We start from the raw sequence: 57,164 nt of genomic DNA on the forward strand, positions 1-57,164 counted from the left end.
CGTCATAAAAACATTACGCATCTGTCATCCAGCCGTAACTCTGGCGTGGGACGGGGCCGCAGTTTTCGAAGCGTAGACTTCTTAATACGGATTCCCAGAGCAAGGACGACCTCCCATGACCTTTACTTCCCGCAAGCTCCTCCTGATCGGAGCTGCCACTGCTGTGATGGCGCAGGCTGCTGCCGCCGACATCCTGAAAGGGACCGTGACCGATGCGTCCGGCGAAGCTGCGCTGCAGGGCGCGATTGTCACGATCGAGGAACTGGGCCGTACCGCCTCGTCCGACCGGTTCGGCAAGTATCGCTTCACCAGTGTCCCGGCCGGCGACTACACGGTCAGCGTCTCCTATGTCGGCGCGGACATGGTCACCGACACAGTGTCGATCTCTGGCGACACCGATTTCAGCATCCAGCTTGGCGGCGATGTGCGCTATCTCGACAACATTCTCGTTGTCGGCTCGGCCGCGGCCCAGGCCGGTGCGATCAACCAGCAGCGCGCCTCCGATGCCATCATCAGCGTCATCGACTCCGACGGCCTCGGCAACTTCCCCGACACGACCGTGGCGGACTCGCTCGCCCGCGTGGCTGGCCTGTCCATCGAGAATGACCAGGGCGAAGGCCGCTATGTCTCGATCCGCGGCATCAACTCTGACCTGATCTCAGCCACCATCAACGGCGTGCGCACGCCGTCTCCGGAAGATCGCCGCGGCGTCTTGCTGGATGGTGTGCCATCTGACCTTCTGGACGGTATCGAAGTCCAGAAATCCCTGACCCCGGATGTCGATGCCGACACAATCGGCGGCGTCATCAACCTCAAGACCATCTCCGCCTTTGACCGCGACGGCCAGTTCATCCGCGCCAAGGTCGAAGGCTCCTACAATGAGCTGACCGAAGACGTCTCCCCGAAAGCCACGCTGACCTATTCCAACGTGTTTGGCGACAAGCTCGGCGTTGCGGCCTCCATCAACTATCAGAGCCTCGGCATTCAGGCCCATAACAACGAAACCGGCGGCTGGGGCTTCGACGACGACCTGAACGCTTTCATTCCGAACGATGATTATGAAATGCGCTGGTACGACCTGACGCGCGAGCGTGTCGGCCTCGTCTTCAATGTCGACTACCGCATGACCGAGAACACTGAGCTCTACCTGCGCACATTGGTCAACGAGTACACGGACGACGAAGTCCGCAACAAGTTCGAGTTCCGCGACCTCGCCGAAGAAGGTGTTAGCGTTGACGGCAACCTCTACAACTTCAACTTCGCCGAAGCAGACGTCGAAGTCCGCCAGCGCGAAGAGACCCGCAAGATCCAGACCTATGCGCTGGGCGGCAAGACTTTCGCCGGCAACTGGACCGTCGATTACGAAGTGTCCTACGCCTATGCCGAAGAAGACGATTCCAACAATCACGACGTAGCCTTCCGCTCCGACGACATGGAAGGCGATGGCATCGTCGTGTGGGACAACTCCGACCCGCAGAAACCGAAGCTCTCCGGCACGGGCATCGATTTCCTGTATGACCCGGCCAGTTATGAAATGGACGCCTACGAGCAGGAGTTCACGGTCAACGAAGACACTGAATGGGCCTACAAGCTCGACCTGACCAATGACACCGTCCTCGGCAATACGCCCGTGACCTGGAAAATGGGTGTGAAGGTCCGCGACCGCGAAAAGGTCCGTGACGAGAACCTCTTCATCTGGGAACGCGACGATGTCGCCCTGACCGATTACATCAATGCCAACAGCCAGATTTCCGGCTGGCGCATGAACAACCCGATGTTCGAATGGCCGAGCGCTGGCCTGACCCGGGCCCTGCGCGGAACCTTCACCGCCGATGAGCTGGACGAAGACGGTACGAATTTCGACAGCCTCGCCGGTGACTACACAATCGACGAGATGATCATCGCCGGCTACGGCATGGGCACCTTCCAGATCAACGACCTGACCGTCGTTGCCGGGGCGCGTATCGAAGCCACCGACGTATCAACCACGGGCAATGTCTTCTATGAGGGTGGCGATCCAGACCAGGTCGGCACACGCCAGTTCGACGATGAATATGTCCACGTCCTGCCGAGCCTGAACCTGAAATATGCCTTCTCCGAAAATGTCGTCGGCCGCGCAGCCTATTACGCTTCGCTGGTCCGCCCGGCCTTCGGTGAGATGCGCCCGACAGCTGCCTTGAATGATGACCGCGACGAAGTCGAAATGGGTAACCCCAATCTCGACCCGTACGAGGCCAACAATTTTGACCTGTCGATCGAATACTACCCGACCAAGCTGTCGGTCCTGTCGGCTGGCTTGTTCTACAAGGACATCCGCAACCCGATCTTCGGCGCCACCTATGACATTGACCAGCTGCCAGGCTCCATCGATCTGGGCTTCCTTGGCGATGCCGGTGCGGACATCGAAGAAGTCGCCACCTACATCAATGGCGAGACCGCCACGGTGCAGGGCCTCGAACTCAACTATGTCCAGCAGCTCGACTTCCTGGGCGGCTTCTGGGAAGGCTTCCTCGCCTCCGCCAATGTCACCATCGTTGAATCCGAAGCGTCCGTCCCGGACGAAGAGGATGTGGCCCAGACCCGCGACGTGCCGCTGCTCAAGCAGAACGACCTCATCTGGAACGCCTCCATCGGCTACGACAAGGGCCCGTGGGATCTGCGCATCTCGGCCAATTTCCGCGATGACTATCTCGACGAGCTGTTCGGCGCCGATCTGGACCGCTACACCAGCGATCACCTCAGCGTCGAAGCGTCAGCCAAATACGACGTCAACGACAACCTCCAGATCTATGTCGAAGGCAAGAACCTCACCGACGAGCCGGAATACTATTATCACGGCGCAGAAAGCCGTTTGTCTCAGTATGACGAATATGGTGCCCGCTATGTCATCGGTGCCCGCCTGACCTACTAGGCTGGGTTGACGAGACTTACCGAAAGCCGGGCGGGGAGCGATCCTCGCCCGGTTTTGTTTGAACGCATGGCACTCAGCCAAAAACCTGTGCATCTGCAATCGTTTGGGTACATTTTCCTTGCGTTAGGGGGTGCACCCGGTGTTTTTCCTGCTAGAAGGATACAATTAGCGGGAGAATTTTTCATGAAAGCACCAATTCTGGCTCTGGCCGCCCTGATCGCGGTATCCGGCTGCGCCCTCAAAAAGAAAGAGGGCTACTCGGTCGCCGATGCGTCCAATGACGAGAACATGATCTGTGAGCGCGTAGCGATCCCGGGCAAAGTCTATCCTGGCAAGATCTGCATGACTGCAGAACAGTGGGCCCGTCATGAGGCTCAAGGTGAGAAAATGGCTGGTGAAGCCCAGCGCGGTGCATTGCGGACCCCGGCGCCAGGTCAAGGCACCTGAGCCAAGTTCGACAAGATCACTATCCGGGAAAAGCAGGCCAATTGGCCTGCTTTTTTCATGTCCGACAGACGCGCATCATGGCACATTTGTGAAAACTCGCCCGCGCGTCTTGATCTTGCGCCGGACGCAGGGAATACCGACCCGAACCCTGTTTGTCCCAGCCCCTGAGGAGTGTTCATGAAACGCTATATTCCCCTCGCCGCCCTGCTTCTGTCTGCCTGCGCCACAGAGCCTGCCCAGCAGATTTACGCCATCGACACTGCGCCCATCCCGGCATCTATCGAAACGGCGCCCATGACAGGCACAGGCGACAAGGCGGACGATCCGGCTGTCTGGGTGAATGTCGCAAACCCGGCTGACAGCCTGGTGCTCGGCACCAACAAGGATGAAGGCCTCCACGTCTACAATCTCGCAGGCGAAGAGCTTCAATTCCTTGATGTCGGCCGCGTCAACAATGTCGACCTGCGCGGCGATGTCGCTGTCGCCTCGAATGACGAAACCAATTCCATCAGCTGGTTTGCCATCGACCCGGTCACCGCCACGGTCAGCCATGTTGGCGACACGCCAACACAGAAAGACGAACCCTATGGCATCTGTGCTGGTCAGGTCGGCACTACCTATTACGCAATGCCCACTTATAAGGACGGCATGGCCCAGGTCTGGTCTGTCCAGACCGACAAGATGAGTGAAGGTCCGGAGCTGGTCGCTGAAATCCAGGTTGGCCAGTTCGGCCAGCTTCAACTGGAAGGCTGTGTATTTGACGAAGCCAATGGTCAGGTCTTTCTCGGTGAGGAAGAGCACGGCATCTGGAAACTCGACCTGAATGACTGGTCTGCCGCCCCGGTCAGCGTCGACACGATCGCCGCACAGAATGGCCTGGTCGCCGATGTTGAAGGCATGGACATCTGGGCCGGTGCAGATGGCGCGGGTTACCTTGTTGCGTCGTCCCAGGCCGCAGACCGGTTTGTCGTCTATGACCTGAAAGCCCCTCATGCGCCGCGCGGCGTCTTCACCGTAACGGCCAATGCCGACGGCTCCATCGACGCTGTAACGCATACGGATGGTCTGGATGTCAGCTCTGCGGCGCTGCCGGGCTTCCCGAAAGGCATTCTCGTCGTTCAGGATGATGGCAATCCGGCCTCCGGCGTCGACCAGAACTTCAAGCTGGTCGACTGGTCCCTGATCGAATCCGCCCTCGGCCTCGACTAAGTCTGAGCGTTACCCCAGAGTCACGAAAGCCCGCCCTCCGGCGCATTGGAGAGCGGGCTTTTTCGTTTGCGATGCACAGGGCCTGTCAGGCAGCCCTGGCAGCGAGGATGGCCTCTTCCACGTCGCGCAACCTGTCCTTGCCGAACCACATCCTCTCCTTCACGAAGAAGGTGGGTGAGCCGAAATTGCCGCGCTCGACGGAGGCCGTGGTGTTGTCCACCAATTCCTGCTTGATCTCGGAATCCTGCGCCTTGGCCATCAAGGCGTCTGCGGGCAAATCCGCTGCGGCCAGAACCCGTCCGATCGTTTCAGGATCATCCATCTTTTGCGCGCCCTGCCACATCGCAGCGTAGATCGCGTTCACATAGGGCTTGAACACGTCCAGATGCTGCGCCGCCACGGCGCCGCGCATGATCGCCAGCGTGTTGACCGGAAAATGCGGGTTCATCGCGAAAGCCTGGGTCAGGCCATGCCGCTCGATGAACCGCATCATTTCGAGCCGCTCATATTCCGGTTTGTTTCGAATACCCGCAAACGCCATCACCGGGGACTGATTGCCTGTCGCCTTGAACACACCGCCCAGCAGAACCGGCACATAGGTGAAGCTCACTCCGGTGCGCGCCTCCACGTCCGGAATCACCTTGTGGCTGAGATAAGCATTCGGGCTGCCGAAATCGAAATGGAATTCAACGCTCACATCACGCATCACCATGTCTCCCCATAGGGACGGATTTCCTGTTCGAAGGTCCAGGCTGTTTCCGGTTGTTGGAACAATTGCCAATAGGCATCCGCGATGGCTTCGGGTGGCATCAGGCCCGGCGGGTTGTCCGGCCCACCTGCCTGCCTGATCCGTTCGCGCACCCATTCGGTATCGACGCCAGCGTCAATGATGAGATGGGCCACGTGGATATGCCGGGGCCAAAGTTCGCGCGCCATGGATTCGGCAACGGCGCGCAATCCGAACTTGGCCGCGGCAAAGGCGGCGTAGCCATTCCCCCCGCGTCGCCCTGCGGTTGCACCGGTAAAGAAGATCTTGCCCTCCCCATGCTCAAGCATCAGCCGCGCAGATTCGCGCCCCGTCACGAAGCCGGCGAAGCAGGCCATCTCCCAGACCTTGCGGAACACGCGATCCGTCGTCTCAAGTATGGGAAAATTCACATTGGCCCCCACATTGAAAATGGTAAGGGCGAGCGGTGCCAACGCGTCCGCTTCGGCAAGGAAAGCGGTGACATCTTCTGGTTCGCGCGCATCCAGAGATCGGGCTGAGATCCTGCCACCGGCCGCCTCTATCTCGGCGACCAGAGGCTCAAGCTTGTCGCCATTGCGCCGGCCTGCCACGACCAAATACCCCTCAGACGCGAATTTTTTCGCAATGGCCGAGCCAATATAGTCGCCTGCCCCCACAATCGCGACGCTTTTGTCCAAATGCGCCATGTCGCGCCTCCTTCTTGACCTCTGGTCTTCTCATTCAAGTTATGTGTATATGCACACTTAATGGCGTCGCGGTAAATCCCCCAATCGTCGACGACCTAGAAAATCAGTGCAGGACACGCGTCATGCTGACGGACAAGACAGACAAGATCCCGCTGTTGGAAGACCTCCGCCACAGCCCTCACGTGTGCATGGCTGAGGCGGCACGCGCCGCAAATCGCGCGCTTGCCCGTCATTACGGTGCCTATCTGGACGGAGCCGGCATCGCTCCCGGACAGGCCTCTCTTTTGATGCAGCTCTACTATCTGCAAGATACCTCCGTCGCCGATTTCGCAGCGCGCATGCGCACCGAGCGCACAACCATGGTCAGAAACATCGCGGCGCTTGAACGTACAGGCCAGGTCGAAACCTTCACGCCAGAGGGCCTGCGCGCGCGCCATGTCCGCCTGACCGATCAGGGACGTGCCTTGCTGACCGACATCGTCACCCGATGGAATGATGCCCAAACGGCGCTCAAGGCAAAGCTTGGGGCAGCGCAATGGGACGCTCTCATCAGCGCGCTGAACATGCTTGGAAACATAGATACTCACAATACAAACGATTGAAGCAGAGTTCAGACAATGCACTAGACATGCACTGGCCGCTCGATTTTGGTCCCATGAGGAAGGTCTGAAAAAATCGGTCGATTTCGCTGTGGACGCCAACACGCTCTACCCCATCTATCTTCTGTCACAGAATGGCGGAGAGCTGCGTCACGAGTTCACGCCCACGGGAATCGCCTATGACTTGCGCATCGATGGCAAGCTGGTGGCGCCTGCGCCGAGCGCAGAGACCGCACTGGTCAAGGGTGCTGCCAGCTCGCAACACCGGCGGGGCATACTGATCCGCCCCGACACCACTCACGCCCCCGCTGGCAAGTACACAGACCGCCTGACACTGGTGATCGTCGGGGATTAGGGCGGCTTCGGTGCCTACCCTACAGCCCCAACTCGCTGAGGCCGGGATAATCGTCAGGACGACGGCCCATCAGCCAGCGGAACTTTCTTTCACCTGCCGAGATAGGAAGGTTGTTGATGCTGGCATGCCGTCGTTGCATCAAGCCAGACTCGCTGAACTCCCAATTCTCGTTGCCATATGCCCGGTACCATTGACCGGTGCGATCGTGAAATTCGTACGCATATCGCACAGCAATCCGGTTGTCAGAAAAGGCGAACAACTCCTTGATCAATCGATACTGGATCTCTCGCCGCCACTTGGCAGTCAGGAAACTGACGATTTCGGCGCGACCATTGATGAAGAGGTCGCGGTTTCGCCAGATACTATCCTCGGTATAGGCCAGCGACACTTTCTCGGGATCCTGCCCGTTCCACGCATCTTCGGCGAGGCGAACTTTCTCGATAGCCGTTTGCACTGTGAAAGGAGGTAAAGGGGGGCGCATATGGGGCTCCTGCAATATCTGAAGGGAAGAATGCGGCCGGACGCACCGCCCGGCCGCCAATGAAAGGATCAGAGATCACCAACAGCCTTGTGCTGGATGGATGGCCAGGTCTTTTCAGCGCGTTTGAGAATCTTCACCTTATCTTTCTTGTATTTTTCAAAGACGTCTGCGTTCACGAACAGGTAGAGCTTGCCATCGACAATGTCTGCATAGTGAGGATCACCGTCGAACTTCTTGCCAAGGGCGACAGCATAAGCGCAGAAGCCACCATATTGCGGGGCAAAGCGCACCGGATCAGTCTTGAATTTGCGAGCCGATTCCGCAGACGCGAAATAGTAGGCCACGCCATCTTCAACAACCGTATGCGCGGCGTCGCCTTCGGCGACTGCGTTATAGGTGGTCAGGGCGACTGCGTCGACGCCGTGCAGGCCCAGGGGAACGCCCGCTGTCGTTACGCCGTTCGACACATTGTATTCGTCTTCTGCAAAAGCGGGCATTGAGGCCGACATCGCAATCGCGATGGCCATACCGGTGAGATAAAGTTTCTTGGTCATGTCAGATATCCTTGAGGGGTGAATGCCAGTCATCTGGCGGAACAGGCCGATCGTTCAGGGGCTGCGCGCAGGAGTACGCATTTTCGGGCGGCGGGAGGCCCGCAAATATCCGCCGACGAAACAAGAGGGCGCCCAGCTGATGGGTGTGGGTGGGTGAGTTCAACTGGGCGCCAAGGGAGCCATCCGGGGAGAGGGCGCAGGAAAGATGGCTCCGAAGCTTATTTCTTGTAGGCGGATCTGATCGCCTTCACCGTGTTGGCGGTGTTATCAACGGCACTGGCAATCATTCGAAAATTGGTGAGGGATGCGTCATAGCCGTTGTAGTGCTCTGTGATGGCTCCGGCCGTTGCATCAGTCACAACCATGACCTCGAAACCTGATTCGATCAGGCTGCGCATGTGGGACTCCGTGCACAGATTTGATGACATTCCTGCAAGAATGACCTTGTTGATGCCGGCTTTACGCAGCTGGAGCGCAAGGTCATTGCTATCCGGGCCATAGACTTTGTGCGGGCTGGTCACCACCGTCTCGCCATTCTCGATATAGGGCTTGTACTGGTCCAGCCAGTCAGCACCAGACCCTTCGAATCCTTCAAGGTTCAAGGCGGATGGACGGTCGAACATGCCGTCGTTGCATCAAGGTCTCGAGCGTGCCCTCGAAGAGCCACTCATGATCGTGCTCATAATAGTAATGCGGAGAGACAAATACGGGCATGCCGGTTTGCTCGGCAACCGCGAACAGATCGCCGATATTTTCGACGGTGCCGTTCTCTGTGATGCTTTGCCCGACCACGCCCCAAGTGACGCCGTCAGGAGACAGGAAATCATTTTGCGGATCGGTGACAACGATGGCCGTACCATCCGTGGTCACCACAAATCCTGGCATGGGCAAGCCATCATTGACCGGCGGCATCTTGGCCGACGCCGGGCGGGCGCCTTGGCTCTCAGCTTCGGCTGCAACGCCGATCAGGGCAATGACAGCCGTAGCCGTCGCGATGAACTTGAGAAGCGCTTGTGGCGTACTGGGTGAATTCAACATTGGTCTTTTTTCCTCGCGGCTGTTGGGTCTGGTGGTCCAGTTTGCCAGCCCGGCGGGGAGATACTCCCGGTCTGGAGCGTCACCCTGAGCTGATCTGTACTCATCGTATGAGGGGCGACGATGAGCGTATTGACCGGTCGCGACATCCTGTTGACTGGACGCGACAATCCCTTTGGCGCAATGTGAAAGCGTGAGGTGCGATGGGGATCGCGCCCTTGGCGGGAAGGCCAAAGCGGGGAGCGCGCGGGAGATGGCAACAGTTTCAACCGTCTTCGTATTGAGGATCATTGAGCGGCTCAGCGACCGGGTGGATCGGGACATGTTGTGCCGTGTGGCCGGACTCGACCCGTCGCCATCGGCCGGCCCGCCGCCCGCCATGATCCACGCCGCCAATTATTACAGCTTGCTGGAAACCATCGCCGAGACCGAGACACCGGATATCCGCTTCCTGCTCGGCGTCAGCATGTCGGCCACCTGCTCCGATTTCGGCGCTGTGGGCCTGGCCTGGAAATCGGCACCGACGCTGCGCCAGTCCTTCCTGCGGATGGACCGCCATGCGCGCGCCTACAATACGGCCTCGACGTTCAAACTGTATGACAAGGGCGACACATTCTGGTGGACGCACCGGCGGCCGGACACGCCGCGCCTCGGCCTGGACCTGTCGAGCGAGGGCGCGCTGGCCACCTATGTCACGCTGTGCCGGGAGGCGACCGGCCCGAATTCGAAACCGGGCGCGGTACAGTTCTGCCACCCGGAACCGGCCGGCTCGCGGGAGCTACTGGAGGCACACTTTCGCTGTCCGATCACTTTCGGGGCAGACATTGACGCACTGATCATCCCGGCCGAGCGGCTCGACAAGCCGAACCTGGTCGGCGACGAAAGCATCTGGAAATTCCTGAGCGCCCAGGCCGAGGGAATGCTGCCGGCCGAGTCCGGGGATCGCCAGCTGGACCGGCAGGTCGTGCTGCAGATTGCCGATGTGCTGACCGATGGCATTCCGTCGCTGGCGCAAGTTGCCTCGGATCTCGGCATGAGTGCCCGGACGCTGCAGCGCCGGCTGTCGGACCAGGGGCTGACCTTCCAGGCCCTGGTGGACCAGGCGCGGCGCGAGACGGCCGAGCGCTTTCTCGCCGACACGCGCTATTCCATTGCGGAAGTGGCTTTCCTGACAGGGTTTTCCGAACAGAGCGCCTTCACCCGCGCCTTCAAGCGCTGGGCGGGCCAGACCCCCGGGACCTATCGCGACCTGACCGCCGCCCCCTGACCCCACAAAAAAGGCCGCCCCACAGGACGGCCAACCGAAATACCTGGTGCCCAGAAGAGGACTCGAACCTCCACTCCCTTGCGAGAACTACGACCTGAACGTAGCGCGTCTACCAATTCCGCCATCTGGGCACGGGGTAGGAAGGCGCCGATGTATAGGCTGATCCGCGAGCCGTCAACGGTAAAACTGTCGTATTTGAACGCGCAACTGCGCCTTGGCGCGCCCGGTCAACGGGATAGGAAAACCCAGGAAAAGCGGCGCTTGGCGCAGCCCTTTTGCCAGCACCCGGGCAGCGTGGCCTGACGCGCTAAATCGCTTGCCTGAAAATGCGCTAGTGCGCTGTATACTATGGGAACATTGTCTGGAGCGGGTAGACGGAATCGAACCGACATACACAGCTTGGAAGGCTGGTGCATTACCATTATGCTATACCCGCCCAGTCAGGGCCTCGCGAAGACACCTTACACCATCTGGTGCGGGTGGTGGAGGGGACAGGATTCGAACCTGTGTACGCTATGCGGGCAGATTTACAGTCTGCTGCCTTTAACCACTCGGCCACCCCTCCACGGGACCCGCGACCACACGCCGTTTGACGCCGTCGCAGCAGCGCTTCACATAGGCGCCGAAGCACCGCCGATCCACACCGGAAGCGGCCTTATAAGGAAACCCGAAATGGCGCGCAACCATTCTAAACCGCGAAAAGCACACGCTGGCGCAGATAATCCACGCCGCGGCCCTGCCCGACCGCCGCGCCGCGCCGGCGCCGGGCGCGATGGCAGCGGCGCAGATGGCGGTCCGCTCTGGATCTGGGGCACGCATGCGGTGGTCGCTGCCCTGGCCAATCCCGCGCGCAAATGTCACGAATTGCTGGCCACCGAAAACGCCGCCCAGCGCCTGCCTGCCACCGGACCCATTGCGCCAGTTCTGGTGACGGCGCGCGACATTGATGCCCGCCTGCCCGAGGGCGCGGTCCATCAGGGCATCGCCGTGAAGGTTGATCCGCTGGAAGCGGGCGCCCTTGAAGACCTGATCGATGCCGGGATCAGCCATATTGCCGTGCTGGATCAGGTATCCGACCCTCACAATCTGGGCGCAGTCTATCGCTCGGCGGCCGCCTTTGGCTTTGGCGGGCTGGTCTTGCAAACGCGCAATGCACCGAATGTGACCGGTGTCGCGGCAAAGGCCGCTGTGGGGGCGATCGAAACCGTTCGCGAGGCGCGCGTGGTCAACATTGCTCGGGCGCTGGAGCAGCTGGGAGAGGCCGGATACCATACGGTGGGCCTTGCTGGCGAAGGCAAACGCCTGATCGCGGATGCGGTCGAAGGGGCACAGAAACTCGCCATTGTCCTTGGCGCCGAGGGCCCGGGCATTCGACCCGCTGTGGCCAAGGCTTGCGCCGAACTCGCACGCATCCCGATTGCCCCGGCAATGGAGAGCCTGAACGTCTCCAACGCAGCCGCGGTCGCCTTTTATGAAAGCAGCCGTAAACGTTTCCCCCTGTCATAAAGCTCTGCTAGGGATTAACCACGCTGTGGGGAAAACTGACGGAGCGCGAACCGCCATGCTGAGACTGCTGTCCATTATCCTTCTGCTCTGTGGCCTCGTGGCCGCGGGCTATGCCGGGTCTGTCCTGATGGACACCTATGCGCCACGCGACGAGATGGTCGAAACGGCCACACCTCAGGAGATGGCGACCGAGGAGGCCTTCGAAGAGGCTTATGCAGAGACGGCCATGCCGCCCGCGCTGGAAGAGGAACTGGCTGAGCTGGAGCCCCTCCGAAGCGAAGAGATGATGATGGAAGCGCCGGGAGACGCCCCTGCTGCAGGACCCACGCGCAGTCTGGGTGCGGATCTGCCGGGTGGCGATGTGTTCCCGGAATCTGTCGGCTCCTCGCCGGGCTTTGATGCGCCCCCAATGACCAGCCGGTCGGCGAATGTGATGCCTCAGGCCAATGAATCCTTTGTCGAAACGCTGAAAAGCGTGCCGGTGGCGCACGAAACACCAAGTTCTGCCGAATACAAGCGCGCTTTTGATGTGACGCTGGCCATCGACTCCACCGGCGATGACACCGCGGTCGACGCACTGCCCGGCCGCGGCAATGTGATTGAAGGCGAAGCGCTGGTGTCGGATCGTGTTGAAGCGCGTCTCAGCGGCGCGAATTTCGAGATCGTGTCCATGTCGCCGGAAGTTCAGGCATTGTCCCCGCTGACCGAAAATGTTTGGCGCTGGTCGGTGCTGCCGTTAACGGCCGGCAGCCACGACCTCGTCTTCGAGATATATGCCATTGACGAGGACGCCGTCGTGCCGCTGCGCACTTTCCGGGACACGGTGACCGTACAGGTCTCCGGAATCAATCGCGCCATCGCCTTCGCGGACCAGGCCAATCCCCTGTTTGTGTTGCTCGGCGGGCTTGGTTCGGCAATTGCGGGACTGATCGGCGTCATCCGCTTTTTCGGGCGCAGATAGGCGTCCGGCGAGACGATCCGCAGATTTATTTCCAGTCGCCGTCAGCAGGGCTTTGACTTTACGTCAATTTCCGTCTTTTTGGCGGCATGACAACGACAACATCCCCCACGACTCTCGAAACCGCCCAATCCTTCCTGCGGACACAGGCCGCCCGGATTGAAATCGATCCTCTGACCAATTCGGTCTTCGCGCTGGCGCAGACCCTGTTCCGAGACCTCGAAACCGGAAAGGCCAAGCTGGCCGATCTGTCGAAGCTGGCCGACGAGGTGCATCTGGACCTGATTGAAGAGCGCGCGGACCGCTTTCGCACCCAGCATGCAGGCGGCAAGGCGAAGAATGCCTGGGCGAGCCTCACCGACGAATTGGAGACACTGGCCGCCCAAGGATTTGACGTATTCAAGGCGCGCGTCGAACAGGCGACCGGCGGCATCGTGTTCACTGGCCACCCGACCTTTGCCCTGTCGAAAGATCTGCGCACGGCGCTGGCCGACCATGTGGTGAGCGCAACAAAGACCAGCCGCAACATGCTGATGCGCCAGATCCGCGCCGATTCCCGTGCATGGAACCAGCAGATCAGCCTTCAGGGCGAGCATGACGAAGTGCAGGGCGCGATTGCTCACGCGGCGAATGCGCAGCTGGCCTATGCAACCGTGCTGATTTCGTTTTCACGCAAGGCCTTCCCGGATGAATGGCGGTCGCTGAAAATCTTCGTTCCGACGCTCGCCTGCTGGGTCGGGTATGACCTTGATGGCCGCGCCGATATCCACTGGTCCCAATCGCTGACCTTCCGTCTGACGGAAAAGGCGGTCCAGCTCGATCGCTATGCAACGCAGCTGGAATCCATCAGCGGCAGCCAGAAGATCGGCCCCATCGCCAAGCTGACCCAGCGCCTGAAGACCGCGTCGGAAGACACCGCACGCCATGCGGCCTTGTTCGCGGCGGATCTGACCGATCCGGACAATCTGGTGCCGGCGGCAAATGCGCTGACCGAGCATTCCAAGCGAAACGTGCTGGACGCGTCTGAAATCCTCGACGTGCTGGACAGCGTCATTCCCGAAGCCGAAGACAGCCTTGCTGCGGACCTGATGGCGGTCAGGGCGCAGGTCGAAGCGCTGCAGTTGGGCACGGCGCGCATTCACTTGCGGGTGAACGCAGCGCAGGTGCGCACGGTGATCAACCGCGATCTGGGCCTGCAGACTGAAGACCGGGAACTTGGTCGTCTTGCCCTGGCTGAACTGGCGCAAAAGGCCCGCAAGTCCAAACCGGTTCAGGTGAACTTTGCCGACCTGTTCCTGGAACAATCCACGGCGCGACGTCAGTTCATGATGTGCGCACAGATCCTGAAACATATCGATTCCGGCTCGGTCATCCGCTTCCTGATCGCCGAGAGTGAGAATCCGGCCACCGTGATGGGCGCGCTGTACCTTGCGCGGCAATATGGTGTCGATGACAAGCTCGATATCTCTCCGCTATTCGAAACGCCGGAAGCGCTGGAGACCGGCGGCCGCTTCATCGAGCGCTTGCTGGAAGAGCCGGAATTCCTCGCCTATGTGCAACAGCGCGGCTATCTTTCGATCCAGTTGGGTTTCTCCGATGCCGGACGGTTCATCGGACAAGTCGCCGCCGACATGGCCATCGAGCGCATCCACAACCTGATCGCCCGGGCGCTGGCCGCCAAGGGCGTAAATGTCGACCTCCTGATTTTCAACACGCATGGCGAAAGCATGGGCCGCGGCGCATGGCCGGGTACGTTCGAGCAGCGCTTTGATCATCTGCTGACACCATGGACCCGTGGCGGTGCCCGCGCACGGGGCCTGCAGCTCCGTCATGAGGTCAGTTTTCAGGGCGGTGATGGCTTCCTTCACTTCGCCAACCCGGCGCTGGCCGAAACGACGATGGCCGCCTGGTGCAGCCACACGCTGTCTGACCCGGCCGACCGCACCAAGGATCCATTCTATACGCGCACGGACCTTGTCTGGGATTTCTACCGGTCGCTGCGAGCCTGGCAGGAACGCCTGTTCGACAATGCAGACTATGGTCGATTGCTGGGCGCCTTTTCCAGCGGCTTGACGGTAAAGGCGGGCTCGCGACCGAAACGCCGCGCCGCTGGACCAGTCGGCCCGCGCTCCCTGCGGGCGATCTCTCACAATGCGACGCTGCAACAGCTCAGCATGCCAGTGAATGTGGCCGCTGGCATCGGCTCATCCCTGCAGCGCGAAATGGAGCGGCTGGTTGACCTGATTGATGACAGCCCACGCATGAAGGGCCTGATCCTGCTGGCGACCCGCGCGCGGCTTTTGACCAGCCTGCCCGCGCTACGCGCCTATGCCCGCGTTTATGATCCGGGCGTCTGGGTGGCACACTCGAAACTGGCCGACCCTGACAAGGCGAATGCCTATCGCGGGGTTTATTACGCGCTGCGCAATAATGAGACGTCCGTTTCGATGAACCAGATCGCGAACTATTTGTCCGTGGACCTTGGAAAGTTTGACCGTCTTCTGGCCCAACTCAAGACCTCTCCTTCACTGGAAGAACGCCATGAGGGCAGATTGGACCTGCACGTTCTGCATGCCGTGCGCCAAGCGCTGATCATGAAAGCCTTCTCCATTGTCGGCGGCCTGCCCCGCCTGTCGGAGCGTCATGATGCGAGCAGCCGCGACCTGGTCGAAATGGTTGCGGAATTGCGGATCAAGGAAGCGGTGGAATTGCTGCGTGAGATCTTCCCGCACTCCCGCGATCAGGATACGCCGCTGAAAGCCCTGACCGAGGCCGGAAATGATACCAAGAGCCAAGCTGGCTACGGGTATGATCGCATTCACAAGGATATCATTGCGCCGCTGGATGACATCGACCGGATTCTGCACGGGATCAGCCTGTCGGTGACGCATGCCTATGGTGCGTTCGGCTAGGGGTACATTACCGCCTGCGATAGGACTGCACTTCCATGCAGACCAGGCATTTCTTGGCTGTGCTATGACGAATTCGCAAATAGAGCAGATTATTCTCGCGATCTATCTGTACACGGAATTGTGACAGAAAGTCCATACCAAGGATCATGACCGGTTCGTCAGCCATGCCCAGATGTTCGAACAGGGCGGGGTCTGATACGATCATGTTGAACCCCGTCATGTCGACGTCATCCAGTTCAAAACGGGAAACGTGGGCAACGTGCATATTGTAGTCGTCGCCGGTTATCCCAAGCAGGCGCTTGGTTTCATCCTCATTGACTTTGGTACCGGCATGGCTCGCAAATTTCGAATTCATGTAAGTAATGGTCGAACCTGTATCTATGAGGGCGAGCCCCCGCCGGCCATTGATCGTAACCTGCACGAAATAGAGTCCGTTGCGAACAACGAGGGGCCGTTTGCAGAGGACTTCTCGCATTCGCCCGGCCGGGCGCCGATCATAGGCCGTCACATGTCCCTGGTCGAAATCGAAATCCACGACGTTGCCCGTCAGTGCACTGATGGGCAGTACATTGCGCACGCCGCTGACGGCGATCTTGCTATCAAGGGCGGCAGGCACCTGGCTCAGGGCAATCGAGCCTGTCCTTAGACTTGGCAAATCGATCAAGGGGAACGTTTCCTTGCCGCCAAGGCCAAGTATCTCGACAAATTGCTCCTGTCCCTCGATCACCCCGACATTGGCCGAGCGCGCTGTGGCCCCGCCAATCATCGGCAAAGTGGCGGCCGTATCGATAAGCGCCGTAGCGGTTGACCCGTTTTCAAATGAGATTTCGGCCATCAACCGGTCTTGGGAATCCATCTCGAACGGGATGATTTGCTGATCATTGGTATTCGACCAGGCTGGCGGTGCAAGAAACAACAAGAGGCCGAGCAACAGGCTGAGCAAAACAGCGTGCTGAACGAGACGAGGCTCGTCGGTCCGGGTTGTTGGCAATCCTCCCATGGATGCATCCTTTTCCCGCATTATGCCACAAGCGGGCGTGCGGACAAAATGCAGGGAAGAATGGCCGTGGGCGCTACAGGTCTCGCCAGTCGGCCTGCAGGCCCAATTCGGAAAAGACCTCGTTCCAGTATTCCTTCAACGCGCCGCGTTGCATGTCGGTATAGCGTCCGCGCGGAATCAACCGAATCTCCAAGTCTACGCCGGATAGGGACCGCCCATAGCGGCGCTCGACCGCCTCAGCCACATCACGCGCGCGCGGCATGTTGGCGGGAAGCGTGCCTCCGCCGCCATAGGCTGAGAACAGATCGGAATTCTGGAGCATATCGGACACGATGACGATCCGGCGGGCGGGCGCGTCGGGTGAGAAGTTCTCCGTCTGGCCGAGCCGTGCCATTGCTTCGAGGATCGGGCTGGAGGGGGCTTCCTTTGGTACGACGAGATCATCGATCACCGCATCCATCGGTGTTTCGAAAAGGGTCGCGTAGCGCTCCTCGATCATCCGGGGATTACGGAAGAGCGGGTTCACCTGCCCGCCCCGGCCCGGATTGCACAGCGAGAATTCGCCGCGTGGATCGAACTGGCCTTCGGCGTCAAGTTCGAACATGGACAGGCGCTCGCCCACTTCGAGCCGGTCGCGCGAGCGGCGGATCAGGTCGGCAATGAGATCGGCCTGGCTTTCGTCATACTCATCCGTCTTGTCGAGAATAATGGCGGTGTGCGGCGGCAACTCGTCGCTCAGCAGACAGAGCGTTTGCTCGTCATAGGGGACGGGCTTGAGGAACTGGAACGCCGCCACGCCGCCGGCGATCAGCAGGGCGATTATCGCGAAATTGATATAGGCCATCCGGCGCTGGCGTTGTCTGCGCCTGCGGCTCATGCGTCATTCTCCGCGCGCGGCATGATTTTTGGTTTCTTGCCGGAAATATGCTCGACAACCTCTTCCGGCACGTCGAATTCATCACGCATGATGTCAGGGTCTGTCTCAAGCAGGCGGCGGAAGGGCGACACCCGCGCATCCATCGCTCTACGGAGCCCCACCTTCTGCTTCGGGCTGAGCTTGCCAAAATCCTTCTCGGCATCCTCGAGCGCGTCTTCATAGCTTTCATAGTAGTCGTCCAGCGCATCCTGAAGGTCTCTTCGAGAGCGCTCGATGCCACGGGCAGCATCGCTGAAACCGGGGAAGGATGCATCCGCCTTGCGCCCCTCAAAGGCAGCGATGGCCGATATGGCAAGGCCAAGGGCAAACAGGACCATGGCATCCAGGGAATGCAAAGCAAACGGCCGACACATGGCATTCGTGGCGGCGCTGCCTATGGACTCGCCCATGGGCGATTGCAGGATGGATTGGCAAATATCTGAATCTATGAAGAACCGTGGGAACGTAGACGTATGTTGATTGAAGGCATCGAAAGCGCCTGGAGTATCTCCAAGTGTGGCCTTGAGATCGAGCAGATTGCGATAGTGCGCAGCTGACAGATTCACCAGCAGCACAATGACGATGCCAAGTGCCACAGCCAGCACGCCAAACCATTTGGTCACATTGCGGGCGTCGAACTCCCAGAATTTCTTGTTTGGATCCAGTCCGATCGAGGCATGGCGCAGGCCCCAGAAACCGATGATGAAATAGCTGGTGGCGACATTGGCGAGCGAGACCGCCGCAGCCTGGAAGATGCCGCCGGAGATGCCGAACTCGCTCTGCTGCGCAAAGAAGTACGCATTGGCCGCGCTTTCAAACAGAATGAGCAATGCGATAACCGACAAGTTCAAAATGCGGACCTGCGGATGGTCGGAGACATAATGAATGCCCCGCCCTGTCGATTTGCCGAATTTCATTTTGGTTTCGGGCGTCGTGCCATTGCGACCGCCGCCAAGCTGGCGAAACCGATAGAAGCTGATTGCGGCGCGCGCGGCATAGTCGGCCTGCAATACCACTTCGTCGTATTCGGGTGACGGGCGGTTCGCGAAATAGGCGATGTCATCCTGTGACAGGTCGTTCGCGTCGTCGGCCATGCAGATCTCCCCGTTTGTTCCCGATTACCCGATAGTTAATGAAATACAAACTGGACCGTTCCGAACAGCCCCAAAAACAGTTGACCTGCATAACCCGACGTCACGGCTGGATTTACGCTTACGTGCGCGTAAACTTGGGAAAATAATAAACCCAAGGGAGAGACCAGATGGCTGAGGCCTATATTATTGACGCCGTGCGCACGCCGCGAGGCATTGGCAAGGTTGGAAAAGGGTCGCTCGCGCACCTGCATCCACAGCATCTGGGCGCAACCGTGCTGAGCGCGATCCGCGACCGCAACAATCTTGATACGGCCACCGTAGATGATGTCATCTGGGGCACATCCAGCCAGCGCGGCGCGCAAGGCGCCGATATGGGTCGTATGGCGGCCCTTGATGCGGGCTTCGACGTGAAAGCCTCCGGCGTTACGCTGGACCGCTTCTGCGGCTCTGGCATTACCACCGTTTCCCTCGCTGCTGCGCAGATCATGTCCGGTATGGAAGACTGCGTAATCGCGGGCGGCTGTGAGATGATGAGCTACACCGCATCGACGGCTGATCCAAAAAATCCACCAATGATGGACGCCGGCAACCTTCACTTGCGCGAGATGCACCCGCAGTCACAGCAAGGCGTCTGCGCAGATGCGATCGCCACGTTGGAAGGCATAGACCGCGAAGCCGTTGACCAGCTGGCCGTGACCTCCCAGCAGCGCGCCAAACGCGCCATGGATGAAGGCCGTTTCGACAAGTCCCTGATCCCTGTCTACAATCGCGACGGCACACTGGCGCTCGACAAGGACGAGTTCCCGCGCCCCAGCACGACGATGGAAAGCCTCTCCGGCCTGAAAACCGTCTTCAACATGTTCATGGAAATCCCGGTCGATGACCAGGGAAACACCTATGGCGCGATGGTCACCAAGAAATACCCACAACTCGAAGGCAAGATGAACCATGTCCATCATGCCGGTAACTCTTCCGGTGTTGTGGACGGCGCAGCCGCAATCCTCGTCACTTCGAAAGAATATGCCGACAAGAACGGCCTGAAGCCACGTGCCCGCATCGTAGCCACGGCAAACATGGGCGACGATCCAACCCTGATGCTGAACGCGCCGGTTCCGGCAGCCAAGAAAGTGCTGGAAAAAGCCGGCCTGACCACAGACGATATCGACGTTTACGAAATCAACGAAGCCTTCTCGGTCGTGGCCGAAAAGTTCATCCGCGATCTCAAGCTGGACCGGGAAAAAGTGAACATCAATGGCGGCGCTATGGCGCTCGGCCACCCGATTGGTGCCACTGGCTCCATCCTGATCGGCACCGCGCTGGACGAGCTCGAACGTTCTGGCGGTCGCTATGGCCTGGTCACCATGTGCGCGGCTGGTGGCATGGCTCCGGCAATCATCATTGAACGGATTTAAACTTCCTCCCAGAAACTTACTCACAATCTGTTCAATCCTCTCCCGGTCCAGGCTTGCCTGGGCCGGGCTTTTTTTCGCGCTTCCACCGATATGTAATTGGTCGGGAACGCTCCCCTCCTCAAGCCGTTGCTTATGAAGAAGCAACCCCATCAGGAGACTCATGCCTTATACAATCCAAGCTGAAACCAATCACCTCACCACCATCGACGCGCAGGGCGAACTGAACCCCGACACCATGCCGGAAGCTGTTGATGAAATCATGGAGCAGACTGACGCGGAGGATCCCGGCAGCCTGCTGGTGCGATTGCAGCATATGGATCTGGGCACGCTCCACAATGTCGCCAGCGACTGGTCACGCAAGGCTGAGTTCTTTGCCCTACAGAAACGCTTTGGCAAGGTCGCTGTTCTCACCGACCAGGCATGGGTACGCCAGTCGGCGAAGATGCAGGCGGTGGCCCTGCCCGACACCGAGTTGAAAGTCTATGAGCTTGCCGATGAAGCCGACGCACGTGTCTGGCTGGAACAGGCAAAGGCCGAAACCGAAATGGCCTAGGTTCAAACCTGACCGGACTGGATCGTCTCGCCGTCTTCCTTTGTGAAGCTGGCAGGCGGGTTGTCCAACAGATCGAATACTTTCTCAGAGGGACGGCACAGCGCCGTCCCTTTTTTGGTAACAACAATTGGTCGGTTCACGAGAATGGGATGTTTCAGCATGGCTTCGAAAAGTATGGAATCATCCACCGCCGGATCCGTCAGACCAAGCTCCTCGGCCGGGCTCTTGGACGTGCGCAAAGCTTCACGCGGTGTCAGTCCCGCTGCGGCCAGCAAACCCGCCAGCAATTCCCGCGTCCAACCGCGCTGAAGGTATTGGACGACATCCGGCTCAACGCCGCTTTGGCGGATAATTTCAAGCACATTGCGAGACGTGCCGCAGTCTGCATTGTGATAGATCGTAATGCTCATGATGAACTCGCTATTCGGGCGGTTGGTCGCTGCTTCTTTAGACTATGCTGACAAAGTGTGACAACATTTCAAAGAGAGCAGATCACGATCACAGGCCCTTCACCCTTCGGCCGGATGTGACCACTTGGCGGGATGTGGGATTCAGGTTTCTTCAGATGGCCCATCTGACGTCCCCGATCCCGGCGAGGCGGGCAAATCGGGTAAGCTCGGCGTTCAGTTTATCGTGGCGAGCCGGGGTCCATTTGACGTTCGGCTCGGGCCAAAAGCCGGTCACGCTCATCCACCCCTTCGCCCGATCTGCCTTGATTTCGATACGCCCCGTGAAACGGTCCCCTTCGAGAAGCGGGTAGACATAGTACCCCCAGCGGCGCTTGGCGGCGGGAACGAACATTTCATTGCGATAGTCAAATCCGAAGAGCCGTTCGAGGCGGTTTCGATCTCGCACCGCCGGATCAAATGGATTGAGGATACGCAGGCGGCTTGTCGGCGCCGGAGCCGTCGCCAAGCGGGTTTCGATGTCGGGAGTTGCATAGGCGAGAACCGTTCGCCGGTTCGAGCACTCGATCTCGACCGGAACCAGATGCTTGGCGCTCATCACCCATGACTTTGCCTCTGCCGAACTCATCGCTTGCCAGAAGCGCTGGATTTCGCCGGTTGTGCCAAAGCTGAGCCGATCGATCGCGTTCTGGCAGAGCCAGTCTATCTGCTCGTGATCCGGCGGCCCATCGCGAAGAGGGGCAGGAAAAACACGATCTGGAAGATTGTAGTATTTGACGAAATTCTGTCGGTAACAGGTGGCGAGGTCTCCCGCATACCACATCTGGTCGAGTGCTCTCTTGTGCGGTGGCCGGGCCCACATTTCGCGACTGGTGGCCTTGGTGTCGAAGGCGTGCGTCGACAAAGCGCCTTCAGCTTCGATCCGGGCGCGGATCTGGGCAATCTGTTCTTGCGCAAGGCCGGACTGGAACCATTCATGCCGGGCCACTTTGGCACCGAGGCGACGAAATTGCCGCTGCCAGTATGGCAGATACGCCATGGGAATGAGCGAGGCATCATGGGTGAAATGTTCAAAGATCTGACGATCTCTACCCAAAAGCGGCCAAAGCATCTCTTCGCGATAGTTCTGGTTTCGGCTCCACAGAATGTGGTGATGGGCACGGGTCACATTGCGAATTGTATCAATCTGCACGAAGCCAAGGGCGTGGAGCATGCCCATCACATCGAGCTTTCCGGTCGGCGTTTCGGCGAGCCCATTGGTCCATAACCAAAGCCGGCGAGCCTCTCGGTTGGAAATGCGAAGCGGCGTCATGTTGCTCATGCGATGGAGCGATCAGTCTCGCGTGAATTCTTGCAAGCTGACGAGGTATGGCATGAGGTCCAACCCCTGAGAGGCGATCCAGGCATCATCATAATAGGTGTCAAGATAGCGCTCGCCCCCATCGCAAATGAGGGTCGCGACGCTGCCCGCTTGTCCGGCGGCGCGCATTTCGCGCAACAAGGTTAGTGCTGCCCATACATTGGTGCCGGTCGATCCGCCACAGCGCCGGCCAAGAATATCCTGCAGCCAGTGGATCGTGGCGATGGACGCCGCATCCGGCACGCGCATCATCCGGTCTATCACGTCTGGCTGGAATGAAGCTTCCACGCGCGGGCGACCAATACCTTCAATACGAGACTTCGTCCCGATACGGATATCCGGGTCGCCCGTTTCATAGTGATCATAAAAGACCGAGTTTTCCGGGTCCGCGACGCAGAGCGACGTCTTCGCGGCGATGTCACAGCGATAGCGGATAAACCGGCCGATCGTGGCCGATGTGCCGCCGGTGCCGGCGCTCATCACCACCCAGTCCGGCAGGGCATGGGCCTCCATGGCCAATTGCGAGAACAGGCTTTCGGCAATGTTGTTGTTGCCGCGCCAATCGGTAACGCGCTCGGCATAGGTGAACTGGTCCATGTAATGGCCCCCCAGTTCTGCTGTAATCCGCTGCGCTTCGGCATAGATGTCGGCTGGCGCGACGGCGCGGGTTTCGCCGCCATAGAACGCGATCTGGTCGATCTTGCTGCGCGAGACGCCCTCTTGCACAACCGCGATGAACCGCAGGCCCAAGAGGCGGGCAAAGTAGGCCTCCGACACGGCGGTGGAGCCGGACGAGCTTTCCACGATCACCGTGTCCGGACCTATCCAGCCATTGCAAAGCGCGAACAGATAGAGCGAGCGCGCAAGCCGGTGCTTCAGACTGCCGGTCGGATGCGTGGACTCGTCCTTCAGGTAAAGCGTCTGGTCCGGAAAGCCGGGCAGGTCCACCTTGATCAGATGCGTGTCGGCAGACCGGTTGAAGTCGGCATTGATGCGCTGCACGGCTTCGCGCACCCAGCGCCGCCTCTCCCAATCGAGATGTGAAATGTCCAAGTCTGCCCCCTGCTCCGGCCGATCTGGTGGCCACCATAGAGGCTTGCCCCGGCAGGGCAATTGCAGCGCGCAGCCATTGTCAGGCTTGCGGTTGTACCGCCTCCAGCACGGCCAGCAAAAGGGCCTCGTCCTCAAGGTCTTCTGCCGCCTCGCAGACCTCGTGCGGACGGCGCTTGTCGCGCGCGAGGTCGAGAATTGCGGGATGGATGTAGGAGGATTTCGCGATGGCCGGCGTATTGCCCAGCGCATCCGCCGCGGCATGGGTAATTGCCTTCACCGTCACGCTCTCGGCGCGGGCCAGCGCATTGACGGCGGCGACGCTGCCTTTCCATGTCCGGAAATCCTTGGCCGTGAAAGAGAGACCCAGCGTTTCCTGGATATACTCATTCACATCCTGCGCGGCCGGCCGGACCTTGCGGGATCGGAACAGGAAAGCGCCTTTCTCTGCCATGAGCCCATCCAGCGTCTTCGCCAGAAGCTTGTCGCGCACGGTGACACGGCGGGGCGTACCGCCCTTGCCCTTATAGGCACAGATGATCTTGCGGCCTTCGATCTGGACATGCGACTTTCGCAGGCTGACCGCGCCATAGGTCTTGCGGCCCGACCGGCCGATGCGCAGCGCGCCCCGGTCCAGCAGGCGGACAATGGCGGCGAGGCGAAGCTCGCGCGGGCAATCCGAATAGGTGAGATCATGGCGCACACGGCGGCGCAGTTCCGGCAAGGCATGGCCGAAGGCGATGAGATCATCGAACTTGGCCGAATTGCGCGCCGCCGACCAGGTCGGGTGGTAGCGGTATTGAAGGCGGCCCGCCTCGTCGCGTCCGGTGGCCTGGATGTGGCCACGCGGATTGGGGCAGATCCAGATGTCCTCCCAGGCGGGCGGCAGAACGAGCGCGCGGCACCGCTCGGCCCGCTTGCCCTTCAGGGTCTGGCCCTTGCCATCCTTGTAGGTGAAGCCTGGGCCGCACCGCCGCCGCGTCCAGCCGGGCTTCGACGGGTCTGACCGCACAAGGCCAATGGCCTCTGCCGTCACGCCTTCGCGGCAGAGCGTCTCCGGGTCTGAACTGAAGGGCATGGCGTGTCTCTCGGGCGATGAATGCCCGGATCAACGATCCATCGGTGGCGAGGGTTCCCGTCCACTGGATTCTCTCCAGCCCGGAAATTTTGTTTGGGCTGACACGATTACCGCCTAAGCTTCTGTCAGGGGAGACTGACATGAAAGACCAAATTCAATTCGCGGCGGCGCTGGCCCTTTTCACACTGGTATCCAGCTGCGCCAGTCTGGACGAGACGATGGCGACGGCACCGGAGCCTACACCTGCATACGACATCGACTATCCGCCAGCGCTTAACGAGCTGAACTTCCAGAGCGACGGAAAGCGCCTGAACGGATTGATGTATGTGGCTGATGGCCCCGGCCCCCATCCCACCGTTCTGTTGCTGCATGGATTTCCCGGCATCGAGAAGAATCTCGATCTCGCCCAGGCCCTGCGGGCGGACGGGTTCAACGTCCTGTTCTTCCACTATCGCGGCGCGTGGGGCAGCGAGGGAACATTCTCGTTCACGTATGTGATCGAAGACGTGGCTGCCGCGACGGATTTCGTTCGCGCCAATGCGGAGACCTATCGGACCGACCCGGACAAGCTGATCCTGATCGGGCATTCCATGGGCGGCTTCGCAGCTCTTGCCGCGGGCGCCAAGGATAAGACCATTGCCTGCACCGCAGGGCTCGCTCCTGCGAATTTCGGCGTCGTGGCGAATGTTCTTGCGGCAGATCCGGACAGGAAAGCGGGCTTCATCGCCTATGGCGATTCCCTGCAGATGCTGGCGGGTACAGATGGCGCAACCCTGGTGAGCGAACTGATCGACAATCGCGAGGCGTTCGACGCCCTTACCTACGCCCCCAGCTTCGCGAACCGTTCGGTGCTGATTGTTGGAGCGGACAAGGATGAAACCGTCCCGCTGGACGCCATCGTCAGGCCGCTGATAGAAACCTACAAATCAGAGCCGGGTGTCGAGACGACAGGCGTAGTGCTTTCCGGCGATCACTCCTTCTCATGGTCACGAGAGGCCCTGATCGACACGGTTCTTGGCTGGGCAGACGCCTGCCGCTAGTTCGGGCGGTGCTCGTCGGCGTCGCCGCTCCAGAAGCGTTTGATGCGGCCGAGGAAGCCTTCGCTTTCCGGGTGGCAATCCGCGCCGGTGCAGTCGCAGAATTCGCGCAGCAGCTCTTTCTGGCGGGCGGTCATGTTGCGCGGGGTTTCCACGAACATCTCCACGAACAGGTCGCCGGTATGGCCTGACTGCCGCACGGACGGCATGCCCTTGCCGCGTAGACGCAGCTTGCGACCGGTCTGGGCGCCTTCCGGCACCACGACGCGGGCGCGGCCGCCATCAATGGTCGGGATCTCGATTTCGCCGCCAAGTGCAGCCGTCGCCATCGGCACGGGCGCGCGGCAATAGAGGTTCGGGCCGTCGCGTTCGAAGATGTCATGCTCGACGACATCGACGAAGATGTAGAGGTCGCCGCTCGGCCCGCCCTGATCGCCAGGCTCACCTTCGCCGGACAGGCGGATGCGCATACCGCTTTCGACGCCAGCCGGGATTTTCACCTGGAGCTTGCGCTCCTCGCGAACCTGCCCTGCGCCGCCACATTCCTTACAGGGCTTCTTGATGATCTTTCCCTTGCCGGAACACCGCACACAGGTGCGCTCCATCGTGAAGAAGCCTTGCTGGGCGCGCACGCGGCCATGGCCGTCACAGGTCTCGCAGGTTTCCGGCTTGGTGCCGGGCGCTGCGCCGGAGCCGTCACAGCCTGTACATGGCACGGCCTGGGGCACGTGAATGGTTTCTTCCTTGCCGGCCCACGCTTCAGCCAGAGTGATTTCCAGATCATAGCGCAAATCTGCACCGCGCTGTGGCCCGCCACGGCGACGTCCACCGCCAAAGCCACCTGCGCCGAAAACCTGGCTGAACAGGTCAGAGAAGATATCGTCCGGATTGCCGCCCTGGCCGAACGGGTTGCCCCCGCCCCCACCGCCATTTTCAAAGGCGGCATGGCCAAACCGGTCATAGGCACCACGCTTCTGAGCATCGCTCAGGACCGCATAGGCTTCGCCCACTTCCTTGAATTTCTCTTCGGCTTCAGGATTCCCGGCATTCTGGTCCGGATGATACTTCATCGCCAGCTTGCGGTAGGCGGACTTGAGTTGCTTCTCGTCCGCATCCTTGGATACGCCCAAAATCTCGTAATAGTCGCGCTTGCTCATGGAATGGCTATCGTCTTCCAGAATTGTCTCAGATCAGCCGCACATGTGGGGGACGTGACCGGCCGGTGCAAGGGAATGTCACAGGTCGCGCCACGTAATGATCAGGCTCAGCTTGGGCCGGTCTGGCCAGTGGGGAAGGACTGAACGCCCCCTTCGACGAGTTCAGGGCCACCGGGCTGGATCTGCATGACCGCCAAGCCGCGCTCGGACGTGCCGTCAATGCGGAAGCGGAACAGGCCATTTACTCCGAAAAAGCCGTCCGGATCGGTCACGCCGCCATAGGTCAGACTGTCATCTGCGGCGAGGCGAACGGTCAATGCGGCTGCATCATAGGCCAGTGCAGCCAGATCGGTTGGCGCGCGGCCATAGATCCGACGATAGGCTTCGGTGAAGGCGCTCTTGTTGCCGGGGTCTGTGGCAGCATAATAGCCGCCGCGCAGGGTCGGTTCGCGCCAGATGCTGGAATCGTCCCAATAAGAGGTGCCGATCAGCTTCACTTGGCGCATATCGACGCCGTTGTAAGGCAGCAACGGTGCTACCGAGAGCAATTTGACGCCTCGTTCAGGGATCATCACAGCCACGCGGCCGGGACGGTCGGCCAGTTCGGATTTGAGAACGCTGGCGATCTGGCGCGCTTCGGCGCCTGCTCCACTATCCTCGCCATAGAAGGCTGAGGCGGCCATGACGGCGCCAAGCCGGGAGGCTTCAAACCGCATCGCGGCCTCGACCTGACGCCCGTAATCCGAACGTGGGCCAAGGAAAACAAACGTGTCCACGCCGCGCGCGGCCACATATTCCATGACGCGGCGGACTTCCTCGTCCGGCGAGATGGAGGCGAGATAGGCTCCGCCACCAGCCGCAGACCGGTCATTGGAGAAGGCAATGACGGGAATATCTTCCTCGCGCGCCATTTCCCGCACGGTTTTCACGTTTGCGCCAAAGAGCGGGCCAAGGATTACATCTACCTTGTCTTCAAAGGCTTCGTCCGTGCGGGCCTCGGCAACGGAGGTCTTGCCGGCGGTATCCTTTGGGATAATCAGGAAATCCTTGTCGGCATATTCAAACAGGGCAAGTTCGATCCCTGCCAACATGCTTTCCGCCTCGGCGCGGACATTGGCGTTCGGATGAGAAAAGGGCAGCAGCACGGCGGCCCGCTTGATCTCACGTCCCTGCATGAAGGGTGGGGTCAAGCCACGGTCGCCTCGGCCGCGCGTTGCGTCGCCCAAATCTTCCATGTCGCCAATTTCGATTTCTTCGCCCGGTATGTCGCCCAAGTCGCGCGGCACGCCCGTAACAGGCTCCTCGCGGGGCTGTCCGGTGCCAATGGGCACTGGCTGGCGAGCAGGCGCTGTGGCACAGGCGGTGGCCAGAAGCAGCGATGCCAACAGAAGACTTGGCGCGGGAAGCTTCCTGAGCAATGGTTGAAGCAATGTCATCTCCTGATCCTTCTGACTCCGGGGCGATTCCCGCCGCTGGCGACTCTAGGCGCGGTCTCCCCAAGGGGCAACCGGCTGTATCTCTGGATCCGGGCCTGTATGTGGTTTCCACCCCGATCGGTAATCTACGCGACATCACCCTGCGCGCGCTGGACGTGCTGACCGCTGCCGATGAAGTGCTGGCAGAGGACACACGCGTCGCTGGAAAGCTGATGTCTGCCTATGGCCTTAAGGCTCGCCTCAGCCCCTATCATGACCACAATGGGGCGGAACGGAGACCGGGCCTGATACGGGCACTTCAAGGCGGCGCGAAGATCGCGCTGATTTCCGACGCTGGCACGCCGCTTGTTTCCGATCCGGGCTGGAAACTGGCGCACGAGGCGCTGGAGGCTGGCGTAAAGGTCATCCCCATTCCGGGCGCCTCGGCCATGCTGGCGGGATTGGTCGCCAGCGGCCTGCCAAGTGACAAATTCCTTTTCGCAGGCTTCCTGCCGCCAAAATCCGGTGCGCGCAAATCAGCCGCCGAAGCGCTGAAAGCCGTGCCGGGAACGCTGATCTTCTATGAGAGTGGGCCGCGCCTTGCCGATGCGCTTGCAGACCTTGCCTCTGTGCTGGGGGACCGTGACGCGGCGGTGACGCGGGAATTGACCAAGATGTTCGAGGAAACCCGCCGAGGCACGCTTGCTGATTTGGCCACGCATTATGCCGAGTCCGGCCCGCCACGTGGCGAAATTGTATTGCTGGTCGGCCCGCCGGGCGAACATGAAGTCACGCCGGAACGGCTTGATGCGGCCCTGCGCGACGCACTGGATGGCCAGCCGACCAAGGCCGCAGCCAATGCCGTGGCCGAAGCGCTGGGTCTGCCGAAGCGCGACGTTTACCAGCGGGCGCTGCAGCTGAAAGCCGATGGCTGAAGGGCGCGCCCCCAGCGCCAAGCGCACGGCTGCCGAAAAACGTGGCCGCGCGGGCGAGACACTTGCCGCCTTGTACCTCCGCCTCAAGGGCTATCGCATCCTCGCGCAACGCGTGCGCACGCCGGTTGGCGAGATTGATCTGATTGCGGAGAAATCCGGCATAGTTGCTTTTGTCGAAGTAAAGGCACGTCGGCGAGCAAACGCAGCGCTCGGCGCCGTGACACTTCATGCCTGGAATCGAATTTCCCGCGCGGCCGACCATTGGATGGCCAAGCATCCCCGCTATTCAGACCATGGCTGGCGATACGACATCATTGCCATCGCGCCGAGTCGCCTGCCCGTTCATCTGCGCGATGCGTGGCGGCCGGGGCTGGCCTAGGCTTTGGGCTGGGGCTTCGCACGCTTACGATAGACGCGCGTTAGCGGGCTTTTTGCCATCGGAATGAAGCGAGTTTTCTTGCCGACGATGCTTGGGCGGTTGATGCCTATGCGCAGAAGACTGAACACGGCCAAAACGAGATAGACACCCGAGATATACCAGAACAGTGCGGCCGGATGAAATGCGCTCATCACGAGAGCGCCGACCAGAGCGCCGATCACCGATCCAACTCCATAGAGCAGGAGCAGGCCGCCACTCGTGGCGACGGCCTTGCCGAGCGCGGAATGGTCATTGGCATGCGCAGCGCAAATGCCGAAGACGGGTATGATGAAAGCGCCAAACAGGAAGCTGAAGCCAAGCAAGGCGTTTTGGGACAGGCCAGCAAAGCTTGCCAACAATGCCGAAGCCCCTGCGCCGAGCAGCGAGCTGCCCACGATCACGAAACGCCGGTCTACCTTGTCAGAGAGCGAGCCCATGGGGAACTGGAACAAGCCTGCTCCGATGATCGCGGCACTCATGAAGGCTGCGATCATGGCCGAGCCATACCCAATTTCCTGCACATAGACCGGTGCCATGCCCCAGAAAGCGGCATTGGCGAGTCCGGCGGCAGCTGCACCGACGGCGCCGACGGGCGAGACGCGATAAAGCTGAACAATGTCGAGCTTCGCCGTCTCCAGCGGTGCAGGCGAATCCGAGCGCGTCAGCGCCACCGGGACGAGCGCGATGGAGATCAGGATGGAAACCAGAACGAACAGCTGGAAGCCCGAAGGCGGGGCAATCGCGAGCAGGCCGTTGCCGATGGTCACAGCGCCAAGATCGACAATGCGATAGACTGACAGCACTTTGCCGCGGTTCTCGTTCGTCGCGCGCTCATTGATCCAGCTTTCCAGCACCATGGTCAGCCCCGCAAAGCTGAAGCCTGTAATGAAGCGCAACACGGCCCATGGCGTGGCATCGACGAACAGGATATGCGCCAGCGCACTGGACGACGCGATCGAGGCGAGTGCCACAAAGGCCCGGATATGCCCTACGCCCTTGATCATGCCAGGCACGAAGCGGCAACCGAGGATGAAGCCGGCATAATAGGCTGAGGCCAGAAGACCGATGATTGCGGTCGGGAAGCCTTCCAGGTCGCCGCGCACAGACAGGAGCGTGCTCTGCAAGCCATTGCCGGCATAGAGGATGGCAGCAGCAAACAGCAGGGCAGCGATGGCGGAGATAGACTTGAACATTCCAGCCTCCAGGGCGTGCTGGGATTTCAGGGAGGGCGAGCCGTCTTCAGGCTAACCCGATGCAGAAAAGTGTGTTCCGATCGCGCCTGTAGAAACCTCCACTGCTACTGTCAACCAAGCCTGAGCCGCGCATCTGCGCAAGGCGGAATCCCCCGCCTACTCGGTCAAAGTCGGCGCCGCTGCGAAGGGCTCGATTCCGAATGAAGGATATATTTCGCTCGGGAAATAGACCGTGCCATCCTTCACAACCATGGAGATGGTCTTGATCGCTTTCAGGTCCGCTGTTGGGTCACCTGGAACAAGAAAGAAATCGGCCAGCTTGCCGGGCGCGATAGACCCAAGCTCGTCCGACTGTCCCACATATTCGGCCATACCATGGCTGGCCCAGGCGAGGATTTCAGGCGCTGTCATGCCGACCTGCTGATAAAGCTCAAGTTCGCGGTGATAGACGAAGGATCCGCCCATATCCGTTCCCGGAACGAGCAGGATGCCCACCTCATGCATCGCGGTGACCGTTTCGATGATCTTGTCGAAGGCCTGCCAGTAGGCCGCGTCATCCTCGGGAGAGGAAATATCGGCCCATGCTGTCTTGGCCGAACGCTGCACGCCAACCGGCATGTGATCGATATAGTCGACCACACCCGCCCGGAGCTGGCCATTGCGAGACCTGAGCAGAGCTTCATGGATGGCGAGGGTCGGATCAATCGCGGTTTCATGCTCCGCCATGGCATTGATCGTTGCCTGTACCTTTGGATCACTGATCTCCAGGGATGGGAGACGCTTCAACGCGGTCAGGCGCAGCAAGGTGCGCGTGTCTTCACCCTCGTCCAGCACCCAGCCCAGCATGACCTGATTGATATGGGTCATCTCGTCATAGCCTGCAGCAATCATCTGGTCGGCATTGGAGAAGGCCGGCACATGCCCGGCCACTTTCAAGCCGAGGCGGCGCGCTTCTGCAACCATGGCCGGCACCCATTCGCCTTTCATGGAATTGTAGATCTTGATCTGATGGAATTCTCCACCGCCATACTTGCGAACGGCTTCGAGCGCCTCCTCCTCACTCGATACGAGTGTGCCATTGTTGGAGCTGAACGGGCTCTTTCCTTCGATGAACCCGCTGCGGATGATACGCGGACCGGCGAGACGCCCGGACTGTATGTTTTCATTCAGCTCACTGAGCACGTCGTTGTTGTTGCCCATGTCCCGGACGGACGTCACCCCCGCAGCGATGTTGAGCAGCGCGCTATTCTGACCGAGATGCCCGTGCATTTCATAAAGGCCCGCCACCAGCGTGCCGCCATCGCCATCAATCAGCACTTCGCCTTCATGGTGCGTATCCGGGGCGTCGATAGACCGGATCCGATTGCCTTCGAACATGACCGAGACCGAATCCGTCAGGGCCCGTGTCTCCGGATCGAACACGCGGACATCCGCAATGCGGACGGGCGCGTCGTAATTGTGCGCCGTTTCAGCCTGGATATTCTCAAACCGCTTGGCGGAATACTCGACCGACCGGGCGCGCAGCATTTCATCATGCGCTTCCAGACCGTCCCGCAAGATGGCAAAGCGCGGCGAAATAACGCCCACAAACGCATCACTCGAATCCATCAGAATGTAAGTCGGGTTCAACTCGATCCCGGACAGTGCGTAAGCGCTGATCGCCACATCTCCTTCCGGCCCGGCGACGGTCAGGTCCTCCATCTTTTCAAGCTGAAGTGTACCGCCAGGCAAAACACCAACGGATTGATCGGCATCTGCCATCAGTATCCGGGCATAAAGCCACAGGGCGTAAGGGCTGGCATTCTGGGCCACGTAGAGCGTCGCCGAATCAAGCGTGCGGGAATCGCTGCCGGTCGCATCTGTCCACCTCGCCTGAAGGCCATCCTGTGAGAAGGACTCCTCTACCTTGTTCCCAAACGTCGTCGCGCCGGTGATATCCCAGTCCACCGGCAGTCCGGACGAGTCCAGCGTTACCGTCTCGAGAAGGGTCGGGCCGCGACCATTGTTGCGGTACTCAAAGTCCACCTTGGTCACACCGCCGGAATGGTCGACATTCAGGTGGCCGATCTCGGTTCCCGAAACGAACACTTTGAACGCTTCTGTCCCGGTCAAGGCTGGTAACGGCGCGGCGGTGGACACAACTTCTGGCGTGGCCGCGACGACGGGCGCCGTCTCAGCCACCGGCTTCGCACAGCCGACCGCCAGCAGGCCGAGAATTGATGATGCCAATAGTGTTGTCCTGATACCCATGTCGCGCTCCCTTTTGTCCAGTCCTAGCCGGGGAACACCGGGCCCTACAAGGTTCATTCAATGGCGGCGCACGTGCCGCACCCCGTATTTCCCCTGATTGCGGCCTGCGCCGCTGCCCCAGACACTGGCCATCCGCTCGAAACACAGGAGAGCGACATGGACGGAAATTTTCCAGCTCCCGACCTTGTGGAAGGTCAGGCCGACGCCGCCTTCCGCGCCGAGGTGGATGCATTTCTCGACGCTGAACTGACCGAGGAACTGCGCGCAGCCGGTCGGGAAACCACCGGGCTGAAATCGCCGCGCTGGGCCTGCGAGGCTTGGCGCAAGCGGCTAAACGCGCGGGACTGGTTTGCTCCCTCATGGCCTGTTGAATATGGCGGCGCAGGCTGGAGCGCCGAACAACGGCTCTATTTCGAAAATGCCTCAGCGGCCCGCGATGCGCCCATTGTTATGAATTCCGGTGTACGCACGATTGGTCCGCTGATCATTGCCGAAGGCTCAGACGAACAGAAAGCGCACTACCTGCCCGCCATCCTGAATGGCGAGCACGAATGGTGCCAAGGCTTTTCTGAGCCCCAGGCCGGGTCAGACTTGAGCGCGCTTGCCCTGCGTGCGACCCGTGACGGTGACGAATTTGTGTTGAACGGCACCAAGGTCTGGACGAGCTTTGCCCAATACGCCACCCACATGTTCCTGCTGGCACGATCCAGGCCGGGCAGCACGGGCCGTGACGGACTTGTCTTCCTGCTGGTAGAAATGCATCGACCCGGAATCCGTATACGTCCGATCGAGTTCATTAGCGGCGAACAAGAGACAAATGAAGTTTTCTTCGACGATGTCCGCACTCCAGTCGCTGATCGGGTGGGCGAGATCGATGAGGGCTGGCCGGCAGCAAAAGCCTTGATGGCGATTGCCCGCTCCAACAACACAACGACCGGCCTGCTGAGACGGGCATTGCGAGCAGCAGCGCGCGGGGTGGCTGGAAACGCGTCATCACAGCAGTTGCTGGAACTGGCCATGAGAGTTGATGCCTTCGAAGCCCTTGAGGCGCGCGCCGCCGACGGCGAGATACCCATCAGCGCCGCGGCGACATCGTCGATCCTGAAACTGCTCGCGACGGAATTGCATCAGGCCATCACCAAAGTCGGGCTCGACCTGTCACCGAACAGCCAGTTCGCGCAGGCAAAATATCTCTCCACGCGCGCCGCGACGATCTATTCCGGCACGAGCGAAGTGCACCGAAACATTCTGGCCCATGCCATTGGCTGTCCCTAGTCCTCGGCGTCCACTTCCATGATGTCTGCCATTGGGAGGCCGGCCGCAGCTATGCCGACATTGCCACATTCTTCATCGAACACGGACGGCGCACCGGAAACGCCGACGCCACCGATCAACTCGCCGCCTTCCAGGTGGATCGGCAGTCCGCCACGCCAATTGGCCACGTCTCCCGGGCCAATGCCCCACTCTGCGGTCATGGCCGTGGCATAGCCGTATTTGCCAGCTGACTTACCTTTCCACATGGCAATGTCGGACACGCCTGCGGATGCATCATCCATGCGCGCAAAGGCCCGCAAATTGCCGTGTTGGTCATAGACCGCGATCGCCACCGCCTGCCCATTGGCTTCGGCATGATCGATACACGCCGTAACAATCGTGCCAGCGGTTTCGAGCCCCATTGTGGGCTTGGCGTCCTGAGCCTGCGCGACCAGTCCGGCGGCGGCAAACAGTGTGGCCGTAATCAGTGTTCGGCGCATGATGCGTCCCTCCCTTTGTGTGGAAGGCAACGCTAGACGGGGACGGCCGGCTTGGCCAGATGGAATTCAAACGAGCGCATTATCTTTCGATTTGGCGCGCGCCGCAATCCCATCATAGACAAACTCCTCGCCGTCCAGATCTATGAGCGGCATCTCGTCTTTCTCGCGCCAGTAATCCTGCGAGTGTTGCCAGATGTCATGCGCGCCACGTTTGGGCATCAAGTGAAGTGATCGCATCATGTAGCCAGGATTGAAATTGTCCGTATCCATCCAGGGCAGGATATCCATCCTCTTGTCTTCCTCGCGCAATTCGACACGCACTTCCTTTGCACCGATATCATCCATATGCTTCAGCATGCGGCTGATAAAATCCCCCATAATATCTACACGCAACGTCCAGCTGGCGCGGAAATAGCCAAACACCCATGCCATGTTGGGCACGCCGGTGAACATCATTCCGCGATAGGTAACCGTCTGGCTGAAGTCGATGGGCGCTCCATCTTTGGAAAACGGGATGTCTCCCAAGACCGACAGGTTGAAGCCCGTCGCCGTGATGATGATGTCAGCCTCAAGCTCTTCGCCCGATTTCAGCAGGATGCCCTTTTCAGTGAAGTGATCGATATGATCGGTGACGACGCTGGCCTTGCCACTTGCGATGCCCTGGAACAGGTCCCCATCGGGCACAAAGGCGATGCGCTGTTGCCACGGGCGATAGTGTGGCGTGAAGTGCGGATCGATCGGGTAGTGAGGCCCAAGGAATTCGCGCACACCCTTGAGCAACTCGGCTCGCACAAGATCCGGCTGTTCCTCTGCCAGGTTCATGAACTTCGTCTGATCAAACAGGACCCGGCGGCGGATGATCTGGTGGATCCATGCCGGATCAACATTTTGCTCGCGCAGGGCATCCGCCAGCTCATTCACATTGCGGCCGGGCGTGAAATAGGTCGGCGAGCGCTGCAATAGCGTGACATGTTCGCAATCCTCGGCGATGGCAGGCACGATTGTCGCTGCCGTGGCGCCGGAACCGATGCAGATAACTTTCTTGCCTTTGAGATCGACATCTTCTGGCCAGGTCTGGGGGTGGATGATCTGCCCCCGGAAGTCCTCCATGCCGTCCCATTCGGGCGTGTAGCCCTTCTGATGATTGTAGTAGCCTTGGCACATCCAGAGAAAGTTTGCGGTGAAAGTCTGCGTGTCGCCCGTATCTTCGCGCTTGGCGGTTACCGTCCAGAGCTTGTCACGGGATGACCAGTCGGCACCGATGATCCGGTGATTATACCGGATGTGGCGATCCAGACCGTTCTCCTCGATCACTTCGCCCATATACGTCATGATCTCTTGCGCCGCCGCGATGGGCGCACCGGTCCACGGCTTGAAACGGTAGCCGAAGGTATAGAGGTCACTGTCTGAGCGGATACCGGGATAGGTATGCGTGCGCCATGTACCACCGAAGCCGCCCTGGGCTTCAAGCACGCAGAAACTCTTGTCCGGGCTCTGGTGTTGCATGTGCCATGCTGCGCCGACGCCCGAAATCCCTGCGCCAATGATCAGCACGTCAAAATGTTCTGCGGGCGTGGCGGGCAATGTGGGCATGATTTCCTCCGGAGTGCCGGGCCTTTTTGTCTAGCCCTGATCTTGCTGACTTCATTGAACCAGCTTGTTGATCTCATATCACTCAGGAATAGCCCCTATTGTAAGGCGTGACCTCGCGGCAGGGCGCGTGCTGCAGGCGGTGCCTTCACCTCGCCCAATTCCTTCGGCATTTAGCTTGCTGGAAACCCGAATTCAGGTATCTGGAAAACATGGCGAAGACACCACGCAAAACGCCCAAAAAGGCGGCCAAGACGGGCGGATCGCAGGCGATTAAGGTGCCGCGGTCACGCTTTGGCTTTCTCGGCACACGTGCTGGCCGTTACCTGATGCTGTTCATCCTTGTCGTGATGCTGATTGGCGCTGGGTGGGCCTTCTGGAAATGGCGTTCGCTTTATTTTGGCATGCCGAGCCTGCCGCCGGTCGCTGAGCTGTGGGACGCCAAGCGTGAAGCCGCGATCGAATTCGTTGACCGCGATGGCAACACACTGGACGTGCGTGGGCCGCGCTATGGCCGCGCGACTGATATTAACCGCCTGCCCCCGCACGTGCCGCAAGCCTTCATCGCCGCCGAAGACAAGCGCTTCTACGAGCATGATGGGGCAGACGACGCCGCCATCGCACGTGCAGCCTGGTCGAACATGCGCGCCGGGGAGACCGTGTCCGGTGCGTCCACGATCACCCAACAGCTCATCAAGAACCTTGTTCTGGACAGCCGTCAGACCATGTCCCGCAAGGCGCAGGAAATGAAACTGGCGCGCGAACTCGAAAAGAAGCTCGGCAAGGACGAAATTCTCACGCTCTATCTGAACCGGGTCTATTTCGGCGCCGGCCTTTATGGGATCGACGCGGCCTCACGCTATTATTTCGGCAAGCCGCCGGAAGACTTGTCCATACCGGAAGCTGCCATTCTGGCTGCGCTGCCCAAGGCGCCGTCAAAACTGAATTTGCGGGAGAACCTGGAAGGCGCCAAGTCACGCCAGCTCTATGTTCTGGAACAAATGGCCGATCTTGGCTTCATCACGGCCGATGAAGTGACCGACGCCATTGAGACAGACATCACCATCATCGACGCGCCCGCCTATGATCCCCAACTTGGCTATGTGATGGACACGGTTGCCGACCGGGTGAAGCTTATGCTGCCGCGGCCGCCGGGTGATATGGTGGTGACCCTGTCGCTCGATATCGAGATGCAGGACAAGATACGCGCAAAGCTGGACGCGCGCATGGAGAAAGATGGCAAGGACGCAAAAGCGAGCCAGGCCTCTGCCCTCGTTATCGACCGCGATGGTCGCGTTGTGGCGCTGGTCGGCGGGCGCGATTTCACCGAGTCAGAATTCAACCGTGTGACGCAAGCCAAGCGTCAGCCGGGCTCCAGTTTCAAGCCCTTTGTCTATGCCGCGGCGCTGGAGAATGGTTATTCACCCTATGACGTATTCGAGGATGCCCCGCTCGCCATTGGCAAATGGCAACCCGAAAACTATGGCGGCGGCTTCCTGGGGCCCATGACATTGAGCGAGGCCATGGCGCGCTCAACCAATACGATTGCCGCTGAACTGACGCAGGAAGCCAGCGAAGAAAGCGTCATCAATATTGCACGTCGCTTTGGCATCACGACGCCGCTGCAGCCGTTCCCCTCCATTGCGCTGGGCAGCCAGGAAGTTTCATTGTGGGAAATCACCCGCGCATTTGGCACGTTCCAGTCGGGCGGGCTGCGCATGGATCCGTGGCTGATCGAGAAGATCGAAAATTCGCGCGGCGATGTGCTCTACACGCGTCCCGATTATAATCGGGACCGGGTCTATGATCATGAGCTTGCCAAGGAGATGAACGGCATGCTCGCCCGCGTCGTCAATGCCAGGTTCGGAACCGGCCGCCGTGCGCGGTTTGGCAACTGGATGGTCGCCGGCAAGACCGGCACCAGCCAGGACTGGCGCGATGCCTGGTTCATCGGATTCACCAACGCATATGTCGGGGGCGTTTGGGTCGGCAATGATGATGACAGTCCCATGGCAAAGGTTTCCGGGGGCGGTCTGCCAGCCGATCTCTGGTCGGACATCATGGAAATCGCCCATGCGGGTATGCCGCCAGAGCCCCTGCTTGGCGCAGAAGCGGGCATTGAAATGAGCGAAGCCGCCGAAGAACGCGTGACCTTCTATCGCGGGATGGCGCAGGCGTTTGGTACAGCGTCAAGCTCGCGCAGCGGAACCAGCAACGGCGTGCGGATCATCCGCCAATAGATGCGGTATGATGGCCGGGACTTTCCCGCGCCGGACAAACCCATTAAAGACCGCGCATGTTTGATACTGCTGTCTATGAAACCCTGATGCTGGCCCTTGATGACGGGGCCGTAACCTTGCCCGATGAGGGGCCGATCCTGTTCCTGCGCGCAGAGCTGTCGCCGCATCTTGCACGCCTCCCGAAAGAGCGCCTTGTCTGCCAGAACAGTTTCAAGCCGGATCATGAGGCACTGAAGGCTGCCGGGTTTGATGTCCTGCCGCCCGAGACCGAGACCTTCCCGGCCACACAGCTGACCCTGCTCCTGCCACCTCGCCAGAAGGATGAGACACGCGCCCTATTCGCCCGCGCCCTGCGCGATGCGCCGGAGGGCGGCGTGATCCTCGCCTGCCTGCCCAACACGCTCGGCTCCAAGACGATCGAGAAACTGCTGCGCGAGATCGCCGGCGAGACAGAGGCGCATTCAAAGAACAAGTGCCGCGCCTTCTGGACCGTCAAGAACAGCTCACAGATAAATACCGACCTGATGGAAGAGTGGATCGCGCGCGATGCACCACAGGAAATGGAAGCCGGTGTGTGGAGCCGCCCTGGCCTGTTCTCCTGGAACCGGATCGATGCAGGGTCTGAACTGCTTGCAGACAGCGTACCGGAAAACATTCGCGGGCGCGGCGCAGATTTTGGCGCAGGCCAGGGATTCCTGTCCCGCGAGATCCTCCAGCATTGCCGACATGTCGAGCACATGACCCTGCTGGAAGCTGAACATCGCGCCCTGCCCTGTATTGCGCAAACTCTATCCGGCTTTGAAAACTGGGACATGAAATGGGCAGATGCGACGAAAGAAGGTGGCGGCACGCTGTACGATTTCATCGTAATGAACCCACCTTTCCATGTTGGTCGCGCCGATGCCGCATCGCTGGGTCAGGATTTCATACGTTCTGCCGCAAAGGCGCTCCGTGGCAGCGGGCAACTCTGGCTGGTTGCCAATCGTCACCTGCCCTATGAAGAAGTTCTTGGCGAATGTTTCAAGACGTTCGAAATGCTGGAAGACTCAGGCGGCTACAAGATTCTTCGTGCGGAAAAACCAAAGCGGAAGCGATGAAGCCTGATCGTCAGCTTGCAAAGTATTTGGCGAGCCTGGGCTATGGCAGCCGCAAGGAAATGGAGGCCGCGATCCGCGCAGGCCGCCTAACCGGCGCAGGCGATGATCTTCGCTTCGACGACGAACCGCTCGACCCGGCGCCCGGCATGGTGTTGATCATGAACAAGCCAGCGGGCTTTACCTGCTCGCGGGCCGACCAGGGCCGACTGGTCTATGAATTGCTTCCATCACGCTTCCTCCAACGCAGCCCGCCCCTCTCAACGATCGGGCGACTGGATGCAGACACGACAGGACTTTTGCTGTTCACGGATGATGGTAAACTGCTTCACAAACTGATCTCACCAAAATCAGCAACCGAGAAAACCTATGAGGCATCTCTGGCGCGCCCGCTGGAGGGTCATGAGGCAGAGCTGTTTGCCAGCGGCACGCTAATGTTGCGAGGTGAAGAGAAACCTCTATTGCCAGCGCGTCTCGAAGTCACCGGCGAGCGCTCGGCGCGCCTGACCATTACGGAAGGCCGATACCATCAGGTCCGCCGCATGTTTGCTGCCGCAGGCAATCACGTAGAGGCCCTACACCGCGCCAGCTTTGGCGCGCTGGAGCTTGGCGGTCTTCCGGAAGGCGAGTGGCGCGTGCTGGATGAAGACGGCCTTGCACGGCTTGGTGCATGAAAAACCCCGCACGTCCGAAGACGCGCGGGGCAAGTCGCCAGGGTCAGGGGCCTAGTTCTTGGTCAGACCCAGCGACTCGACCGTAGAGATGGTCAGGTAGCCAACCGGCAAATTGTTGGACCGCTGGTAGGATTCCATTGCGGTAAGCGTGGCCGGGCCGAATTCACCATCGACCGGGTTCGAATAGCCCGCATCGGAGAGCGCCTGCTGAACGCTGCGGATCTTGGACGAGGTCGCGTTGGTATCACAGAGGACTTCACGCCACTCCAGAGCGCCACCGCCGCTGACGACGCGCTTGTCGATCGTCTTGTATGTGGCTGGAACAACGAGGGTTTCCTCGCTGGCTGGCGTGACCAGTTTCTCGACAGTCACAGTATTGTAGACAGCCGGCACGATCTCTTCGACCACTTGTGCTTCTTCAACCACGACTTCCTTGGTCACGGTTTCGTAGGTGGCCGGAATGGTGCGGGTTTCCGTACGCTCTGGCGAAAGGAGACGTGTGCGCGTCACAGTTTCGTACTCGGCTGGCACTTCGACACGGCACAGCAATTCGCCCGTGGAAACCCCATTGGATGACGCCGATGCGTCCGTCGCGCGACCGTACAAGCCATTGCCAGGCTTCCAGGTCGTGTAGGCTTCGCGGATGAGAACCTGCTCTGTATAGGTCTCATATTCTGCCGGAACGACGGTCGTTTCGATGCGCTCAGGTGCCACAAGCACCTGCTCGGTGACAGTCTCGTATGTCGCCGGGATAACGCGGATGTTCTTTGTTTCTTCCTTGACCAGAACCTGCTCGGTCACGGTCTCATAAGTTGCAGGAACCAGCTTGATTTCGGTGCTTTCCGGGCGGTCAACAACTTGTTCCGTCTGAACATTGATCTGCTCAGGAATCAAAACCCGCGCATAGCATGTACCCGGATCGGATGCCGGCGGATAATCGCTGGATTCAGCCGCAGATGCGGCGCCCACAAGCGTGGCAACAGCAACGGAGGCGATGAGAGTTTTCTTTGACATGATTTGTCCCCTATTCACACGCATAATTCGTTCTCGAATTAACGCGCACCAAGATAAAGCCGGGGGAACGATTGTTTTGTCATGTGTCCCCCCAACACTTTGTCACCCGTCAGCCTGGCGATTAAGACGCCGGTGCTGAGGCAACGCGGACACAGATGAAAGTTTCGCAATGAACGCTACCTGAACGCCGGCCGGATTTACTGCAATCGACTGCATTTCTCGTCCCGCATCGCATACGGAAGGTAGAATTTCGCGGGCGCAGAACGCGCATACCGGAATGAACGGGGCCTTTGGTCAAACTTCACCAGTGAAGTTTTCGTGCGTTGGTTCTGGTCCAGAATCCTGCGGGCCCGTGCACCCAGACACCGCATGCGCCCCCTAGCGCGAACCTGTAGCACACGCTACATCGCGCCTATGGCACAGCCCCCATTGATCACCCTGAACGACCTTCGCCTCACCTTTGGCGGCAAGCCCTTGTTTACGGGGGTTAGCTTTTCCCTATCCAAGGGCGAACGAGTCGCGTTGGTCGGGCGAAATGGTGCCGGCAAGTCGACTTTGATGAAAATCATCTCCGAAAGTGTCGAATCCGACAGCGGAGACGTCTGGCGTCAGCCTGGCATCACCTATGCCATCGTTTCCCAGGAACCGAGTCTGGCCGGATACGAGACGGTTCTGGACTATGTATCGGAAGGCCTAGAGGCCAGCTACATGGCCGAAGCGGAGCTGATGGAATTCGGCGTCGATGGCGCGGCAGACCCAACCACCCTGTCGGGAGGACAACAGCGCCGCGCGGCCCTTGCCAAAGCATTCGCGCGCGAGCCTGATGTCCTGTTGCTGGACGAACCGACCAACCATCTCGATGTGCCCATGATCGAAACGCTGGAGCGTCGCCTCAAAGGTTTCAATGGCGTCGTCTTGTTGGTCAGCCACGACCGACGCTTCCTGGAGAATGTCTCGACCAACACACTCTGGCTGCGTCAGGGCAAGGTACTGAAAAGCCCGGAAGGCTATTCCAAGTTCGATGAATGGGCCGAACAGGTCGAGCAGGAAGAGGAACGCCAGCTTCGCCGCATGACGACACAGCTGAAAGATGAGCATCATTGGCTGGCGCGCGGCGTGACCGGACGCCGCAAGCGCAACCAGGGCCGCCTAGCCCGGCTGAAACAGATGCGCGTACAGCATGCCGAAATGCGTGGCGCGCTACAGGACCGCAAGAATACGGCCGACCTGTCAGTCTCCAGCGGTGATTCAATGAGCAAGAAGGTGATCGAGGCCAAGGGTCTGTCGAAGACCTTCGACACGCCAAACGGCCCGCTCGTGATTGCCGAAGACCTTTCCCTGCGCATCCTGCGCGGCGACCGGATCGGCATCATCGGCCCGAACGGCGCAGGCAAGACAACACTGGTACGCCTGCTGTTGGGTGAAATCGAACCGGATGCGGGCAGTGTACGCCAGTCCAAGACGCTGGAAGTTACCTATCAGGACCAGACGCGCGACACGCTGAACCCGAAAGACACTGTCTGGGAAGCGCTCGCACCGGCGGGCGGTGACTCCATCATGGTGCAGGGCAACCAGCGCCATGTCGCCGCCTATGCCAAGGACTTCCTGTTCAAACCGGAACAGTTGCGTCAGCCCGTCGGCGCTCTCTCTGGCGGTGAGCGCAATCGGCTCGCGCTCGCCATTGGCCTCGCCAAATCATCCAACTTGATGGTGATGGATGAACCGACCAATGATCTCGACATGCAAACGCTGGAATTGCTGGAGGACATGCTGCTCTCCTATGACGGCACGCTGATCCTGGTCAGCCACGACAGGGCCTTTCTGGATGCCACGGTGACGAGTTGCCTCTGCCCTGTGGGCAACGGTAAGTGGGTCGTCACTGCCGGCGGTTGGACCGATGCGCAGGATCAGCTGAAGCATTTCCGCCAGCAGGACGAGACCACCCAGAAATCCGAGAAGGCCAAAACTGAAACCGCGCGTCCGAAGCCGCAGAAGAAGCTCTCCTACAAGGACGAGCATCGCCAGAAAGAGATCAACGCGCTGATCCCGAAACTGCAGGCGGAGATCAAGACCCTCGAAGCCAAGATGGGCGACCCGGAGCTGTATACGCGCGACCCGGATGCGTTTGCGAAGGCATCGGCCCGGATAGGCGCTGCGCGGGATGAACTCGACATGATCGAAATGGAATGGCTGGAAATCGAGGAAAAGCGCGAAAGCCTGTCCGGCGCCTGAACAACCTTTCCTTAAGACAGGCTGCCTAGGATTCGCCGACGATTGAGGGAGTCTTTCGAAATGCGCCTTTTTCCAGCCCTTTTGCTCGCCGCCTGCTTCAGCCTGCCTGTCATGGCCGACAGCCTGGAGGCTGAGCCGGCATCGGCTGAAGCGATACAAGCCACTCCGGGCCAGCAGCCTGGCATCTACCGCTTTGGCGCGACCTATGAATTTACAAACACCGCAAACGTCGATGACTGCCAACAGCTCTGCAATACGCGGTCTGCCTGTCTAGCCTGGAGCTACATAGCTGCACTCGATGAAGGCGCTTCGCGCTGTGAGCTTAAACGCGGCGCAGGTAAGGTCGAGCGCAATCCGCTCGCGACCTCCGGTCTGTCTTCCCGGCACGAAGATCGCCATCAGCCTGTGCTTGAAGTTCAGGAAGAATTACAGGGTGGATCGGACTTCGCCTCCCCGCCAAGCGACAAGCCGGAGCCGCTGACGGCACCAGACCCATCCTGAACGTGTGGCTCTCCTCTAGGCGCGAATGAAATCTAGCAGGTCTGGATTGATGAGCTCAGGATGCGTTGTGCACAATCCGTGCGGCAAGCCCTCGTAGATCTTCAGTACTGAACCCTCGACAAGGTCTGCGGCCTTGCGGGCGGTAAGGTCGAGCGGAACAATCTGGTCATCGTCCCCATGCATGATCAGTGTGGGCACTTTGAGAGCCTTCAGGTCTTCAGTGAAGTCCGTCTCGGAGAAGGCGGCGATACAGTCATAGTGCGCCTTTGCGCTACCCATCATGCCCTGACGCCACCAATTGTGGACCATTGCCTCCACCGTCTCGACATGATCCCGGTTGAATCCGAAAAACGGACCGCTTGGGACATCGAGAAAAAAGCTGGCGCGATTGTCTGACAATTGCCTCCGGAAATCATCGAAGACGTCCATGGGTATGCCATCCGGATTGTCCGCCGTTTTCAGCATCAAGGGTGGGACCGCGCCAATCAGCACGGCTTTGGCAGCCCGGTCCCCGCCATGTTGGGACACATAACGCGCCACCACCCCGCCGCCTGTCGAATGTCCGACATGAACCACATTTGTCAGGTTTAGCGCTGTAACGAGGTCGTCCGTGTCCGCGGCATAGGTATCCATGTCGTTGCCAGTCCAGGTTTCCTGCGACCGACCATGACCGCGGCGGTCGGCTGCGATCACCCGATATCCCTCGGAGAGAAAGAACAGCATCTGATTGTCCCAGTCGTCAGCCGTCAAAGGCCAGCCATGATGGAACATGATGGGTGGCGCCTCGACCGGGCCCCAATCCCTGTAGAAGATCTCAGTCTCATCTCGCGTCATGATATACGGCATGCTGATCTCCTTCCGTAATGACGGAAAGATACACCAGAATCGTGACATTTGATACGCCACCGAAACGAGATTTCAGAATATCTTTCGGCGTGCGCCAGCAGAACTAGACTAGACGTTCCTTGGTAGCCGTGAAGCGAATGTCCGGGTTCTTTTCCTGAGCATAGCCCACATCCCAGGCATTCTTCGCCAGATAGACCGGGGCGCCATCCAAATCTGTTCCGCTGGCGGACTTGTTCCTGTCCAGGAAGTCTTCCAGCTTCTTGTCGTCATCTGAACTCATCCAGCGCGCGACATTGTAGGGTGCAGGCTCGAAGACGACTTCAAGATTGTATTCCGCGGCTACCCGCTCCGTCATCACTTCAAACTGAAGCTGACCAACCGCGCCGACAATCATGTCGGAGCCGATCGCCGGCTTGAAGAGTTGGGTTACCCCTTCTTCGGCAAGGCTTTCGAGTGCCTTGCGCAAATGCTTGGCTTTCATCGGATCTTTCACCCGGGCGCGGCGCAGCAGTTCGGGGGCAAAGTTCGGAATGCCTCCAAACTGGATATCTCCGCTCTCAGAGAGGCTATCACCAACACGCAACTGGCCATGGTTCGGCACGCCAATGACATCGCCCGCATAAGCCGTCTCCGCAATCTCGCGGTCTTGGGCCAGGAACATCATTGGATTGTGGATGTTCAGCTGTTTGCCGGCTGTCGTCTTCAAGCGCATGCCGCGCTTGAACTCGCCGGAGCACAGCCGCAAGAAAGCCACCCGGTCACGATGGTTCGGATCCATGTTTGCCTGGATCTTGAAGACGAAGCCGGAGACTGGCTTGTCGCCCGCATGGATCATCACGGGCTCACCTTTTTTCTCGGCCTTCTGATCGCGCGGCGCGGGCGCATAGGAATGCAGTGTACGCAGCAATTCCAGAACGCCAAAATGGCGCAGCGCCGAACCGAACACGACCGGCGTCATATGTCCGCCGAGAAAGGCTTCAATGTCGAATTCCGGCAACAGGGTCGTCGCCATTTCCGCGCCTTCGCTAAGCTCGTCAAAAACGCTTTCATCCAGCGCACCCTTCAGGGTGGCGTCGTCGCCCTGGATGCGCTCGGCTGCGCCAATGCGGGGTGCTTCTCCGGGCTTGCGTTCAAAGACGCAGAATTCCTGCTTCTGGAGGTCCATCATGCCTGAGAAACGCTGGCCACTGGCCGCGGGCCAATAGAGGGGTGCGGTATCCAGCTGCAGCTTGTCCTGGATTTCGTCCAGCAAGGCGATCGGATCCTGTGCTTCGCGGTCCATCTTGTTGATGAAGGTCACGATGGGAATGTCGCGCAGGCGGCACACTTCGAACAGTTTCAGCGTCTGTGGCTCGATGCCCTTTGCGGCATCCAGCACCATCACGGCACAGTCAGCCGCGGTGAGCGTGCGGTAAGTATCTTCGGAGAAGTCTTCGTGGCCTGGCGTATCGAGCAGATTGAATACCAGACCGTCGAACTCGAACGTCATGACCGAGGCAGAGACCGAGATGCCGCGATCCCGCTCGATCTTCATCCAGTCCGACGTCGTGCGGCGAGCCTGCCCACGCGCAGCAACTTCACCGGCTGCGCGGATGGCACCGCCAGCAAGCAGCAGATTCTCCGTCAGCGTCGTCTTACCGGCGTCCGGGTGGGAGATGATGGCAAAGGTGCGCCGGCGGGCGGCTTCCTGTTCATGGGACATGTGATCTGGGCTCTTTCGTGCTGGGCAGAGGCCCTAGCCCATTTGAACCGCCGAATGAAGCACCAGTATCAGGCTGCGTTCGGCCAGATCTCTCGCACGTCGGGGGCTTTTCCCTCGCGATGGTGCCGGTCCCGCAGGGATTCCAGGATGGTTTCTGGCAAAATGGTCAGGCGAGGTTCGCCGACAACGTCCCCGAAAATCGGGAAAAGCACAGCATTGGCGCCGGTCTTGGCGATGATCAGGGACCCAAGATCCTGCAGGAGGGAGTCTTCCAAGGGAATGTGCTCTTTCAGATGCTCGCCAACGACCCGGCTGGCGAAATTCAGCGCTTCGCGTGCCCGCATGCCGTAAGGGTCTCCGCAGCCAAGCGACTGCCACCGTTTGGCAAGGTGCATTTCGGGTATTTCGATCTCGGTGATCTGATCATTTATCAGAAACAGCATGACTTGGCGCGCCCCAACTAGAATTCAGGCCGAAGCTGCCCTCTCACGGTTAATAAAGACCTACTGCCGGTTAAAGAGTTCTGTGAATCTGCGGCCTTGGTTGGCGCCTATTCGGGACTGTCCACATGCTCGGTCAGGAAGTGCCTGCCGTCCCGGTCCTCGATCTCGATAGCCCAAAGATCGGGGTCGCGATCCCGCGCCTTGCGCACATGGGTGTCCACAGTCGCTTCCTCGGGCCCGATCCCCTGCACACGCAGGTCAATGAAGATGCGTTCGCCCTCCATATTCATGCTGGGCACATAGACAGCCGCAGTGCCATCCAGACGCGCGACCTTGATCAGAACATCACCACGTTCGGCGTCGCCCTTTTGCAGTACAAATGCTGCTGCGCCCGCAACCTGCGCCCGCCGGACCAGTGCTTCGACCCAGAGCTTCGTGGGCAATCTTTCCATCATCATGGTCCGAAATCCTGTTGCGGGCCGCCTGCCCGGTTGTTGCGGATGGGAAGCTTCATAGACGCGTTCAGGCCAATCCGGAAAGCGGTTAGCTTACTGTGCGGCGTCTTCCATAGGCTGGATGTCGGCCGGGTTGGCGCGTGGCAGGCTCACTTCGACCTTGGTGCCCTTGCCGGGCGCGGAGTCGATCACGACCTGACCGCCATGCAACTGGGCGAAGGAATTCACCACGGCAAGACCCAGCCCGGTGCCCTGACGACCTTTGGAATTGCTGCCTTGAGAGAATGGCTCAAGCACTCGGCGGACATCTTCCGATGACATACCTGCGCCCTTGTCGGTGACGCTCAGCACGGTCGCATTTCCTTCGTCGCGCGCATCCAGCGTGACCGTGCCGCCGGAAGAGGAATACTTGATCGCATTGGAAACGAGGTTCTGCCAGATCTGTCGCACGGCGCGCGCATCAGCTTCCGCCCAGACTTCGCTGGTTGCCTTCAGTTTCAGTTTGACGCCAGCACGTTCAGCCTGGTTGTCGAGCTGTCTCAGGATGGATTGCGCAGACGCCGTCAGGTCAACCGGCTCCGGCTCCAGCCGCTGACGGTCGGCCTCGGCCTTCGCGAGGTCCAGAATATCATCGACCAGCAAGAGCAAGTCCTGTCCGCTCTCATGAATGATTTCCGGATAGTCCTTGTAGGGCTCAGGCATCGGCCCGCGAATGCCGGCCCGCATCATGTCGGCATAGCCAAGAATGGCATTGAGCGGGGTTTTCAGTTCATGGCCAAGGGACGCGAAAAAGGCCGTCCGACCTTTCAGGCGCGCTTCAGCCTCTGCCAGTCTGGCACGTGTATCCAGCGTCATTGCCCGCGCCTCAGTCAGGTCCCGCAGCACCAGCACCGCACCGGCCTCATGGGCTTCCGCGACGAATGCCACCTCGCGCCCATTGCTCAGGGTGACTTCGCCATGCGTGCGGCCATTGGCGGGCTTCAATAGGCTGACTTCCTTTTCGTCCTGCAGCAGGTTCGCGAGCAAGCCGCCTGCCCTCACATTGTCCAGGCCCAACAAGTCGCCGCTGAGCGTTCGGATACGACCAAACTCAGACACATCGAGCAGCAACAGGCCGGACTCTTCCGGCAGGCCCACATCCTGTCGGATAGTCACCATCTCCGTCGTCGTCTCTGCTGGCATTGCAGCTTCTTCCTCGCGAGCCTTCAGGAACGTCCAGGCCAGCAATCCGATCATGACCAGACCTGCAAAAGCCAGCAACATGGCCGGCACCTGATACGCGCTTTCCGGATTGGCGGGCGGCAACAGGCCGAGCCGCACCATGACGGCGGTGGCAAGGAAGGCGAACGCCCCGAAAATGGCAGCTTCGGCCGCCATGCCGGGCTTACCCAGATTCATCGCCGTCAGCGGTGCGATGGCAAACAATATGGTCAAAGGCGACAAGGCCGCACCGGTCGAGGCGATACCGAGCATGGCCAACAGTGTCCAACCGATCACCAGAAATGGCCCGATGAGATCCTCAGCGCGTATTTTGGAATGCAACAGCGCTGCCCCCACCACGCCCGGAAGCGCAGCGAGGCCGAGTCCGGCCAGGAGCGCGTTATCGGCAAGCCCGCCTATTAACGCTGAGATCCCCAGTGCCACTGTCAGGACGAGCCAGACAAGATGGATGAACTGTAATCTCTTTCGCATCAGTTCGGGCAAGTCGTTAACACCCCGGTGAGATTCCTTAGGCATTCTGCCTGTGTCACGCATACTTTGCTGTATTTGTAATGTGTGCAGCAGGCAAGGTGAGGTTCCCCATGGGGGGAAGTTCATGCAACACTGTCGCGTGACGCGTGAGGGAGAAGTAGCACATGAAATCCATCAGAATGATCGGTACTGCAGTGGTTGCCCTTGGCTTGGCCATGGGGGCATCAGCGCAGTCAGGGGATCCGATTTCGGAATCGGCCGCCGTATATGGGACATACCAGTCCGATGTCACGGATGTGAAAGAGAAGCCTTTCGCCTCCGCCAAAGACATCGACCACGCCCTGAACTCTCTGGGCGGGCACAATCCCGACCAATTGTCGAAGGGGTGGATCTCCTATTCCGCCTTGATCGCCTCACAGGACCCTGAATACCGGGCCGCTGTTCGCGACATTGCAAGTTTCTACGGCAACGACGCGCTGCTGACCGGCCTGAAGAATGATGTGCGCTATGCACGCCAGCTCAGTGGCGGCGACAATGCGGTCAGCTCATCGCTCGCCGCAACAGAAGCCGACAGCCAGCGCCTCAGCGCCACGGCGGCCTATGTGAAAGAACAAGCCTACAGCCTGCAAGGCTCCGGCTGGGCGAAAGCCAAGATCGGAAACTCCGGCGCAAAAGCGACACGACTGAACAGCATCCAGACGGTCGGCACGCCCGCCCGCGGCCAGCTGATCTCCGCCTTCTCGGCCTCTGACATAGACAGCATCCTGGCCGGTGCCGGACGTTCCGGCGCGCCATCGCTGTGGGACAATGTCTCCGGTGCAGCTGACGCGATTCGCTTCCCGGCCGCCGTCACCAGCGGCCTTGGCCTGTCCAAGAAAAAGCGTGTGCAGTACGGCAAGGAGCCTGTGGCCGACCAGATCGCCACGCTTGCGGCCTACCGCATCCTCGGCCAGACGGCCGCCTCGTCCAGCCAGGTAAACTCCGCCATGGCTGAGCGCGAAACCCGCGGCTGCCTGAACATGGCAAACCTGAACCTGCAGCAATGTGTTGCTGCAGCGAACCAGCAATATGAAGTTCCGTTCTGCATTGGGGAGCACGCGCTCGCCGACGTCGGACAATGCATTGGCGGCGTCTACCAATAAGCCCCAGCAAACAAGTCTCTCTCTCGCCCCCGGCACCACAATCGGTACCGGGGGTTTCTTTTTTAGAGAAGATGCCCCATCTGGCGGTCATGACCATTGCTGAAACTGCTGATGAAATCCGTGAAGAGTTTTCCTGGCTCGACGATTGGGAAGCGCGCTATGCGCACATCATCGATCTGGGTAAGGCGAACCCCGCGCTAGAGCCGGAAGAGCGCACCGAAGAGACGCGGGTGCGTGGCTGTGCGTCACAGGTCTGGATGGTGACCGATCTTGAGGACGGTCGCATGAAGGTGCGGGCAGAATCCGACGCGATGATCGTATCCGGTCTGATCGCCTTGCTGGTCCGGCTCTATTCCGGCGCGCAGCTGGAAGAAATCAACGGATTTGACGCCAAGACCCTGCTGGACGAGATCGGCGTCAGCGGCGCGCTCACGGCTCAACGCTCGAACGGCCTCGCCTCCATGCTGGAACGTATTCGCCATGATGCTCAGGCCGGGCTGTCGACCACTCGCGAAAGCTCGTAGGCCACGGCCAATCGGGCAAGCGCCTCCTGCGCAACCTGTTTCACATCTTCGGCTTTCATGCGCCACCGCGCCGTCAGCGCTGTGACAGTTGCCCGGTCGATCAGCAAATCCTCCAGCTGTCGCATGGCCAGCACACCCATCTCCGTTTCCAGCTCGGCCAAACGATCCGACGCGCGCTGGTGTGTGGATTTGTCAAAGACCGGGCGTGCGCGAGCGGAAGCCGGTTGGCTGGCGCGAATGAACTCATCCCGGTAGCGCCCCGCCGCCGCACTTTGTCGGATCACTTCCGGCGCATGCGTGTCGGCAACCAACTCAACCATCAATCCATGTCGACAATCCGCGCGCACATTCAGCCAGTCTGACGGCCGGGAGGTTGCACGCGAATCCCACTCAACCATCAGTGTGGGTCCGGCGGCCAACCTGTCCGGAAACGCGACCTGCGCCCGAAGGCACGCGTCGGCCTTCAGCCGCGCGATAATGTGCGGCGACACCCAACCGGCGACCTGTCGCCGTGTGTCCGGGCCGCGATAGGCCAGATATGTCTGCCGCACCGGCGCAACCATGCCACCATGCGTCAGCACCGTCCGCAACCGATACTCGGTCAGGATCCTCCGCATGGCCATTGCCTAGACCGCCATCGCAGCGCTATCGAGCACGACCACGCTCGACAGGCCGACGGCCAATTGCTCGATCCAGACATCGAAATCCGGATCATCGCGGCAATCCTCGATGAGGTTGCAGCCATAGGCGACCGTGGTGCGATCACGGTTGAAGGCGCGGGCCACGCGGCTGAGGCTCATGCCCAGCGCCGTGCGCAACAGATACATGGCAATCTGGCGGCCACGCGCTTCTGCGGGGGAACGGCGTTGGCGGCTGAGGATCGCTTCAGTCTTCAGGCCCAACGCGTACGCTGTCAGTGCAGCGGCGAGATACGCTCTGTCCTCGTCTTTCTGGGGATCGAAATCCTGCATGTCTTTCTCCTGTGATGACAGGCATCAGACTACCCGCTTTCTCGAGGTGTAGGATAACTTTCCTATTACGACAAGTTGAATGCCCGCAATGTCTGGGGATTGCGGCGCGGGCACAGACAGGTTTTCGAGGGATAGGGCCCCTGAACGCAAACGGCGCAGCCTTGTGGGCCGCGCCGTTTCTGCGTTTTATTGAACCTGGTTCGCTTCGCCTGCCTAGGCGGCGGCACGATCATGGTTGCCGGTGATGCCCTTGCCGGCCGGGTCCGGACGGCCCTTTTTTGGGCGGGCGCGCACCAGTTCATCATGGCAAAGCACTTGAGTCAGCTGACCGTCAGGTCCGGCCAGTGGCAAACGTGTCCAAGCATGCATGCGACCATCTTCCTGTTCTATCATCCCGCCAACAGGCGCGCCGCGCTCCAGCGCTGCAGCGAGGCCGAGGCAATAGGCTTCACCATGGTCGCCCAGGACATCCTCGATCTGGCGGCCACGGGCCTCCATACCGAAAATCTCACGCAGACGGGAACCAGCGATTCGAAACCGCCCGGTGCCGAAGCGATCGAACTCCACAATGGAGATACTGGCGAGCATGGCGCGGAACTGGCCCGGATCCATTGATTCGCGCCGCACGAGACCGTGCGAATCGCGCAAGCCACACCAGTATTCGATCAGCTTCTGCTGCGAATCGGTTACGCCTTTGAAGACATTCTGTTTGGTCATTTCAGTCACCCCCAGGTGATTCGATAGAATCACCTATCGCGCGAGTTGAGTCGCGGATCAAGAGTCCTGGTGATTTTTTCTTAACCATTCCTACCAAATGCTTTCATTTCGATGCCGAAACAAAAGTATTCGGTTTTGAATACTAGTCGCGCTCGGACTTACCGAGCCCCATTTGCTTGGCGAGCATTGAGCGTTGCTTCGAATAACCCGGCGCGACCATTGGATAATCGCCCGGAAGCCCCCACTTCTCGCGGTATTCTTCGGGCGTCATATCGTATTTGGTGCGCAGATGGCGTTTCAGGGATTTGAACTTCAATCCGTCTTCCAGACAGATCAGATACTCCTCGCCAATGGATTTCCGGATAGATACAGCAGGCTTGAGTGGCTCCGAAATTTCGTCGGTCCCCCGCACACCTTCCAGCGATGAATGGACCAGCCGGATGAGTTGCGGCAGCTCTTCGGCTTGCAACGTATTGTTGCTCACATAGGCCGCAACAATTCTCGTTGTCATCTCCAGGAACTCAATCCTGTCGGTCATTGCATGCTCACTATCAGCCATCTCGCATCCCCGTCATTGCGATCAACCAATCGGGATTAGCTTAAGATTGATAATGACTCACGTATAAATCGCAGTAATTACTACACGATCCGGATTTAGCTCGCATACCACCGGTATGTTATATTTCGCCGTAAAGCTGATTATCCGGTCGTTATGAAGGACAGAAGCAGGACAAAACCAAGCAGGATTGCGGTCCAGATCGCCATGCCGCTGGCAAGACCTCCACGGGCCAATTCGCCCCTTGGACTGAATGTATCCTCGATCCGCTCATAGGCCCGGCCGGTCAGCTTGAAGAAGATGGCGGACATGGCCGGCCCCACCTTTTGCCAAACCGTACCGGTCCATGTCGCCATGCCATAGCCTGCCTTGCGGTAGAGCCAGTCGCTGTCGAGCACGACGCCCGGCTTTTCCGGTGGGTACCAGCCAAGGCGCTTCAGCATCACGAAGGCAAAGATGGCCAGCACGAGCAATTGCATCTGGGTCAATATATGATCCAGCGTGAACGGATGATATGCCATCGCCTCTTCGCGATACGGCAGCAGATTGTAGAGCCACTCATAGCCGAAGCCCGGAACAATCGCTGGCACACCCACAGCAATACAGATGAAGGAGGCGAGCCCCATGGCGAGCAGCATATTGAAGGGCGCTTCTTTCACGCGCTTGCCGCTGTCATGGCCGAAGAAGGCGAAATATGGAATCTTGATGCCCGAATGCTCCAGCACACCGGCCGACGCGAACAAAAGCATCAGCCACACGATTGTGTAGCCTTCCTTGCCCACCGCGCTCATGGTCAGCGACTTGGCCGCAAAGCCCGAGAAGAGCGGAAAAGCCGAGATCGACATTGCACCAATGATACAGAAGATCGTCGTCCACGGCATGGACTTGTAGAGCCCGCCCAGTTCAGACGCCTTGGTCGTGCCGGTGCGATAGAGCACCGCGCCCATGCTCATGAACAGCAGGCCCTTGTAGATAATGTGGCAGAAGGCATGCGCCGATGCGCCGTTAAGCGCGAGCGCATTGCCGACCCCTGCGGTGCCGAGGCCGATGGCACAGATCATGAAGCCGACCTGGTTGTTCAGCGAATAGGCCAACACCTTGCGCAGGTCGTTTTCGATAACGGCGAAGAAGACCGGGAACACGGTCATCACGGCGCCGATCCAGATCAACGCGTCATGGCCAGGGAACATCCGCGCGAAAGCGTAGACGGCCAGCTTTGTCGTAAAGGCCGACAGGACAACCGCGCCGACCACCGTGGCCTTCGGATAGGAATCCTGCAGCCAGTTGTGCAGGAAGGGAAAGGCTGCCTTGATGCCCAGCGCAATGAAGACGAGCAGTGCGCCCGGTTCATTCAGGCTGGTGAAGGCCGAGATCGAAAGGTCGCCGCGCGACTGGTACACATAGCCAATGCCAGCCAGCAGCAGGACGCCGGACAGAATCTGGACGCCCAGATACCGCATGGAGGCGAAATAAGCAGCGCGCGTCCCTGCCCTCAGAATCAGGAAGACCGATGTAATGGCCGTCAGTTCCCAGAACACGAACAGGGTCATCATGTCGCCCGAGAAGGTCGCCGCGACGGCGGCCCCTGCATAGGCAATCGACATACCGTCCTGCAGACGGTCGTCTGTGTGCCACGCATAGATCGCGTTCAACAGCGCCGCGAGCAGGAATGCGAGGCCGAAAATGTAGCTGAGATTGTCGACCCGATAGAGAATCATCTCGATACCCAGCGCGTGGCCGGTCAACAGATTCACGTTCCGATCCGCGACCGAAATCAACAGGATGGCAATGATGGGCGCAGCAATGGTCAGTCCCTGACGCACGCGGCGAACAGGCAAGAAAAGGGCGCCAAGGCCGACAGCAATCAGGAGCCAGCCGGGATTCAGCATGGAGAGCAAACCAGTCATCAGTGCTCGTCTCCTTCGTCAGGATAGGTCGGGGCAGCGTCAGGCACGGCCGGTATATCCGGGTCGATATCCGACGGCGGACCGCCCGGATCACCATAATAGGTTTCACTGCGACGCAGCAGTCGGCCCAGCGGCCAGCCCAACAGCACAACGAAAGCAAAAGCGGCAAAGCCCCACAGCGCATAGAATCCGGTCGCTTCGGCCATGTGGACGTATTCGTGCCGATCAACGGCCAGATCGATGACAATCAGGAAGGCCGAGAGCAGGCCGATGCCCCAGAAGATCGCCGTTCCAGCGACTTTTGCCTCGGTCCATCCGAACAGGATCTTGGCCACAGGATGCACCCCATCTTCTGACGGCGTGTGCAGACGGTGCGCCTTCTCTGCGGCGCGCTTCACGAAGCGTCCGCTGGTATCGCGGGTATCATTCGGCGTTTCGTCGCTCATGGCTGACCTCCAGCGAAGGCAGGGGATGACGGGGCTTCAAACGCAGGCGACAGGAAGTCCGCCAACGGCCCGACAAGGAAGAACAAGACCACACAAAGGCCCGCCGTCACGACCGGTGCTGCCACAGTGAAGAATGGCGCGCCGTCCGGTCGCTTGAACGGTTTCGGCTCTGGCGTGCCCGGCGTGGGCATCAGCGCCAGGATCGGGATCGGCAGCAGATACGCAATATTCAATAGCGACGAAATGATCAGGACATAGGGTACAAAGCCTGTGCCCCGGTTGATCGCGCCCTGCATCAGCTCATATTTCGCCCACGCCCCCGCCATCGGCGGGATGCCGATAATCGACAGGGTCGCAATGAAGAAAGCGATGAAGACAATCGGCATCTTCCGGCCAAGGCCCCTCATGTCGGATATGTTCGTCAGCCCGGTGGCGACATAAATGGCACCAGCGCACATGAACAATGTCATCTTGCCAACTGCATGCGCGGCGATCTGCAACGCTCCACCCATGAATCCGGCCTGCGTGGCCAGCATTGCCCCCAGCGTGATGTAGGACAGCTGCGCAATTGTCGAATAGGCCAGACGAGCCTTGAGATTGTCTTTCGTCATCGCGACGAGCGACGCAACGATGATGGTGAAGCACGCTACCCAGAGCACGAATTCGCGGCCCGGCGTCGCGTTCAGCAAGTCCTCACCGAAAATGTAGATCGACACTTTCATCACGGTGAAGACGCCCGCCTTCACAACCGCAACGGCGTGCAACAGGGCGGAAACCGGCGTTGGTGCGACCATCGCATTGGGCAGCCAGAAATGGAACGGCATCAATGCCGCCTTGCCGATGCCGAAAGCAAACAGGATGAGCAAGGCGCTGGCCACGGCCGGATCGAGATTGCGTCCGGCAAGCAGGCCACCCTGAACAAAATCCAGGTTCTGGCCAGCCAGGGCCCAGGTCCACATGACCGCCATCAGGAACAGGCCGATGGATGTGCCTAACAGGGTCAGCAAATAGATGCGCCCGCCGCGCTTGGCCGCCGCATCGCCTTTGTGCGCCACCAGTGGATAGGTCGACAGGGTCAGCACTTCATAAAACACAAACAGCGTGAACAGGTTCGCCGACATGGCGACGCCCATCGCGCCGAATATGGCGATGGCGAAACAGATGTAGAAGCGCGTCTGATTGCGTTCGCGGTTTCCACGCATATAGCCGATGGAATAGAACGAGTTGACGATCCACAGGCCGCTGGCGACCAGTGCGAACAAAGCACCCAGCGGCTCCAGCTTGAAAGCGAAATCGAGGCCCGGCGCAGCCTGCCCCACATAGAGTTCAGGCACCTCGCCGCCTGCCACCTTCATGGCAAGCGCGATGACCACACCGAACAGCGCGGTCGCGCCGACCAGTGTAACGCCTTCACGGACGTTCGAGAACGCTCCCGTCACGGCAATGCCGATCGCAATCAGCAATGGCAGGCACAGGGCGGCCCAGATCAACAGCTCAGAGTTCATCAGAAGGCCTCCAGTCCGAACGCGGCCGCAGCGGCGTCACGCGCCAGTCCGAGCGGCAGTTCGGTCGTGATACCGAAATAGATGTTTGCAAGGGCCAGTATCCAAAGCGGCACAAGCAACAGGATCGGCGCTTCCTTGCGCGATTTGCGCGGATTGATCGGCGGCCGGAAGAAGATCGCCTCCAGAATGCGGCCCATATAGATCACCGCCAGGAAA

53 protein-coding genes, 3 tRNA genes and 1 pseudogene (1 of these 57 running past the window's edge) are annotated in these 57,164 nt (G+C 59.8%); 22 read left to right on the forward strand and 35 right to left on the reverse strand.

The genetic code is table 11. The features are described 5' to 3' along the window. Positions 1-115: 115 nt before the first annotated feature. From B2344_RS03650 to B2344_RS03660, 3 genes are all read left to right on the forward strand, one after another. Complete coding sequence (locus B2344_RS03650) at positions 116-2,911, forward strand: TonB-dependent receptor (protein ID WP_290479713.1); 2,796 nt, start codon at positions 116-118, stop codon at positions 2,909-2,911. A 183-nt stretch (positions 2,912-3,094) separates the two neighbouring features. After that, positions 3,095-3,358: a hypothetical protein gene (locus tag B2344_RS03655; protein ID WP_206991026.1), complete on the forward strand. Its 264-nt coding sequence runs from the start codon at positions 3,095-3,097 to the stop codon at positions 3,356-3,358. A gap of 177 nt (positions 3,359-3,535) precedes the next feature. Beyond that, entirely contained in the window at positions 3,536-4,567 is a 1,032-nt protein-coding gene (locus B2344_RS03660) for a phytase (RefSeq protein WP_206991027.1), read from the forward strand. 85 nt (positions 4,568-4,652) lie between these two features. On the opposite strand, the gene B2344_RS03665 is transcribed toward B2344_RS03660, so the two are convergent. Both B2344_RS03665 and B2344_RS03670 read right to left on the reverse strand, forming a co-directional pair. After that, positions 4,653-5,273: a 2-hydroxychromene-2-carboxylate isomerase gene (locus B2344_RS03665; protein WP_290484687.1), complete on the reverse strand. Its 621-nt coding sequence runs from the start codon at positions 5,271-5,273 to the stop codon at positions 4,653-4,655. Continuing rightward, entirely contained in the window at positions 5,273-6,001 is a 729-nt protein-coding gene (locus B2344_RS03670; RefSeq protein ID WP_206991030.1) for an SDR family NAD(P)-dependent oxidoreductase, read from the reverse strand. The genes B2344_RS03665 and B2344_RS03670 overlap by 1 nt, the downstream gene beginning before the upstream one ends. Positions 6,002-6,123: 122 nt before the next feature. Between B2344_RS03670 and B2344_RS03675 the strand changes: the two genes are divergently transcribed. Beyond that, on the forward strand, positions 6,124-6,603 hold the full coding sequence (locus B2344_RS03675; RefSeq protein ID WP_206991031.1) for a MarR family winged helix-turn-helix transcriptional regulator: 480 nt from the start codon (positions 6,124-6,126) through the stop codon (positions 6,601-6,603). A gap of 88 nt (positions 6,604-6,691) precedes the next feature. Then, positions 6,692-6,955 (forward strand): hypothetical protein, encoded by a 264-nt coding sequence (locus tag B2344_RS03680; RefSeq protein WP_290482235.1) that lies wholly within the window; start codon positions 6,692-6,694, stop codon positions 6,953-6,955. 19 nt (positions 6,956-6,974) lie between these two features. Here B2344_RS03680 and B2344_RS03685 read toward each other — a convergent pair whose 3' ends face one another. The 3 genes and pseudogenes from B2344_RS03685 to B2344_RS15945 form a co-directional block, all read right to left on the reverse strand. Further along, entirely contained in the window at positions 6,975-7,436 is a 462-nt protein-coding gene (locus B2344_RS03685; RefSeq protein WP_206991033.1) for a DUF1348 family protein, read from the reverse strand. Between the two features lie 68 nt (positions 7,437-7,504). Continuing rightward, a complete protein-coding gene (locus B2344_RS03690; RefSeq protein ID WP_290481587.1) occupies positions 7,505-7,990 on the reverse strand; it encodes a YHS domain-containing (seleno)protein in 486 nt (161 codons plus the stop codon). A 218-nt stretch (positions 7,991-8,208) separates the two neighbouring features. After that, positions 8,209-8,902, reverse strand: a pseudogene (locus B2344_RS15945) (cysteine hydrolase). 376 nt (positions 8,903-9,278) lie between these two features. Here B2344_RS15945 and B2344_RS03705 point away from each other — a divergent pair. Next, positions 9,279-10,292, forward strand: coding sequence for an AraC family transcriptional regulator (locus B2344_RS03705; RefSeq protein ID WP_290484688.1), 1,014 nt, complete (start codon positions 9,279-9,281; stop codon positions 10,290-10,292). Positions 10,293-10,336: 44 nt separating this feature from the next. Here the strand turns inward: B2344_RS03705 and B2344_RS03710 are convergent. The 3 genes from B2344_RS03710 to B2344_RS03720 form a co-directional block, all read right to left on the reverse strand. Further along, positions 10,337-10,423, reverse strand: a tRNA-Leu gene (locus tag B2344_RS03710). Between the two features lie 231 nt (positions 10,424-10,654). Then, positions 10,655-10,728: transfer RNA gene (locus tag B2344_RS03715), tRNA-Gly, on the reverse strand. 44 nt (positions 10,729-10,772) lie between these two features. Next, positions 10,773-10,857 (reverse strand) — tRNA-Tyr (locus tag B2344_RS03720). 107 nt (positions 10,858-10,964) lie between these two features. Between B2344_RS03720 and B2344_RS03725 the strand changes: the two genes are divergently transcribed. From B2344_RS03725 to B2344_RS03735, 3 genes are all read left to right on the forward strand, one after another. Further along, positions 10,965-11,798 carry a TrmH family RNA methyltransferase gene (locus B2344_RS03725; protein ID WP_290484689.1) on the forward strand — a complete coding sequence of 278 codons (834 nt, stop codon included), beginning with the start codon at positions 10,965-10,967 and terminating at the stop codon, positions 11,796-11,798. A gap of 55 nt (positions 11,799-11,853) precedes the next feature. Beyond that, positions 11,854-12,759, forward strand: a complete 906-nt coding sequence (locus B2344_RS03730; RefSeq protein ID WP_290484690.1) for a hypothetical protein — start codon at positions 11,854-11,856, stop codon at positions 12,757-12,759. An 86-nt stretch (positions 12,760-12,845) separates the two neighbouring features. Next, positions 12,846-15,668 carry a phosphoenolpyruvate carboxylase gene (locus B2344_RS03735; protein WP_290484691.1) on the forward strand — a complete coding sequence of 941 codons (2,823 nt, stop codon included), beginning with the start codon at positions 12,846-12,848 and terminating at the stop codon, positions 15,666-15,668. Positions 15,669-15,675: 7 nt separating this feature from the next. Here the strand turns inward: B2344_RS03735 and B2344_RS03740 are convergent, their stop codons facing one another. The 3 genes from B2344_RS03740 to B2344_RS03750 form a co-directional block, all read right to left on the reverse strand. Next, positions 15,676-16,668: an aspartyl protease family protein gene (locus B2344_RS03740; protein ID WP_290484692.1), complete on the reverse strand. Its 993-nt coding sequence runs from the start codon at positions 16,666-16,668 to the stop codon at positions 15,676-15,678. Between the two features lie 73 nt (positions 16,669-16,741). Continuing rightward, entirely contained in the window at positions 16,742-17,545 is an 804-nt protein-coding gene (locus tag B2344_RS03745) for a hypothetical protein (protein ID WP_206991052.1), read from the reverse strand. Beyond that, a complete protein-coding gene (locus B2344_RS03750; protein WP_290484693.1) occupies positions 17,542-18,678 on the reverse strand; it encodes a hypothetical protein in 1,137 nt (378 codons plus the stop codon). Before B2344_RS03750 ends, B2344_RS03745 begins: the two co-directional genes overlap by 4 nt. Positions 18,679-18,845: 167 nt before the next feature. Here B2344_RS03750 and B2344_RS03755 point away from each other — a divergent pair, with 167 nt between their 5' ends. Further along, positions 18,846-20,090, forward strand: coding sequence for an acetyl-CoA C-acetyltransferase (locus B2344_RS03755; RefSeq protein WP_206991054.1), 1,245 nt, complete (start codon positions 18,846-18,848; stop codon positions 20,088-20,090). 160 nt (positions 20,091-20,250) lie between these two features. After that, positions 20,251-20,643, forward strand: coding sequence for an STAS/SEC14 domain-containing protein (locus tag B2344_RS03760; RefSeq protein ID WP_034811103.1), 393 nt, complete (start codon positions 20,251-20,253; stop codon positions 20,641-20,643). A gap of 2 nt (positions 20,644-20,645) precedes the next feature. Here B2344_RS03760 and arsC read toward each other — a convergent pair whose 3' ends face one another. The 4 genes from arsC to B2344_RS03780 form a co-directional block, all read right to left on the reverse strand. Continuing rightward, positions 20,646-21,053 (reverse strand): arsenate reductase (glutaredoxin), encoded by a 408-nt coding sequence (gene arsC, locus B2344_RS03765; protein WP_349679544.1) that lies wholly within the window; start codon positions 21,051-21,053, stop codon positions 20,646-20,648. Positions 21,054-21,204: 151 nt separating this feature from the next. Beyond that, the gene (locus B2344_RS03770; RefSeq protein WP_290482722.1) at positions 21,205-22,371 is read right to left on the reverse strand and encodes a winged helix-turn-helix domain-containing protein; all 1,167 of its coding nucleotides are present in this window, start codon (positions 22,369-22,371) and stop codon (positions 21,205-21,207) included. Positions 22,372-22,383: 12 nt separating this feature from the next. Further along, positions 22,384-23,463, reverse strand: a complete 1,080-nt coding sequence (locus B2344_RS03775) for a PLP-dependent cysteine synthase family protein (RefSeq protein ID WP_290484694.1) — start codon at positions 23,461-23,463, stop codon at positions 22,384-22,386. A 79-nt stretch (positions 23,464-23,542) separates the two neighbouring features. Beyond that, on the reverse strand, positions 23,543-24,538 hold the full coding sequence (locus B2344_RS03780) for a DNA topoisomerase IB (RefSeq protein WP_290484695.1): 996 nt from the start codon (positions 24,536-24,538) through the stop codon (positions 23,543-23,545). Positions 24,539-24,678: 140 nt separating this feature from the next. On the opposite strand from B2344_RS03780, the gene B2344_RS03785 reads away from it, so the two are divergent. Further along, positions 24,679-25,578, forward strand: a complete 900-nt coding sequence (locus B2344_RS03785) for an alpha/beta hydrolase family protein (protein ID WP_290482317.1) — start codon at positions 24,679-24,681, stop codon at positions 25,576-25,578. On the opposite strand, the gene dnaJ is transcribed toward B2344_RS03785, so the two are convergent. Beyond that, positions 25,575-26,732, reverse strand: coding sequence for a molecular chaperone DnaJ (gene dnaJ / locus B2344_RS03790; RefSeq protein WP_206991058.1), 1,158 nt, complete (start codon positions 26,730-26,732; stop codon positions 25,575-25,577). The genes B2344_RS03785 and dnaJ overlap by 4 nt on opposite strands. 107 nt (positions 26,733-26,839) lie before the next feature. After that, on the reverse strand, positions 26,840-28,168 hold the full coding sequence (locus B2344_RS03795) for a penicillin-binding protein activator (protein WP_290484696.1): 1,329 nt from the start codon (positions 28,166-28,168) through the stop codon (positions 26,840-26,842). Between the two features lie 101 nt (positions 28,169-28,269). On the opposite strand from B2344_RS03795, the gene rsmI reads away from it, so the two are divergent. Then, entirely contained in the window at positions 28,270-29,082 is an 813-nt protein-coding gene (gene rsmI, locus B2344_RS03800) for a 16S rRNA (cytidine(1402)-2'-O)-methyltransferase (RefSeq protein ID WP_290484697.1), read from the forward strand. Next, complete coding sequence (locus B2344_RS03805; RefSeq protein ID WP_206991061.1) at positions 29,075-29,461, forward strand: YraN family protein; 387 nt, start codon at positions 29,075-29,077, stop codon at positions 29,459-29,461. The genes rsmI and B2344_RS03805 overlap by 8 nt, the downstream gene beginning before the upstream one ends. On the opposite strand, the gene B2344_RS03810 is transcribed toward B2344_RS03805, so the two are convergent. Further along, positions 29,458-30,693, reverse strand: coding sequence for an MFS transporter (locus tag B2344_RS03810; RefSeq protein WP_206991062.1), 1,236 nt, complete (start codon positions 30,691-30,693; stop codon positions 29,458-29,460). The genes B2344_RS03805 and B2344_RS03810 overlap by 4 nt on opposite strands. Positions 30,694-30,849: 156 nt before the next feature. After that, positions 30,850-32,943, reverse strand: coding sequence for an amidohydrolase family protein (locus tag B2344_RS03815; RefSeq protein ID WP_290484698.1), 2,094 nt, complete (start codon positions 32,941-32,943; stop codon positions 30,850-30,852). A gap of 60 nt (positions 32,944-33,003) precedes the next feature. Between B2344_RS03815 and B2344_RS03820 the strand changes: the two genes are divergently transcribed. Next, positions 33,004-34,218 (forward strand): acyl-CoA dehydrogenase family protein, encoded by a 1,215-nt coding sequence (locus tag B2344_RS03820; protein WP_290484699.1) that lies wholly within the window; start codon positions 33,004-33,006, stop codon positions 34,216-34,218. Here B2344_RS03820 and B2344_RS03825 read toward each other — a convergent pair. Next, positions 34,215-34,697, reverse strand: a complete 483-nt coding sequence (locus B2344_RS03825) for a GlcG/HbpS family heme-binding protein (protein WP_290484700.1) — start codon at positions 34,695-34,697, stop codon at positions 34,215-34,217. The two genes, B2344_RS03820 and B2344_RS03825, sit on opposite strands and share 4 nt — an antisense overlap. A 66-nt stretch (positions 34,698-34,763) precedes the next feature. Then, positions 34,764-36,290 (reverse strand): flavin-containing monooxygenase, encoded by a 1,527-nt coding sequence (locus tag B2344_RS03830; RefSeq protein ID WP_290482321.1) that lies wholly within the window; start codon positions 36,288-36,290, stop codon positions 34,764-34,766. Between the two features lie 209 nt (positions 36,291-36,499). Here B2344_RS03830 and B2344_RS03835 point away from each other — a divergent pair, with 209 nt between their 5' ends. Genes B2344_RS03835 through B2344_RS03845 form a run of 3 tightly spaced genes read left to right on the forward strand, consistent with a single transcriptional unit; the run spans position 36,500 to position 40,295 of the window. Continuing rightward, positions 36,500-38,527, forward strand: a complete 2,028-nt coding sequence (locus tag B2344_RS03835) for a transglycosylase domain-containing protein (protein ID WP_290481206.1) — start codon at positions 36,500-36,502, stop codon at positions 38,525-38,527. Positions 38,528-38,583: 56 nt separating this feature from the next. Next, a complete protein-coding gene (locus tag B2344_RS03840; RefSeq protein WP_290484701.1) occupies positions 38,584-39,624 on the forward strand; it encodes a class I SAM-dependent methyltransferase in 1,041 nt (346 codons plus the stop codon). After that, positions 39,621-40,295, forward strand: a complete 675-nt coding sequence (locus tag B2344_RS03845) for a pseudouridine synthase (RefSeq protein ID WP_290479745.1) — start codon at positions 39,621-39,623, stop codon at positions 40,293-40,295. Before B2344_RS03840 ends, B2344_RS03845 begins: the two co-directional genes overlap by 4 nt. Before the next feature lie 51 nt (positions 40,296-40,346). Here B2344_RS03845 and B2344_RS03850 read toward each other — a convergent pair whose 3' ends face one another. After that, on the reverse strand, positions 40,347-41,309 hold the full coding sequence (locus tag B2344_RS03850; RefSeq protein WP_206991070.1) for a peptidoglycan-binding domain-containing protein: 963 nt from the start codon (positions 41,307-41,309) through the stop codon (positions 40,347-40,349). Between the two features lie 405 nt (positions 41,310-41,714). On the opposite strand from B2344_RS03850, the gene B2344_RS03855 reads away from it, so the two are divergent. Together B2344_RS03855 and B2344_RS03860 are read left to right on the forward strand one after the other, a co-directional pair. Then, complete coding sequence (locus tag B2344_RS03855; RefSeq protein ID WP_349679775.1) at positions 41,715-43,541, forward strand: ABC-F family ATP-binding cassette domain-containing protein; 1,827 nt, start codon at positions 41,715-41,717, stop codon at positions 43,539-43,541. A 60-nt stretch (positions 43,542-43,601) separates the two neighbouring features. After that, positions 43,602-44,042: a PAN domain-containing protein gene (locus B2344_RS03860; RefSeq protein ID WP_290482323.1), complete on the forward strand. Its 441-nt coding sequence runs from the start codon at positions 43,602-43,604 to the stop codon at positions 44,040-44,042. A 15-nt stretch (positions 44,043-44,057) separates the two neighbouring features. Here the strand turns inward: B2344_RS03860 and B2344_RS03865 are convergent, their stop codons facing one another. From B2344_RS03865 to B2344_RS03885, 5 genes are all read right to left on the reverse strand, one after another. Continuing rightward, complete coding sequence (locus B2344_RS03865; protein WP_290484703.1) at positions 44,058-44,888, reverse strand: alpha/beta fold hydrolase; 831 nt, start codon at positions 44,886-44,888, stop codon at positions 44,058-44,060. 103 nt (positions 44,889-44,991) lie between these two features. After that, positions 44,992-46,590, reverse strand: coding sequence for a peptide chain release factor 3 (locus B2344_RS03870; protein ID WP_206991074.1), 1,599 nt, complete (start codon positions 46,588-46,590; stop codon positions 44,992-44,994). 68 nt (positions 46,591-46,658) lie between these two features. Continuing rightward, on the reverse strand, positions 46,659-47,033 hold the full coding sequence (locus tag B2344_RS03875) for a hypothetical protein (protein ID WP_034811071.1): 375 nt from the start codon (positions 47,031-47,033) through the stop codon (positions 46,659-46,661). Positions 47,034-47,140: 107 nt separating this feature from the next. Beyond that, positions 47,141-47,491 (reverse strand): DUF1491 family protein, encoded by a 351-nt coding sequence (locus B2344_RS03880; protein ID WP_290484704.1) that lies wholly within the window; start codon positions 47,489-47,491, stop codon positions 47,141-47,143. A 90-nt stretch (positions 47,492-47,581) separates the two neighbouring features. Continuing rightward, positions 47,582-49,180, reverse strand: a complete 1,599-nt coding sequence (locus tag B2344_RS03885; RefSeq protein WP_290484705.1) for a sensor histidine kinase — start codon at positions 49,178-49,180, stop codon at positions 47,582-47,584. 164 nt (positions 49,181-49,344) lie between these two features. Here B2344_RS03885 and B2344_RS03890 point away from each other — a divergent pair, with 164 nt between their 5' ends. Further along, positions 49,345-50,322, forward strand: a complete 978-nt coding sequence (locus tag B2344_RS03890; protein ID WP_034811067.1) for a hypothetical protein — start codon at positions 49,345-49,347, stop codon at positions 50,320-50,322. Between the two features lie 89 nt (positions 50,323-50,411). Next, positions 50,412-50,846: a SufE family protein gene (locus tag B2344_RS03895; protein ID WP_290482326.1), complete on the forward strand. Its 435-nt coding sequence runs from the start codon at positions 50,412-50,414 to the stop codon at positions 50,844-50,846. Here the strand turns inward: B2344_RS03895 and B2344_RS03900 are convergent. The 8 genes from B2344_RS03900 to B2344_RS03935 form a co-directional block, all read right to left on the reverse strand. Beyond that, the gene (locus B2344_RS03900; protein ID WP_290484706.1) at positions 50,810-51,469 is read right to left on the reverse strand and encodes a hypothetical protein; all 660 of its coding nucleotides are present in this window, start codon (positions 51,467-51,469) and stop codon (positions 50,810-50,812) included. The genes B2344_RS03895 and B2344_RS03900 overlap by 37 nt on opposite strands. 3 nt (positions 51,470-51,472) lie before the next feature. Next, positions 51,473-51,817, reverse strand: a complete 345-nt coding sequence (locus tag B2344_RS03905; protein ID WP_290482328.1) for a helix-turn-helix domain-containing protein — start codon at positions 51,815-51,817, stop codon at positions 51,473-51,475. A 213-nt stretch (positions 51,818-52,030) separates the two neighbouring features. Further along, entirely contained in the window at positions 52,031-52,534 is a 504-nt protein-coding gene (locus B2344_RS03910) for a PAS domain-containing protein (RefSeq protein ID WP_206991078.1), read from the reverse strand. A 142-nt stretch (positions 52,535-52,676) separates the two neighbouring features. After that, positions 52,677-53,072: a MucR family transcriptional regulator gene (locus B2344_RS03915; RefSeq protein ID WP_290479754.1), complete on the reverse strand. Its 396-nt coding sequence runs from the start codon at positions 53,070-53,072 to the stop codon at positions 52,677-52,679. A 161-nt stretch (positions 53,073-53,233) separates the two neighbouring features. After that, the gene (locus B2344_RS03920) at positions 53,234-54,997 is read right to left on the reverse strand and encodes a Na(+)/H(+) antiporter subunit D (RefSeq protein WP_206991080.1); all 1,764 of its coding nucleotides are present in this window, start codon (positions 54,995-54,997) and stop codon (positions 53,234-53,236) included. After that, the gene (locus tag B2344_RS03925; protein WP_290482329.1) at positions 54,997-55,443 is read right to left on the reverse strand and encodes a hypothetical protein; all 447 of its coding nucleotides are present in this window, start codon (positions 55,441-55,443) and stop codon (positions 54,997-54,999) included. Before B2344_RS03925 ends, B2344_RS03920 begins: the two co-directional genes overlap by 1 nt. Continuing rightward, positions 55,440-56,948, reverse strand: coding sequence for a proton-conducting transporter membrane subunit (locus B2344_RS03930; RefSeq protein WP_290482330.1), 1,509 nt, complete (start codon positions 56,946-56,948; stop codon positions 55,440-55,442). The genes B2344_RS03925 and B2344_RS03930 overlap by 4 nt, the downstream gene beginning before the upstream one ends. Continuing rightward, positions 56,948-57,164, reverse strand: part of the annotated coding region (locus B2344_RS03935; RefSeq protein ID WP_290484707.1) for a proton-conducting transporter membrane subunit (this coding region is incomplete at its 5' end). Its footprint extends 542 nt past the window's final position; 217 of its 759 annotated nt are in view. The genes B2344_RS03935 and B2344_RS03930, both read right to left, overlap by 1 nt.

This window comes from Hyphomonas sp. UBA3195 (assembly GCF_002366485.1).
Lineage (GTDB): Bacteria > Pseudomonadota > Alphaproteobacteria > Caulobacterales > Hyphomonadaceae > Hyphomonas.

Coding starts and splice junctions, on each gene's coding strand:
- B2344_RS03885 (WP_290484705.1), bottom strand. CDS start 49,180: ATGCGAAAGAGATTACAGTTCATCCATCTTGTCTGGCTCGTCCTGACA.
- B2344_RS03660 (WP_206991027.1), top strand. CDS start 3,536: ATGAAACGCTATATTCCCCTCGCCGCCCTGCTTCTGTCTGCCTGCGCC.
- B2344_RS03910 (WP_206991078.1), bottom strand. CDS start 52,534: ATGACCAAACAGAATGTCTTCAAAGGCGTAACCGATTCGCAGCAGAAG.
- B2344_RS03755 (WP_206991054.1), top strand. CDS start 18,846: ATGGCTGAGGCCTATATTATTGACGCCGTGCGCACGCCGCGAGGCATT.
- arsC (WP_349679544.1), bottom strand. CDS start 21,053: ATGAGCATTACGATCTATCACAATGCAGACTGCGGCACGTCTCGCAAT.
- B2344_RS03920 (WP_206991080.1), bottom strand. CDS start 54,997: ATGACTGGTTTGCTCTCCATGCTGAATCCCGGCTGGCTCCTGATTGCT.
- B2344_RS03805 (WP_206991061.1), top strand. CDS start 29,075: ATGGCTGAAGGGCGCGCCCCCAGCGCCAAGCGCACGGCTGCCGAAAAA.
- B2344_RS03825 (WP_290484700.1), bottom strand. CDS start 34,697: ATGCGCCGAACACTGATTACGGCCACACTGTTTGCCGCCGCCGGACTG.
- B2344_RS03905 (WP_290482328.1), bottom strand. CDS start 51,817: ATGCAGGATTTCGATCCCCAGAAAGACGAGGACAGAGCGTATCTCGCC.
- B2344_RS03760 (WP_034811103.1), top strand. CDS start 20,251: ATGCCTTATACAATCCAAGCTGAAACCAATCACCTCACCACCATCGAC.
- B2344_RS03925 (WP_290482329.1), bottom strand. CDS start 55,443: ATGAGCGACGAAACGCCGAATGATACCCGCGATACCAGCGGACGCTTC.
- B2344_RS03930 (WP_290482330.1), bottom strand. CDS start 56,948: ATGAACTCTGAGCTGTTGATCTGGGCCGCCCTGTGCCTGCCATTGCTG.
- B2344_RS03900 (WP_290484706.1), bottom strand. CDS start 51,469: ATGGCCATGCGGAGGATCCTGACCGAGTATCGGTTGCGGACGGTGCTG.
- B2344_RS03870 (WP_206991074.1), bottom strand. CDS start 46,590: ATGTCCCATGAACAGGAAGCCGCCCGCCGGCGCACCTTTGCCATCATC.
- B2344_RS03690 (WP_290481587.1), bottom strand. CDS start 7,990: ATGACCAAGAAACTTTATCTCACCGGTATGGCCATCGCGATTGCGATG.
- B2344_RS03785 (WP_290482317.1), top strand. CDS start 24,679: ATGAAAGACCAAATTCAATTCGCGGCGGCGCTGGCCCTTTTCACACTG.
- B2344_RS03750 (WP_290484693.1), bottom strand. CDS start 18,678: ATGGCCGACGACGCGAACGACCTGTCACAGGATGACATCGCCTATTTC.
- B2344_RS03815 (WP_290484698.1), bottom strand. CDS start 32,943: ATGGGTATCAGGACAACACTATTGGCATCATCAATTCTCGGCCTGCTG.
- B2344_RS03795 (WP_290484696.1), bottom strand. CDS start 28,168: ATGACATTGCTTCAACCATTGCTCAGGAAGCTTCCCGCGCCAAGTCTT.
- B2344_RS03865 (WP_290484703.1), bottom strand. CDS start 44,888: ATGCCGTATATCATGACGCGAGATGAGACTGAGATCTTCTACAGGGAT.
- B2344_RS03820 (WP_290484699.1), top strand. CDS start 33,004: ATGGCGGCGCACGTGCCGCACCCCGTATTTCCCCTGATTGCGGCCTGC.
- B2344_RS03915 (WP_290479754.1), bottom strand. CDS start 53,072: ATGACCGACAGGATTGAGTTCCTGGAGATGACAACGAGAATTGTTGCG.
- B2344_RS03780 (WP_290484695.1), bottom strand. CDS start 24,538: ATGCCCTTCAGTTCAGACCCGGAGACGCTCTGCCGCGAAGGCGTGACG.
- B2344_RS03860 (WP_290482323.1), top strand. CDS start 43,602: ATGCGCCTTTTTCCAGCCCTTTTGCTCGCCGCCTGCTTCAGCCTGCCT.
- B2344_RS03845 (WP_290479745.1), top strand. CDS start 39,621: ATGAAGCCTGATCGTCAGCTTGCAAAGTATTTGGCGAGCCTGGGCTAT.
- B2344_RS03890 (WP_034811067.1), top strand. CDS start 49,345: ATGAAATCCATCAGAATGATCGGTACTGCAGTGGTTGCCCTTGGCTTG.
- B2344_RS03725 (WP_290484689.1), top strand. CDS start 10,965: ATGGCGCGCAACCATTCTAAACCGCGAAAAGCACACGCTGGCGCAGAT.
- B2344_RS03650 (WP_290479713.1), top strand. CDS start 116: ATGACCTTTACTTCCCGCAAGCTCCTCCTGATCGGAGCTGCCACTGCT.
- B2344_RS03840 (WP_290484701.1), top strand. CDS start 38,584: ATGTTTGATACTGCTGTCTATGAAACCCTGATGCTGGCCCTTGATGAC.
- B2344_RS03705 (WP_290484688.1), top strand. CDS start 9,279: ATGGCAACAGTTTCAACCGTCTTCGTATTGAGGATCATTGAGCGGCTC.
- B2344_RS03675 (WP_206991031.1), top strand. CDS start 6,124: ATGCTGACGGACAAGACAGACAAGATCCCGCTGTTGGAAGACCTCCGC.
- B2344_RS03895 (WP_290482326.1), top strand. CDS start 50,412: ATGACCATTGCTGAAACTGCTGATGAAATCCGTGAAGAGTTTTCCTGG.
- B2344_RS03685 (WP_206991033.1), bottom strand. CDS start 7,436: ATGCGCCCCCCTTTACCTCCTTTCACAGTGCAAACGGCTATCGAGAAA.
- B2344_RS03835 (WP_290481206.1), top strand. CDS start 36,500: ATGGCGAAGACACCACGCAAAACGCCCAAAAAGGCGGCCAAGACGGGC.
- B2344_RS03850 (WP_206991070.1), bottom strand. CDS start 41,309: ATGTCAAAGAAAACTCTCATCGCCTCCGTTGCTGTTGCCACGCTTGTG.
- B2344_RS03740 (WP_290484692.1), bottom strand. CDS start 16,668: ATGGGAGGATTGCCAACAACCCGGACCGACGAGCCTCGTCTCGTTCAG.
- dnaJ (WP_206991058.1), bottom strand. CDS start 26,732: ATGAGCAAGCGCGACTATTACGAGATTTTGGGCGTATCCAAGGATGCG.
- B2344_RS03745 (WP_206991052.1), bottom strand. CDS start 17,545: ATGAGCCGCAGGCGCAGACAACGCCAGCGCCGGATGGCCTATATCAAT.
- B2344_RS03735 (WP_290484691.1), top strand. CDS start 12,846: ATGACAACGACAACATCCCCCACGACTCTCGAAACCGCCCAATCCTTC.
- B2344_RS03770 (WP_290482722.1), bottom strand. CDS start 22,371: ATGAGCAACATGACGCCGCTTCGCATTTCCAACCGAGAGGCTCGCCGG.
- B2344_RS03730 (WP_290484690.1), top strand. CDS start 11,854: ATGCTGAGACTGCTGTCCATTATCCTTCTGCTCTGTGGCCTCGTGGCC.
- B2344_RS03875 (WP_034811071.1), bottom strand. CDS start 47,033: ATGCTGTTTCTGATAAATGATCAGATCACCGAGATCGAAATACCCGAA.
- B2344_RS03655 (WP_206991026.1), top strand. CDS start 3,095: ATGAAAGCACCAATTCTGGCTCTGGCCGCCCTGATCGCGGTATCCGGC.
- B2344_RS03665 (WP_290484687.1), bottom strand. CDS start 5,273: ATGCGTGATGTGAGCGTTGAATTCCATTTCGATTTCGGCAGCCCGAAT.
- B2344_RS03810 (WP_206991062.1), bottom strand. CDS start 30,693: ATGTTCAAGTCTATCTCCGCCATCGCTGCCCTGCTGTTTGCTGCTGCC.
- B2344_RS03830 (WP_290482321.1), bottom strand. CDS start 36,290: ATGCCCACATTGCCCGCCACGCCCGCAGAACATTTTGACGTGCTGATC.
- B2344_RS03670 (WP_206991030.1), bottom strand. CDS start 6,001: ATGGCGCATTTGGACAAAAGCGTCGCGATTGTGGGGGCAGGCGACTAT.
- B2344_RS03880 (WP_290484704.1), bottom strand. CDS start 47,491: ATGATGATGGAAAGATTGCCCACGAAGCTCTGGGTCGAAGCACTGGTC.